Annotated in this window: 57 protein-coding genes and 1 pseudogene (1 of these 58 cut by a window edge); 30 read left to right on the top strand and 28 right to left on the bottom strand. The window is 73.4% G+C overall.

Annotated features, from left to right (window positions below):
* Positions 1-149 precede the first annotated feature (149 nt).
* The 4 genes and pseudogenes from ACIOD1_RS33800 to ACIOD1_RS33815 all read left to right on the top strand — a co-directional run.
* Positions 150-1,325 (top strand): sensor histidine kinase, encoded by a 1,176-nt coding sequence (locus tag ACIOD1_RS33800; RefSeq protein ID WP_401907009.1) that lies wholly within the window; start codon positions 150-152, stop codon positions 1,323-1,325.
* A 4-nt stretch (positions 1,326-1,329) separates the two neighbouring features.
* Entirely contained in the window at positions 1,330-1,980 is a 651-nt protein-coding gene (locus tag ACIOD1_RS33805) for a response regulator (protein WP_401906935.1), read from the top strand.
* A 200-nt stretch (positions 1,981-2,180) separates the two neighbouring features.
* On the top strand, positions 2,181-3,335 hold the full coding sequence (locus tag ACIOD1_RS33810; RefSeq protein WP_365628587.1) for an ROK family transcriptional regulator: 1,155 nt from the start codon (positions 2,181-2,183) through the stop codon (positions 3,333-3,335).
* Between the two features lie 87 nt (positions 3,336-3,422).
* Positions 3,423-3,576, top strand: a pseudogene (locus ACIOD1_RS33815) (glycine/betaine ABC transporter ATP-binding protein); the annotation flags it as partial.
* A 436-nt stretch (positions 3,577-4,012) separates the two neighbouring features.
* On the opposite strand, the gene ACIOD1_RS33820 reads toward ACIOD1_RS33815, so the two are convergent.
* The gene (locus tag ACIOD1_RS33820; RefSeq protein ID WP_365628590.1) at positions 4,013-4,768 is read right to left on the bottom strand and encodes a GntR family transcriptional regulator; all 756 of its coding nucleotides are present in this window, start codon (positions 4,766-4,768) and stop codon (positions 4,013-4,015) included.
* A 345-nt stretch (positions 4,769-5,113) separates the two neighbouring features.
* Between ACIOD1_RS33820 and ACIOD1_RS33825 the strand changes: the two genes are divergently transcribed.
* From ACIOD1_RS33825 to ACIOD1_RS33840, 4 genes are all read left to right on the top strand, one after another.
* Positions 5,114-6,013: an alpha/beta fold hydrolase gene (locus tag ACIOD1_RS33825; RefSeq protein WP_401906938.1), complete on the top strand. Its 900-nt coding sequence runs from the start codon at positions 5,114-5,116 to the stop codon at positions 6,011-6,013.
* Positions 6,014-6,137: 124 nt separating this feature from the next.
* Positions 6,138-7,727 (top strand): alkaline phosphatase D family protein, encoded by a 1,590-nt coding sequence (locus tag ACIOD1_RS33830; RefSeq protein ID WP_401907010.1) that lies wholly within the window; start codon positions 6,138-6,140, stop codon positions 7,725-7,727.
* A 201-nt stretch (positions 7,728-7,928) separates the two neighbouring features.
* Positions 7,929-9,374 (top strand): GNAT family N-acetyltransferase, encoded by a 1,446-nt coding sequence (locus ACIOD1_RS33835; protein ID WP_365628596.1) that lies wholly within the window; start codon positions 7,929-7,931, stop codon positions 9,372-9,374.
* A 222-nt stretch (positions 9,375-9,596) separates the two neighbouring features.
* Positions 9,597-11,306 carry a DUF885 domain-containing protein gene (locus ACIOD1_RS33840; RefSeq protein ID WP_365628599.1) on the top strand — a complete coding sequence of 570 codons (1,710 nt, stop codon included), beginning with the start codon at positions 9,597-9,599 and terminating at the stop codon, positions 11,304-11,306.
* A gap of 95 nt (positions 11,307-11,401) precedes the next feature.
* Here the strand turns inward: ACIOD1_RS33840 and ACIOD1_RS33845 are convergent, their stop codons facing one another.
* Positions 11,402-11,929, bottom strand: a complete 528-nt coding sequence (locus ACIOD1_RS33845; RefSeq protein ID WP_365628602.1) for a rhodanese-like domain-containing protein — start codon at positions 11,927-11,929, stop codon at positions 11,402-11,404.
* 94 nt (positions 11,930-12,023) lie between these two features.
* Between ACIOD1_RS33845 and ACIOD1_RS33850 the strand changes: the two genes are divergently transcribed.
* Complete coding sequence (locus ACIOD1_RS33850; protein WP_365628605.1) at positions 12,024-12,470, top strand: Lrp/AsnC family transcriptional regulator; 447 nt, start codon at positions 12,024-12,026, stop codon at positions 12,468-12,470.
* Here ACIOD1_RS33850 and ACIOD1_RS33855 read toward each other — a convergent pair.
* The 3 genes from ACIOD1_RS33855 to ACIOD1_RS33865 all read right to left on the bottom strand — a co-directional run bounded on the left by ACIOD1_RS33855 (position 12,460) and on the right by ACIOD1_RS33865 (position 17,418).
* Positions 12,460-15,471 (bottom strand): SMC family ATPase, encoded by a 3,012-nt coding sequence (locus ACIOD1_RS33855; RefSeq protein ID WP_365628608.1) that lies wholly within the window; start codon positions 15,469-15,471, stop codon positions 12,460-12,462. The two genes, ACIOD1_RS33850 and ACIOD1_RS33855, sit on opposite strands and share 11 nt — an antisense overlap.
* Positions 15,468-16,655: an exonuclease SbcCD subunit D gene (locus ACIOD1_RS33860; RefSeq protein WP_401906943.1), complete on the bottom strand. Its 1,188-nt coding sequence runs from the start codon at positions 16,653-16,655 to the stop codon at positions 15,468-15,470. Before ACIOD1_RS33860 ends, ACIOD1_RS33855 begins: the two co-directional genes overlap by 4 nt.
* Before the next feature lie 124 nt (positions 16,656-16,779).
* On the bottom strand, positions 16,780-17,418 hold the full coding sequence (locus ACIOD1_RS33865) for a YigZ family protein (protein WP_365628614.1): 639 nt from the start codon (positions 17,416-17,418) through the stop codon (positions 16,780-16,782).
* A gap of 103 nt (positions 17,419-17,521) precedes the next feature.
* On the opposite strand from ACIOD1_RS33865, the gene ACIOD1_RS33870 reads away from it, so the two are divergent.
* The gene (locus ACIOD1_RS33870; protein WP_365628617.1) at positions 17,522-17,932 is read left to right on the top strand and encodes a CoA-binding protein; all 411 of its coding nucleotides are present in this window, start codon (positions 17,522-17,524) and stop codon (positions 17,930-17,932) included.
* Positions 17,933-18,007: 75 nt separating this feature from the next.
* Here ACIOD1_RS33870 and ACIOD1_RS33875 read toward each other — a convergent pair whose 3' ends face one another.
* Positions 18,008-18,598: an XRE family transcriptional regulator gene (locus tag ACIOD1_RS33875; RefSeq protein WP_365628785.1), complete on the bottom strand. Its 591-nt coding sequence runs from the start codon at positions 18,596-18,598 to the stop codon at positions 18,008-18,010.
* A 107-nt stretch (positions 18,599-18,705) separates the two neighbouring features.
* On the opposite strand from ACIOD1_RS33875, the gene ACIOD1_RS33880 reads away from it, so the two are divergent.
* Entirely contained in the window at positions 18,706-19,572 is an 867-nt protein-coding gene (locus ACIOD1_RS33880; protein ID WP_401906945.1) for an EamA family transporter, read from the top strand.
* Positions 19,573-19,604: 32 nt separating this feature from the next.
* Here ACIOD1_RS33880 and ACIOD1_RS33885 read toward each other — a convergent pair whose 3' ends face one another.
* A complete protein-coding gene (locus tag ACIOD1_RS33885) occupies positions 19,605-20,351 on the bottom strand; it encodes an acyltransferase (RefSeq protein WP_401906948.1) in 747 nt (248 codons plus the stop codon).
* 130 nt (positions 20,352-20,481) lie between these two features.
* On the opposite strand from ACIOD1_RS33885, the gene ACIOD1_RS33890 reads away from it, so the two are divergent.
* Complete coding sequence (locus ACIOD1_RS33890; protein ID WP_365628626.1) at positions 20,482-21,057, top strand: gamma carbonic anhydrase family protein; 576 nt, start codon at positions 20,482-20,484, stop codon at positions 21,055-21,057.
* 63 nt (positions 21,058-21,120) lie between these two features.
* On the opposite strand, the gene ACIOD1_RS33895 is transcribed toward ACIOD1_RS33890, so the two are convergent.
* The 3 genes from ACIOD1_RS33895 to ACIOD1_RS33905 form a co-directional block, all read right to left on the bottom strand.
* Entirely contained in the window at positions 21,121-21,849 is a 729-nt protein-coding gene (locus tag ACIOD1_RS33895) for a DedA family protein (RefSeq protein WP_401906951.1), read from the bottom strand.
* 222 nt (positions 21,850-22,071) lie between these two features.
* Entirely contained in the window at positions 22,072-22,272 is a 201-nt protein-coding gene (locus tag ACIOD1_RS33900; RefSeq protein WP_365628632.1) for a type II toxin-antitoxin system VapB family antitoxin, read from the bottom strand.
* 133 nt (positions 22,273-22,405) lie between these two features.
* Positions 22,406-22,849 (bottom strand): DUF4442 domain-containing protein, encoded by a 444-nt coding sequence (locus tag ACIOD1_RS33905; protein ID WP_365628788.1) that lies wholly within the window; start codon positions 22,847-22,849, stop codon positions 22,406-22,408.
* Between the two features lie 111 nt (positions 22,850-22,960).
* Between ACIOD1_RS33905 and ACIOD1_RS33910 the strand changes: the two genes are divergently transcribed.
* Together ACIOD1_RS33910 and ACIOD1_RS33915 are read left to right on the top strand one after the other, a co-directional pair.
* Complete coding sequence (locus ACIOD1_RS33910) at positions 22,961-23,995, top strand: hypothetical protein (protein ID WP_365628635.1); 1,035 nt, start codon at positions 22,961-22,963, stop codon at positions 23,993-23,995.
* Between the two features lie 122 nt (positions 23,996-24,117).
* Entirely contained in the window at positions 24,118-25,476 is a 1,359-nt protein-coding gene (locus tag ACIOD1_RS33915) for an MFS transporter (protein ID WP_401906954.1), read from the top strand.
* Positions 25,477-25,489: 13 nt separating this feature from the next.
* Here the strand turns inward: ACIOD1_RS33915 and ACIOD1_RS33920 are convergent, their stop codons facing one another.
* The 4 genes from ACIOD1_RS33920 to ACIOD1_RS33935 all read right to left on the bottom strand — a co-directional run bounded on the left by ACIOD1_RS33920 (position 25,490) and on the right by ACIOD1_RS33935 (position 29,043).
* Positions 25,490-26,281 carry a fused MFS/spermidine synthase gene (locus ACIOD1_RS33920; protein WP_365628791.1) on the bottom strand — a complete coding sequence of 264 codons (792 nt, stop codon included), beginning with the start codon at positions 26,279-26,281 and terminating at the stop codon, positions 25,490-25,492.
* A 78-nt stretch (positions 26,282-26,359) separates the two neighbouring features.
* Positions 26,360-27,208, bottom strand: coding sequence for a patatin-like phospholipase family protein (locus ACIOD1_RS33925; RefSeq protein WP_401906956.1), 849 nt, complete (start codon positions 27,206-27,208; stop codon positions 26,360-26,362).
* 90 nt (positions 27,209-27,298) lie between these two features.
* Complete coding sequence (gene tuf / locus ACIOD1_RS33930; protein WP_365628643.1) at positions 27,299-28,477, bottom strand: elongation factor Tu; 1,179 nt, start codon at positions 28,475-28,477, stop codon at positions 27,299-27,301.
* Between the two features lie 380 nt (positions 28,478-28,857).
* Complete coding sequence (locus ACIOD1_RS33935) at positions 28,858-29,043, bottom strand: hypothetical protein (protein ID WP_365628646.1); 186 nt, start codon at positions 29,041-29,043, stop codon at positions 28,858-28,860.
* 49 nt (positions 29,044-29,092) lie between these two features.
* Here ACIOD1_RS33935 and ACIOD1_RS33940 point away from each other — a divergent pair, with 49 nt between their 5' ends.
* The 5 genes from ACIOD1_RS33940 to lnt all read left to right on the top strand — a co-directional run bounded on the left by ACIOD1_RS33940 (position 29,093) and on the right by lnt (position 33,227).
* On the top strand, positions 29,093-29,809 hold the full coding sequence (locus ACIOD1_RS33940) for a VTT domain-containing protein (RefSeq protein ID WP_365628649.1): 717 nt from the start codon (positions 29,093-29,095) through the stop codon (positions 29,807-29,809).
* Positions 29,810-29,856: 47 nt separating this feature from the next.
* Positions 29,857-30,735, top strand: a complete 879-nt coding sequence (locus ACIOD1_RS33945) for an undecaprenyl-diphosphate phosphatase (RefSeq protein WP_365628652.1) — start codon at positions 29,857-29,859, stop codon at positions 30,733-30,735.
* A gap of 97 nt (positions 30,736-30,832) precedes the next feature.
* The gene (locus tag ACIOD1_RS33950) at positions 30,833-31,009 is read left to right on the top strand and encodes a hypothetical protein (RefSeq protein WP_365628655.1); all 177 of its coding nucleotides are present in this window, start codon (positions 30,833-30,835) and stop codon (positions 31,007-31,009) included.
* A gap of 69 nt (positions 31,010-31,078) precedes the next feature.
* Complete coding sequence (locus tag ACIOD1_RS33955) at positions 31,079-31,546, top strand: nuclear transport factor 2 family protein (RefSeq protein ID WP_365628658.1); 468 nt, start codon at positions 31,079-31,081, stop codon at positions 31,544-31,546.
* 136 nt (positions 31,547-31,682) lie between these two features.
* Positions 31,683-33,227: an apolipoprotein N-acyltransferase gene (gene lnt, locus ACIOD1_RS33960; RefSeq protein ID WP_401906961.1), complete on the top strand. Its 1,545-nt coding sequence runs from the start codon at positions 31,683-31,685 to the stop codon at positions 33,225-33,227.
* Here the strand turns inward: lnt and ACIOD1_RS33965 are convergent.
* Positions 33,166-34,077, bottom strand: a complete 912-nt coding sequence (locus ACIOD1_RS33965) for a Gfo/Idh/MocA family protein (protein WP_401906964.1) — start codon at positions 34,075-34,077, stop codon at positions 33,166-33,168. The genes lnt and ACIOD1_RS33965 overlap by 62 nt on opposite strands.
* A gap of 85 nt (positions 34,078-34,162) precedes the next feature.
* Between ACIOD1_RS33965 and ACIOD1_RS33970 the strand changes: the two genes are divergently transcribed.
* Positions 34,163-34,684 carry a DinB family protein gene (locus tag ACIOD1_RS33970; protein ID WP_365628667.1) on the top strand — a complete coding sequence of 174 codons (522 nt, stop codon included), beginning with the start codon at positions 34,163-34,165 and terminating at the stop codon, positions 34,682-34,684.
* A 116-nt stretch (positions 34,685-34,800) separates the two neighbouring features.
* Positions 34,801-35,331, top strand: coding sequence for a hypothetical protein (locus ACIOD1_RS33975; protein ID WP_401906967.1), 531 nt, complete (start codon positions 34,801-34,803; stop codon positions 35,329-35,331).
* A 35-nt stretch (positions 35,332-35,366) separates the two neighbouring features.
* Here the strand turns inward: ACIOD1_RS33975 and ACIOD1_RS33980 are convergent, their stop codons facing one another.
* From ACIOD1_RS33980 to ACIOD1_RS34015, 8 genes are all read right to left on the bottom strand, one after another.
* Positions 35,367-35,930, bottom strand: coding sequence for a hypothetical protein (locus ACIOD1_RS33980; protein WP_365628673.1), 564 nt, complete (start codon positions 35,928-35,930; stop codon positions 35,367-35,369).
* A 100-nt stretch (positions 35,931-36,030) separates the two neighbouring features.
* Entirely contained in the window at positions 36,031-36,699 is a 669-nt protein-coding gene (ung, locus tag ACIOD1_RS33985; RefSeq protein WP_365628794.1) for a uracil-DNA glycosylase, read from the bottom strand.
* Positions 36,700-36,818: 119 nt separating this feature from the next.
* Positions 36,819-38,399 carry an ABC transporter substrate-binding protein gene (locus tag ACIOD1_RS33990; protein ID WP_365628675.1) on the bottom strand — a complete coding sequence of 527 codons (1,581 nt, stop codon included), beginning with the start codon at positions 38,397-38,399 and terminating at the stop codon, positions 36,819-36,821.
* A 152-nt stretch (positions 38,400-38,551) separates the two neighbouring features.
* Positions 38,552-39,313, bottom strand: coding sequence for an SDR family oxidoreductase (locus ACIOD1_RS33995; protein ID WP_365628678.1), 762 nt, complete (start codon positions 39,311-39,313; stop codon positions 38,552-38,554).
* A 34-nt stretch (positions 39,314-39,347) separates the two neighbouring features.
* Positions 39,348-40,109, bottom strand: coding sequence for a 3-oxoacyl-ACP reductase FabG (gene fabG, locus ACIOD1_RS34000; protein WP_365628681.1), 762 nt, complete (start codon positions 40,107-40,109; stop codon positions 39,348-39,350).
* Positions 40,110-40,267: 158 nt separating this feature from the next.
* Entirely contained in the window at positions 40,268-40,651 is a 384-nt protein-coding gene (locus tag ACIOD1_RS34005; RefSeq protein WP_365628684.1) for a DUF3037 domain-containing protein, read from the bottom strand.
* Positions 40,648-41,493, bottom strand: a complete 846-nt coding sequence (locus ACIOD1_RS34010) for a HipA family kinase (RefSeq protein WP_365628687.1) — start codon at positions 41,491-41,493, stop codon at positions 40,648-40,650. Before ACIOD1_RS34010 ends, ACIOD1_RS34005 begins: the two co-directional genes overlap by 4 nt.
* A gap of 101 nt (positions 41,494-41,594) precedes the next feature.
* Positions 41,595-42,230 carry a TetR family transcriptional regulator gene (locus ACIOD1_RS34015; protein ID WP_401906971.1) on the bottom strand — a complete coding sequence of 212 codons (636 nt, stop codon included), beginning with the start codon at positions 42,228-42,230 and terminating at the stop codon, positions 41,595-41,597.
* A 105-nt stretch (positions 42,231-42,335) separates the two neighbouring features.
* On the opposite strand from ACIOD1_RS34015, the gene ACIOD1_RS34020 reads away from it, so the two are divergent.
* The 5 genes from ACIOD1_RS34020 (at position 42,336) to ACIOD1_RS34040 (ending at position 45,633) form a co-directional block, all read left to right on the top strand.
* Positions 42,336-42,515 carry a hypothetical protein gene (locus ACIOD1_RS34020; protein ID WP_365628692.1) on the top strand — a complete coding sequence of 60 codons (180 nt, stop codon included), beginning with the start codon at positions 42,336-42,338 and terminating at the stop codon, positions 42,513-42,515.
* Positions 42,512-42,895 carry a hypothetical protein gene (locus tag ACIOD1_RS34025; protein WP_401906974.1) on the top strand — a complete coding sequence of 128 codons (384 nt, stop codon included), beginning with the start codon at positions 42,512-42,514 and terminating at the stop codon, positions 42,893-42,895. The genes ACIOD1_RS34020 and ACIOD1_RS34025 overlap by 4 nt, the downstream gene beginning before the upstream one ends.
* A 232-nt stretch (positions 42,896-43,127) precedes the next feature.
* The gene (locus tag ACIOD1_RS34030; protein ID WP_365628698.1) at positions 43,128-43,940 is read left to right on the top strand and encodes an MEDS domain-containing protein; all 813 of its coding nucleotides are present in this window, start codon (positions 43,128-43,130) and stop codon (positions 43,938-43,940) included.
* Positions 43,937-44,899: an anti-sigma factor RsbA family regulatory protein gene (locus tag ACIOD1_RS34035; RefSeq protein ID WP_401906977.1), complete on the top strand. Its 963-nt coding sequence runs from the start codon at positions 43,937-43,939 to the stop codon at positions 44,897-44,899. The genes ACIOD1_RS34030 and ACIOD1_RS34035 overlap by 4 nt, the downstream gene beginning before the upstream one ends.
* 365 nt (positions 44,900-45,264) lie before the next feature.
* A complete protein-coding gene (locus tag ACIOD1_RS34040; RefSeq protein WP_365628703.1) occupies positions 45,265-45,633 on the top strand; it encodes a PRC-barrel domain-containing protein in 369 nt (122 codons plus the stop codon).
* Between the two features lie 210 nt (positions 45,634-45,843).
* On the opposite strand, the gene ACIOD1_RS34045 is transcribed toward ACIOD1_RS34040, so the two are convergent.
* Positions 45,844-46,458, bottom strand: coding sequence for a cysteine hydrolase (locus ACIOD1_RS34045; RefSeq protein WP_401906980.1), 615 nt, complete (start codon positions 46,456-46,458; stop codon positions 45,844-45,846).
* Positions 46,459-46,558: 100 nt separating this feature from the next.
* On the opposite strand from ACIOD1_RS34045, the gene ACIOD1_RS34050 reads away from it, so the two are divergent.
* Positions 46,559-47,017 carry a pyridoxamine 5'-phosphate oxidase family protein gene (locus ACIOD1_RS34050; protein ID WP_365628797.1) on the top strand — a complete coding sequence of 153 codons (459 nt, stop codon included), beginning with the start codon at positions 46,559-46,561 and terminating at the stop codon, positions 47,015-47,017.
* A gap of 19 nt (positions 47,018-47,036) precedes the next feature.
* Here ACIOD1_RS34050 and ACIOD1_RS34055 read toward each other — a convergent pair whose 3' ends face one another.
* Positions 47,037-47,975: a LysR substrate-binding domain-containing protein gene (locus ACIOD1_RS34055; protein ID WP_401906983.1), complete on the bottom strand. Its 939-nt coding sequence runs from the start codon at positions 47,973-47,975 to the stop codon at positions 47,037-47,039.
* A 73-nt stretch (positions 47,976-48,048) separates the two neighbouring features.
* On the opposite strand from ACIOD1_RS34055, the gene ACIOD1_RS34060 reads away from it, so the two are divergent.
* Complete coding sequence (locus ACIOD1_RS34060; protein WP_401906985.1) at positions 48,049-49,074, top strand: DMT family transporter; 1,026 nt, start codon at positions 48,049-48,051, stop codon at positions 49,072-49,074.
* A gap of 134 nt (positions 49,075-49,208) precedes the next feature.
* Here the strand turns inward: ACIOD1_RS34060 and ACIOD1_RS34065 are convergent, their stop codons facing one another.
* Positions 49,209-50,549: an aminotransferase class I/II-fold pyridoxal phosphate-dependent enzyme gene (locus ACIOD1_RS34065; RefSeq protein ID WP_401906988.1), complete on the bottom strand. Its 1,341-nt coding sequence runs from the start codon at positions 50,547-50,549 to the stop codon at positions 49,209-49,211.
* A gap of 28 nt (positions 50,550-50,577) precedes the next feature.
* Here ACIOD1_RS34065 and ACIOD1_RS34070 point away from each other — a divergent pair, with 28 nt between their 5' ends.
* On the top strand, positions 50,578-51,243 hold the full coding sequence (locus ACIOD1_RS34070; protein WP_401906991.1) for a pyridoxamine 5'-phosphate oxidase family protein: 666 nt from the start codon (positions 50,578-50,580) through the stop codon (positions 51,241-51,243).
* A gap of 32 nt (positions 51,244-51,275) precedes the next feature.
* Here the strand turns inward: ACIOD1_RS34070 and ACIOD1_RS34075 are convergent, their stop codons facing one another.
* Entirely contained in the window at positions 51,276-52,184 is a 909-nt protein-coding gene (locus ACIOD1_RS34075) for an EamA family transporter (protein ID WP_365628721.1), read from the bottom strand.
* A gap of 293 nt (positions 52,185-52,477) precedes the next feature.
* Complete coding sequence (locus ACIOD1_RS34080; RefSeq protein ID WP_401906994.1) at positions 52,478-53,434, bottom strand: EamA family transporter; 957 nt, start codon at positions 53,432-53,434, stop codon at positions 52,478-52,480.
* Positions 53,435-53,604: 170 nt separating this feature from the next.
* Here ACIOD1_RS34080 and ACIOD1_RS34085 point away from each other — a divergent pair, with 170 nt between their 5' ends.
* Positions 53,605-53,935, top strand: the 5' portion of a protein-coding gene (locus ACIOD1_RS34085) for an SRPBCC family protein (protein WP_365628727.1). 98 nt of this gene lie beyond the right edge of the window; only the first 331 of its 429 coding nucleotides appear in the window; the start codon lies at positions 53,605-53,607; its stop codon lies beyond the right edge, outside the window.

Raw genomic sequence — 53,935 nt, forward strand, 5'->3', positions numbered from 1 at the left:
TTGCGACTGGCCGCCCGCCTCGTTGGTTTCACACCCCAAGGCCCCCCCCCCCCCCACCCCCCCCCCCCCCCGCGGGGGGGGGGGGCCCCCCCCCCGGGGGGGGCCCCCCCCACGCCACCACCCCCTGCCAGGATGAGTCCATGCAGCCCCTGCCCCGGATCCTCCGCGATCCCTTCCGACCCGTGACGTACTCGCGTTGGTTGCACCTGTGCGTACCGTTCCTGCTGCTCGCCGTGTGGATGTTCATCGAGCCCGAATGGCCGTGGATGCCCCTGCTGATCGTCATACCGTTCGCGTTCCTGCCGTGGGTGCGGCTGGCCGAGGGGCTGCAGGCCCAGTTCCTGCTCACCCCGCAGCTCGACCGCTCCGCGGAGTCCGGGATCAGCACCACTCCCTCGGTGCGTTGGGCGGACCGGTGGCGGACCCTGCTGTGGCTGGAACTGCGGCTGGTGGTGGCGGGGGCCGCCTGGGCGGCGACCGTGTGGCTCCCCGCGATGACCGTCGAACTCATCGCCGTCGCCATGGGGCACCCCCTCAACGGCAACCCGTTCATGCCCTTCACTCCCCCGCGCTGGGTCGCCGTCCTGCTCGTCCCCGTCCCGGTGGTCGTGCTCCTCGTCACCGTGGTCCTCCTCGGGCACCTGATCACGGCCCTCGCCCGCCGCCTCCTGGGTCCTTCGGCGGCCGAGCGGCTCACGGCCCTGGAGGCGCGCACGGAACAGTTGTTGGAACGCACGCGGATCGCCCGGGAACTCCACGACTCCATCGGACACGCACTGACCGTGGCCGTCGTGCAGGCCGGCGCGGCCCGGGCGGCCAACGACCCCGCCTTCACCGACCGGGCGCTGAACGCCATCGAGGAGACGGGGCGGGCCGCGCTGGAGGATCTGGAGCGGGTGCTGCTGGTCCTGCGGGAGTCCTCCCGAGCCCCGTCGCAACGCCCCACCCTGGTGGAGGCGGACCGACTGCTGGCGTCCGCCCGGGCTTCGGGTGCCGCGGTGGACGCCGAACTGAGCGGCCCGCTGGCAGAGTTGCCGGGTCCCGTCACCCGGGAGGGGTACCGGATCCTGCAGGAGGCCCTCACGAACGTGCTGCGGCACTGCGGCCCCGTCCCGGTCCGGGTGCGCGTCGACGTCGGTCCCGGCCGGCTGGTCCTGGAGGTGTCCAACCCCCTGCCGGAAGGACCCCAGATCATGACGGGCAACGGGAGCGGGCTGCGCGGCATCAAGGAGCGGGCCGCACTGCTCGGCGGAGACGCCGAAACGGGTCCCCACGAGGGCGGTTGGAGAGTGCGCGCCCGACTCCCGTTGGAGCGAATACGCTGACCGGATGCCGGTTACCGTACTTCTCGTCGACGACGAACCCCTGGTGCGTGCGGGACTGCGCGCGGTCTTGGACGCGCATCCCGACATCGAGGTGGTGGGCGAGGCGGCCGACGGCGCCTCCGTCATCCCCCTCGTACGCCAGCTGCGGCCCGACGTGGTGGCGATGGACGTCCGGATGCCGCTGATGGACGGGATCGAGGCGACCCGGGCGGTGCTGCGCACGGTGGACTCGCCGCCGAAGATCCTGGTGGTCACGACCTTCGAGAACGACGAGTACGTCTACCGGGCGCTGCGCGCCGGCGCGGACGGCTTCCTCCTGAAGCGGGCCCGCCCGTCCGAGATCGTGCACGCCGTACGGCTGGTGGCGGAGGGCGACACCCTCCTCTTCCCCGCGGCCGTGCGGGCGCTGGCGGCGGAGTACGGGAACCGGCAGGCACGGACCGCCCTGGAGCGGGCCGCGCTGACGGAGCGGGAGGAGGCGGTCCTGCGTCTGATGGCGCGCGGGCTGACCAACGTGGAGATCTCCAAGGAACTGATCGTCGGCACGGAGACGGTGAAGTCACACGTCAGCGCGATCCTCGGGAAGCTGGGCGCACGCGACCGGACCCAGGCGGTGATCACCGCCTACGAGTCCGGGTTCGTCGCCCCGGCCTGAGGTCGTTGTCCGGCGGCCGATCCGCCCCACGCCCGGGTACCCGCGCGGTGCGGGCCGGTGCGGCTCGGGCGCCGCGGCGGGCGGTTCGCAAGGAGTGGAGAGGAGCGGCTGATTCCGGCTGATGGGGGGCTGCTTCTCGCCGCCGCGCCGACGGCACAGTACGATCCGCGTGACAGGGCCGCTAGCTGGGAGGACACACGTTGGGGCAGCTGACCGGCGGGGATCCCTCTCTGCTCCGACGGATCAATTCGGCCGTGGTACTGCGGGCCCTGCGTGCGGCCGAATCGCACACGCTCACCGACCTCACCCGCGTCACGGGCCTGTCCCGGCCGACGGTCGAGGGCGTGGTGGAGGGCCTCATCGGCACGGGGCTGGTGGTCGAGGCCGACGCCGAGGAAGGCGCCCGGCGTCAGGGCCGGCCCGCGCGGAGGTTCCGTTTCCGTACCGAGGCGGGCCACCTGCTGGGCATCGAGATCGGCGCGCACCGGATCGCCGTGGTGCTGTCCGGCCTGGACGGCCGGGTCATCGGCGCGGGCACGAAGGACGTCACGGAGACCGCTTCGGCCGATGAGCGGCTGGAGCGCGTCAGGACGGCGGTGGCCGAGCTCCTGCGGCGGGTCGGCGTACCGCGCGACTCGCTGCGGGCCGTCGGCGTGGGCAGCCCCGGAATCGTGGAGGCGGACGGCACGGTCCGGCTGGGTACGGCCCTGCCGGGCTGGACCGGGCTGCCGCTGGGTGAGCGGCTGCGCCGTTCCTTCCGCTGTCCGGTGCATGTAGAGAACGACGCCAATGCCGCAGCCGTGGCCGAGCACTGGAAGGGCGCGGCGCGGGACACCGACGACGTGGTGTTCGTGATGGCGGGGCTCAGCCCCGGCGCGGGCTCCCTCATCGGCGGCCGGCTGCACCGCGGTTTCGGCGGCGCGGCCGGCGAGATCGGTGCGCTGCACCTGCTGGGACGCGAGGCCACCCCGGAGCGGCTGCTGTCGACGACGGGCGAACCCCTGCACCCGTTGGACGAACCGGCGGTGGCGGAGGTCTTCGCGATGGCCAGGCGCGGCGACGAGCGGGCGGTCGCGGCGGTTGAACGGTTCCTCCAGCGCCTGGTGCACGACGTGGCCGCGCTGGTCCTCGCGATGGATCCCGAACTGGTGGTGGTCGGCGGCTGGGCGGCCGGCCTGGACGGGGTGCTCGGGCCCCTCCGCCAAGAGCTGGAGCGCTACTGCCTGCGCCCGCCGAGGGTGGAGCTGTCCCTCCTCGGCGAGGCCGCGGTGGCGACGGGGGCCTTGCGGTTGGCACTGGACCACGTGGAGGAAGAACTCTTCGCGGTGGAGAAGACGGTCACCGCGCGACGATGACCGCGTCGGCCGCCTCGGCGGCTCGGCGGCTCGGCGGCTCCGACGGCTCCGACGGACGGTCGCGTACCCGGCCGGGCCGGCCGGCGCGTGGCCTGCGGCCTTGCCGGCGTCGGACGCGCCGACCGCCGGGCGCAAGGCCGCCGCGCTCGTCGCCAAGGTCGGCCTCGAAGGCCCGGAATTCCGCCGCCCCGGCCGGCTCGTGAGCTGCCGGCAGCAGCGCGTCGGCCTGGCCCGCGCCCTCGTGTACGGCAAGTCACTGCCCGCATGCCGTGGCGCTGGCGGGTCTTGGCCACGTGCACGCGTCGGATCGTCGCCCGGTCACGCGGCGGGTCCCGGCAGGCCTGGGGAACGGGTTGTGGGCCCGACTGCCGACCGAGTCGCGGCCCGGCTGACGCGGCGGGTCCGGTCCGACGTGTGAAGCGGGTCATGGCCCGGCTCACGCGGCGACCCCGGCCGGTCCGTGGTGCGGATCGCCGTCCCGCTCAGGCAGCGGGTCCGGGTCCGCCCGCGGAACGGGGCGCGGGCCGGCTATCCGACCGGAGCGTGGCCCGGCTTGCGTGGCCGGTACCCGGCCAGGTACCCGGCCCGGCCTGAGGGCCGGGTCGCGGTCCGGGAAGTCCGGGCGGTGCGGGCGTGAGGGAGCCCCGGCGCCTGGGCGGCCGGGGCTTCGGGAGGGGTCAGGACGCGGCGCGGGTTTCGGTGATTTCGACGCCCGAGTCACCGAAGGTCAGGCGGCAGGTGTCCGCGCGGTACGTCGCGACGGAGACGGCAGCGGTGCCCTCCGCGGTGAAGAACCGGGTGGTGACGAGGAGGACGGGCGCTCCGGGCAGCCGGTCCAGCTCCTTGGCGTCGTCCGCCCGGGCGGAACCCAGCTCGACCGAGCGGTCCTGGCCGTCCAGCACGAGGCGCTGGAGTTCCCGCAGGACGGCACGGGCACGCGCCGGCCCGGCGGGGGCGTCGATCGCGGAGAGCCCGGGCACGGAGGCGGCGGGCACGTAGAGCAGCTCGGCGGCGACGGCCTGGCCCTGCGTGACGCGGGTCCGGCGCACCGTGTGCACGGGCTGGTCGGCGGCGGTCCCGAGGAGCGCGAGCACGGCCGCGGCGGCGGGAACGCCCTCGGCCGCGTCCACGGCCTCCCAGCCGTCGGCGCTCTCGGCGGGCCAGCTGTGGCCGGTGTTGCCGACGGCGACGCCCACGCGCGGCGGGGCGACCGTGGTGCCGACGCCGCGGCGGCGCTGGAGGCGGCCTTCCAGTTCGAGCTGCTCCAGGGCCTGTCGCAGGGTGGCGCGGGCCACACCGAAGCGCGCGGCGAGGTCACGTTCGTTGGGCAGGACCTCGCCCACGGCGAAGTCCCGGTCCAGCGCTTCGCTGAGCACCGTCTTCAGGTGCCAGTACTTCGGCTCCGGCACCGATTCGAGCTGCGTGGTCCCCACCCTGACTCCTCCTGCGATCGCCGCTATCACCGTCGTACAGCGGCAGTTCCTCGCCGCAGTTCCGCGCCTTTGTTTATTAAAGGTTCCTGCACTATCCCTGCGACGATAGGACGGCGCCACCCCTTGGTCAAGACCAATCCTCACCGCTTTGTCGGGCAGATCGGGCATATGTAGCAACACGTTCACAGGATGTTCTCGCGTACCGCGCCGAAAGCCGGAAACCCTGCCGCCACGGCTACCGCCCGGTAATGATGGGCACAGTCCTTACTGACGGCCCGTCTCACACGCGTCGACCACACCGCCGCGTCCACCCGACGAGGACGCGCCCACCCGACGAGGAGCAGCATGACCGCCACGGTCTCCTTCACGATCGATTCGCCGCTGGGCCCCCGCACCGCGACCGCCGCCTATGAGCGCAAGGGCGCCGGCGAACCGCTCCTCCTCCTGCACGGGATCGGCCACCACCTCCAGGCCTGGCACCCGGTGACCGACGTGCTGGCCGCCGACCACGACGTCATCGCCGTCGACCTGCCCGGATTCGGCGCCTCGGAGCCGCTCCCCGCGGGCATCCCCTACGACCTCGACACCGTCGCCCCCGCCCTCTCGGCGCTGTGCGCGGCCCTCGGTGTGGAGCGTCCGCACGTCGCGGGGAACTCCCTCGGCGGCCTCCTCGCGCTCGAAATGGGCCGGAGCGGTCTGGCCCGTTCGGTCACGGCCCTCTCCCCCGCCGGGTTCTGGTCGCCGGCCGAACGGCGCTACGCCTTCACCGCGCTGCGCGTCATGCGGGCCGGCGCCCGCGCCCTGCCGTTGCCGGCCCTGGAGCGGATCTCCCGCAGCGCCGCCGGCCGGGCCGCCCTCACCGGCGCGATCTACGCCCGCCCGGCCCGTCGCTCCCCCGAGGCCGTGGTGGCGGAGACCCTCGCCCTGCGGGAGGCCACCGGCTTCGAAGGGACGCTGGCGGCGGGGGGCTCCGTACGCTTCACGCACGACGTGACGGGTCTCCCGGTCACCATCGCCTGGGGCACCCGCGACCGGTTGCTGCCGCGACGCCAGGGCGTGCGCGCCAAGCACACGATCCCCGGGGCCCGGTTGGTGCGCCTCCCGGACTGTGGCCACGTGCCGATGAACGACGACCCGGCGCTCGTGGCCCGGGTCATCCTCGACACCGCCCGCGCCGGAGCCGCCACCGGCATCACCACCACCGCCGCTGCCACCACCACCACCGCCGCCGCCGCCGCCGGATAGACCGAACAGAAGGCCGAGGGCTGTTCATCCGGGGTTCGCGTGGGCGACGCGGCCGGTCCGGTGTGCGTCGACACACTGGGTCGGCCCGCCCCCGCCGGCTCCTGGAGACGCACCGATGGCACCGATGCCGCACACCCGACGTTCCCTGCTGGGCGGTTCACTCGCCGTCCCGCTGGGTCTCGCCCTGTCCACGGCCGTGGCCCCGCCCGCGCGGGCCGCCTCCTCCGGCGCCGCCGCGTTCGTCCGCTCCGGCCGGCCGACCGCGCTCTGGGGAACCCAGTGCGGCGAGATCACCCCTTACTCGGCGACCGTCTGGACGCGCTCCGACCGTCCCGCCCGGATGTACGTGGAGACCTCCCCGAGCGAGGCGTTCCGCTACGGCGTCCGCCGCCACGGCGGGCCCTTCCTGGGCCCCGCGACCGACTTCACGGGCACCGCGACCCTGCGCGACCTGCCGCCCGGGCAGCAGATCCACTACCGCGTCGTCCTCACCGACCCGGACGACCCCCGCCGCACCGGCGAGCCCGTGCGCGGCACCTTCCGTACCGCCCCGGTCTCGCGCCGCGACGACGTGCGCTTCCTGTGGTCCGGGGACCTCGCCGGGCAGGGCTGGGGCATCAACCCGGAGCTGGGCGGCTACCGGGACTCCGACGAGATGCGCCGGCTCGACCCGGACTTCTTCCTCTTCAGCGGCGACACCATCTACGCCGACGGTCCCCTCCAGGCCGCCGTGGCGCTGCCCGACGGCCGGATCTGGCGCAACGTCACCACCGAGGAGAAGGCGAAGGTCGCCGAGACCCTCGACGAGTTCCGCGGGAACTTCCGCTACAACCTGCTCGATCGCAACCTGCGCGACTTCTACGCCCAGGTGCCCGTCCTCGCCCAGTGGGACGACCACGAGGTGCGCAACAACTGGTACCCGGGGCAGGTCATCGACGATCCGCGCTACACCGTGCGGGACGTCGACACCCTCGCCGCCCGCGCCCGCCGGGCCTTCGGCGAGTACTTCCCGGTGACCGACCTGCGCGGGGGTCGCGCCGAGGGGCGGATGTACCGGGTGCAGCGGCACGGACCGTTGCTGGACGTGTTCGTCCTCGACATGCGCACGTACCGCGACGCGAACTCCCCCGGCCGCCGGACCGAGGACCCGATCGGCATCCTGGGCGCCGAGCAACTGGCCTGGCTCAAGCGGGAACTCGTCCGCTCCCGGGCCACCTGGAAGGTCATCGCCGCCGACATGCCGCTCGGCATCGTCGTCGCCGACGGGGCGACGAACTTCGAGGCCGTCGCCCAGGGCGACCCGGGCGCGCCGCTGGGCCGCGAGTTGCAGATCGCCGAACTCCTGCGCCACATCAAGCACCGGCACGTCACGGGCACCGTCTGGCTCACCGCCGACGTCCACTACACCGCCGCCAACCATTACGCCCCCGAGCGGGCGGCCTTCGCCGACTTCGCGCCGTTCTGGGAGTTCGTCTCCGGCCCGATCGGCGCGGGCGGCTTCCCGGCCGGCGCGCTGGACGCGACGTTCGGGCCGCGGACCGCGTACGCGCAGTCGGCGCCGGTCGCCAACATGTCCCCGGCCGAGAATCCCCCGTACTACGGGGAGGTCGAGATCGACGCGGACAGCGGGGAACTGACGGTCCGCCTGCGCCGCCAAGGGGGCGGGGTACTCTTCACCCGGGTCCTCCAGCCCGGCCACGTGGGACAGAACTGACGCGTGGGGCGGGCCTGACGCCTGGGGCGGGCCGGCGGGAAGCGTCGGGTGGGCGGAAAGTGCCGGGTGCGCCAGGTGCGCCGGCCGTGTCGCTTGAGGAAATCAGCCGGAAAACTGGGTGAAACCGGCCAGATCGACACTTAACCAGTCGGTCACAGATCGTTCGTGATCACGCAACACCCCTGGGTCACAGTGGTCTGCATGACTGAACGCATCCCTGCCCCCGCCGCCCGCCCCGCCCACCGCCACCACTGGCGCCGGGACCTCGTCGAACTGTCCGCCCTCTTCTGCGCCGTGGCGGTCGCGGACGGCATCGCCAATCTCGTCGCGCACGGCCCCAAGGGCCCGATCCTGCTGGTGGCATCGGCCGTCGCCCTGCTGGTCACGGCGGCCTTCCACACCTGGTGGGCACGCCGCCACAGCCATGCGCCCCCGCCCTCGGCCTCGACGCCGGCGGACACGACGGTCACGGGCACGACGGCGACCGGCACCGGTCCGACCGCGCGCACCGTGACCCCGGCCCTCTGGCGCATGCGGACGACCGTGCGCGACGAGCCCGGCAGCCTGGCCTCGCTCTGCACCGCCCTCGCCCGCAACGGCGTCGACATCCTGACCCTGCAGACGCACCCCCTCCCCGAGGGCGGCACGGTCGACGAGTTCCTCCTGCGCTCCCCGCACGACCTGCCCTCCGCCGACCTCACCCGGGCCGTCGCCCAGGCCGGCGGCCACAGCACCTGGATCGAGCGCGCCGACGCCCACGACCTGGTGGACACCCCCACCCGCGTCCTCGGCCTGGCCACCCGCACCGCCCTGGACGCCGCCGAACTGCCCCTCGCCCTGCGCCAGCTGCTCGGCCGGTGCACCATCCACTCGATCCCGGCCACCAGCCTCTCCGGCCGCCCCAACGCGGCGGCCGACGCCCCGGTCGAAGGGGTCCTGGAGGCCACGGTCATGCGGCTGCGCGACCCCTCGGGCGGCGCGATCACCGTGGAGCGCCCCTACCTTCCCTTCACCCCGACGGAGTTCGCCCGCGCCCGGGCCCTCGTCGAGCTCGACGCCCGCCTCGGGCCGCGCGTCCCGCGCAGCCAGGACGTGCTGACCCTGCCCGAGGGCAACGAGATCACCGTGCGCCGCGCCGACGGCGCCGACCTCACCGCCGCCCGCGCCATGCACGACCGCTGCTCCGAGCGCACCCTCGGCCTGCGCTACCACGGCCCCGTCGCGGACGCCGACCGCTACCTCGGCCACCTCCTGAGCCCCCGCTTCGGGCGCACCCTCGCCGCCACCACCGCCTCCGGCAAGCTCGTCGCCCTCGGCCACCTGCTGTGGGACGGCGACGAGACCGAGGTCGCGCTGCTCATCGAGGACGACTGGCAGCGTCGCGGCATCGGCTCGGAACTGCTGCGCCGCCTGCTCGCCCTGGCCGTCGAGGCCGGCTGCGACAGCGTGTACGCCGTCACCCAGGCCTCCAACACCGGAATGGTCGCGGCCATGCGCGGCCTCGGCCTCCCCCTCGACTACCAGATCGAGGAGGGCACCCTGGTGATCACCGCCCGCCTGGACCCGACCCCCGCCACCGCGCGCACGCCCCGCGAACTCCCGGGCGCGCAGGACGCGTACCGGACCCGCCCCGGCCACCAGCGCTGATCCCGTCGGCTCCGGCCCGCTGCGGGCGGGGGCCGGCCCTGCGGGAGGGCGGGCCGGCCGCCGACCGGGAGAGATGCCTCACACGGGCCGCGATCCGGGCCGGGCATACCCGCCCCGTCTCGTCCAGGCCGGGCACGGAGCACCCGCCCGATCCGGCCCCCGACAGGAGGCTGGGGCATGACGGTGATGACGTAGGGCCTCCCGCCGTACGAAGATGGCGGCATGTCAGAGACCCTCCACAGTGACAGTGCAGCACGTCTGCCCCGTCAGGTCGCCGACGCCTACGTCGACGACCTCATCGCCATCGACCCGATCACGGGTACCTACCTCGGCATCGCCTCCAGCTCCGGCGCCCTGCCCGACTTCTCCCCCGCCGGCCGGGCCGCGGCCGCCGAGCTGTCGCGCGACACGCTCGCCCGGCTCGACGCGGCGGAGCGGCTCCCCGGCGCCGCGTCCGACGCCGAGCGTCGTTGCGGCCGGCTCCTGCGCGAGCGCCTCAACGCCGAACTCGCCGTGTACGAGGCCGACGAGGACCTGCGTGCCGTCAGCAACATCCACTCCCCGGCGCACGCCGTCCGCGAGGTCTTCACCCTGACCCCCGCCGAGACGGAGCAGGACTGGGTCGCCATCGCCGAGCGGCTGCGCGCCGTGCCGGCGGCCTTCGCCGGTTACCGCGAGAGCCTCGCCCTCGGCCTGGAGCGCTCGCTGTACGCCGGCCCCCGCCCCACCGCCACCTTCGTGGACCAGCTCACCTCCTGGGCCGGGCAGGACGGCGACGGCGCGGTCGGCTTCTTCGAGGAGTTCGCCGCCGCGGGCCACGCCTCCCTGCGCGCCGAGCTGGACGCAGCGGCGGCCCTGGCGACGGCGGCCGTGGTCGAGCTGCGCGACTGGATGCGGGACGTGTACGCCCCGGCCGTGGCCGACGCCCCGGACCCGGTGGGCCGCGAGCGCTACGCGCGTTGGTCGCGCTACTTCAACGGCACCGACCTGGACCTGGACGAGGCGTACGCCTACGGCTGGGCGGAGTACCACCGGCTGCTCGCGGAGATGAAGGCCGAGGCGGCCAAGATCCTCCCGGGCGAGCCCGACCCGTGGGACGCGCTGCGCCACCTCGACGAGCACGGCACCCACATCGAGGGCGTCGACGAGGTCCGGACCTGGCTCCAGGGCCTGATGGACGAGGCCATCGAGAACCTCGACGGCACCCACTTCGAACTCGCCGAGCGGGTCAAGCGCGTCGAGTCGATGATCGCCCCGTCCGGCGGCGCGGCGGCGCCGTACTACACCAACCCGTCGGAGGACTTCTCCCGGCCGGGCCGTACCTGGCTGCCGACGATGGGCCAGACCCGCTTCCCCGTCTACGACCTGGTCTCGACCTGGTACCACGAGGGCGTTCCGGGCCACCACCTCCAGCTCGCGCAGTGGACGCACGTGGCGGACCAGCTCTCCCGCTACCAGGCCGGCGTGGGCCTCGTCAGCGCGAACGCCGAGGGCTGGGCCCTGTACGCGGAGCGGCTGATGGACGAGCTGGGCTACCTCAAGGACGCCGAGCAGCGCCTGGGTTACCTGGACTGCCAGATGATGCGTGCCGCCCGGGTGATCGTTGACATCGGCATGCACCTGGGGCTGGAGATCCCCGCGGACTCGCCGTTCCACCCGGGCGAGCGCTGGACGGTGGAGCTGGCCCAGGAGTTCTTCGGCCTGCACAGCGGGCGGCCGGCGGACTTCATCGAGAGCGAGCTGACCCGCTACCTGTCGATGCCCGGACAGGCGATCGGCTACAAGCTGGGCGAGCGCGCCTGGTTGCTGGGTCGGGACAACGCCCGCGCCGCGCACGGCGAGTCCTTCGACCTCAAGGCCTGGCACATGGCCGCCCTGTCGCAGGGGTCGCTGGGGCTGGACGACCTGGTCGACGAGCTGTCGAAGCTCTGATCGCCCGCACCCGCGCACGACGACGGGCCGTCCGCTCCCCCGGGGCGGACGGCCCGTTCGCATGATGCGCGGCACGCGGCGCGGCGGCCCGCCGTTCAGCAGCCGCAGTCGTCGGAGTCGGTCGGGGCGGTCAGCGGGTCGGCCTCGGCGCGCTGCCGGGACCCCTCCCAGGTCTCGACCTCGAAGCCCTCGCGGATCCAGTACTCGATGCCGCCGAGCATCTCCTTGACCTGGAAGCCGAGTTCGGCCAGGGCGAGGGCGGAGCGGGTGCCTCCGTTGCATCCGGGGCCCCAGCAGTACGTCACCACGGGGACGTTCTTGTCGAGGAGCCGCTCGGCCTGCTCGGGGATCAGGGCGGTGGGCAGATGGATCGCGCCGGGCACGTGGGCCTGGTCCCAGGACGGGGTCGAACGGGAGTCGATCAGCTGGAAGCCCAGGTCGGCGCCCTGCTCGCGGTGGGCCTTGAAGGCGCCGGCGACGTCCGAGACATCCGCGTGGAAGGCGAGGCTCGCGGCGAAGTAGGCGGCCGCGGCGGCCGGACCGGCCGGCGGGACCCGGAGCACGGGGTTCACCGTCGGCGGGGCGGAGGCGGGAGCGGGGGCGGTGTGGTTCGTCGTCGTCATGGCTGAAAATCTACAAAGCGTTGATCATCTCCGGAAGCCGGATTCCCCGGTAGTCACCTTGTTCTCCCGTGGATTCCCCTGCTAGACCTGCACCATGAACGGATATGTTCCCGACGCCACCGACTGGCGCATCCTGGCGGCCCTGCAAGATGACGGCCGCGCCAGTTTCACCGAGCTGGCCCGCGCGGTCTCCATGTCCGCGAGCGCCGTCACCGAGCGCGTCCGGCGGCTGGAGGAGGCCGGGATCATCACCGGCTACACCGCCGTGGTCGACCACGAGAAGCTCGGCAAGACCATCCTGGCCCTGGTGCGGCTGCGCTATCCGCACGGCAACTACAAGCCGTTCCACGACTTCCTGGAGGCCACCCCCGACATCCTGGAAGCCCACCACGTCACCGGCGACGACTGCTTCGTCCTGAAGGTCGCCGCCCGCTCGATGGCCCACCTGGAAGAGGTCACGGGACGGATCTCCGGCCTCGGACCGGTGACCACCAGCATCGTGTACTCCTCTCCGCTGGCCCGGCGCCCGATCAGTCCGTGACCCCCGCCGTGCGGTGGCGCACCACGGAGCCGCCGCGCTGCTTGACGATCTCCAGCTGGGCCTGGACCCGGGTGCGCAGGTCTCCGACGTGGCTGACGATGCCGACGCTGCGGTCCCGTTCGCGCAGCGAGTCCAGTACGTCGAGCACCTCGTCCAGCGCCTGGTCGTCGAGGCTGCCGAAGCCCTCGTCGATGAAGAGGGTGTCCAGGCGCATCCCGCCGGCCTCGTCGGTGACCACGTCGGCCAGGCCCAAGGCCAGGGCGAGGGAGGCGAAGAAGGTCTCGCCGCCCGAGAGGGTGGCGGTGTCCCGTTCGCTGCCCGTCCAGGAGTCGAGGACGTGCAGTCCGAGGCCGGAGCGACCGCGACCGCTCGCGCGGGCGTCGGAGTGGACCAGGGTGTAGCGCCCGCCGGACATGCGCAGCAGCCGTACCGTGGCCGCCGCCGCGACCTGCTCCAGCCGTGCGGCCAGGACGTACGCCTCCAGGCGCATCTTGCGTTCGTTGTCGGCGGAGGTGCCCGCGGTGAGCCCGGCGAGGCGGGCCACGCGCTCGTACGCCTCCCGCAACGGGCCCAGGGCGCGCAGCTCCTGCTCGGCCTGGCGGGAGAGGCGGTCCAGTTCGGCGCAGCGGACCCGGCCGGAGTCCACCGCCGACCCGGCGGCGCGCAGCCGGGTCGCGGCCCGCTCCTCGGCGGCCTCGGCGGTGCGCGGGTCGGCCGGGGGCAGCTCGGCGGCCTCGGCCGTGTCCCGTTCGGCGCGGCGGTCGGCGAGCATCGCCTCCTCGGCCTGCCAGGCGTCCGCCCGGTGCTGGAGCGCGGTGCGTTCGTACTCGGGGAGGACTGCGTCGGCCGCGGCCTCGACGGTCTCGAACCCGGCCTTGAAGGCGGCGTCGGCCAGTTGGCCGTCGGCCTCTTTCAGGCGCGCGGCCGTGACCTCGGCCCGGCGCAGCGCGCCGGCGGCTCCGGTGACCATGCGGATGCGGTCCTCAAGGGTGCGGGCGCGGGCGGCGACGCTGGGCGAGTCCCCCCGTACGAGGACCAGTTCGGCTTCGAGGGAGGTCTGCTCGCGGTCGAGGGCCTCGCGGCGCGAGGCGCGGGCCGCGGCCCGGCGTTCGGAGTCGAGCCGGTCGGAGCTGCGCGCCTCGTGCTCCCGCTCGGCGCGGGCGAGGCGTTCGCGGGCGGTGTGCAGCCCTGCCGCGTCGGCCTGGGCGGCGGCGTGGCGGGTGCTCAGGTCGGCGGTGAGGTCGAGGAGCTCGGCGGTGCCGGCCTCTCCGGCGGCGGCAGCGGCCTCCGACTCGGCCTCGCGGAGGGCGGCCAGCCTGCGTTCGACGGCGGCGCGGCGTTCCTCGGCCTGCTCGGAGCGGGCGTGGGCGGCGTCCTCGGCGGCCCGGTCCACGTGCCCGGCGGCCGGGCGGGCCGGATCGGGGTGCTCGGCCGAGCCGCACACCGCGCAGGGCTCCCCCGCGGTGAGGGCAGCGGCCAGTTCGGCGGCGATCCCGCGCAGCCGGGTCTCCTTCAGCTCCAGCCAGCGCTCCCGGGCGGCGGACGACTCCTCCCGTACGGAGAGGAGTTCGCCGGAGGCGGCTTCGGCGGTCGCGGCGAGGTCGTCGCGCCGCCGGGCGGCGGTGAGCTGCATCCGGACCGGTTCCAGCCGCCCCGCGAGCTGCTCGGCCAGGGTGAGGGCCTGCTGGGCGGCATCGATCCGCTCCTGGAGCGCGGCGCGGGCGGTCTCCCAGCGGGAGAGCCACTCGGCGGACTCCTGGTGCTGCTCGTCGGCGTCCCGGGACTCCCGCTCCAGCGTGGCGCGCTCCCGGCCGATCTCGGCGCTGCGCTGTTCCGCCCGCTGGGCGGCGCCGACCGCGCCGAGGTCCTCGCGCAGCCGCTGCTCCACGGCGGCGAGCTGCTCGGTGCCCGCTTCGGCCAGCTGCGGGGGCAGTTCCCCCCGGGCCACGGTCTCGGCGTGCGCGGCGGTGAGGTGGGCGCCGGCCGCGGCCCCGCGCAGTTCCAGGGCGGGGGCCACGAGGGCGCCCCGGCGGGCCCGGTCCAGGAGGCCCCGGACCCGTTCGCGCTCCGGGGCGGCGTCGGCGAGGAGGGCCGCCCGGCGGGTGGTCTCGGCGTGGCGGTGCTGGAGCCGGTCGAGTTCCCGCGCCTCGACGGCGTCCCGCCGTGCGGCGGCGTGACGTCCCTCGACGGCGGCCAGGGCGTACTCGGCGACGGTGAGCCGCTCCCGGGCGGAGCAGCGGGCGACGGCCGCCCAGGCCCGGACGGCCTCGGCGAGACCGGGGTCGCCGGGTTGGTGCGCGGGCAGCGGCCAGGCCCGAAGGTCGGCGCTGTCCCCGGCGGCCTGGGCCAGCCGCTGGGCGGCGGCGAGCACCTTCTCGTCGCCGGCCCGCACCTTGGCCTCGGCGGCCCGGCGGCGTTCGGCGAGGAGGGTTTCGACGGCGGCGAAGCGGCGGGTGTCGAAGAGCCGCCCGAGGAGCCGGCCGCGGGCCTCGGCGCCGGCCCGCAGGAACTGGGCGAACTCCCCCTGGGGCAGCAGCACCACCTGGCAGAACTGCTCGCGGCTCATGCCGAGGAGCTGTTCGACCTCCTCGCCGATCTCCTGGTGCGAGCGGCTCAGGGCGCTCCAGGCGGCCCCGGTGTGCTCGCGCAGCCAACTCTGGGCCTTGTCCTTGGTGGTGCCGGCGCCGCGCTTCTTGGGGCGGTCCTGTTCGGGGCGCCGGGTGATCTCCAGGCGGCGGCCGCCCGCGGTGAGTTCGAGGGTGACCTCGGTGGGGGTCTGCGGGGCGGCGTGGTCGCTGCGCAGGGTGGTGCCGGGGGCCTGTCGGGAGCCGGGCACGGAGCCGTAGAGGGCGTAGCAGACGGCGTCGAGGACGGAGGTCTTGCCCGCGCCGGTGGGACCGTGGAGCAGGAAGATCCCGGCGCCGGACAGGGCGTCGAAGTCGATCTCCTGGGGTTCGGCGAAGGGGCCGAAGGCGGTGATCCGCAGCCGGTGCAGCCTCATCGGGCGCTCTCCTGACGGTCCTGGAGCCGCTGCTCGCGGGAGGCCTGGACGCGCACCTCGTCGAAGGCTCCGCGCAGGACGTCCCGCTCCGCGTCGTCGGCGGCGCCGCCACCCCGTACGTGGGTGACGAAGTCCTCGGCGATCTCCTGGTCGCTGCGGCCCTTGAGGCGCTGGGCGTAGGAGGCGACGCCGCCCTCCTCGCGGCCCTCGGGGTCGAAGGCGAGGCTGAGGGTGTGCGCGAAGCGGGCGGTGAGGCGGGCCATCGGGTCCTCGGGGCGGACCGGGTCGGTGAGGGTGGCCTCGATCCAGCTGTCCTCGCGGGCGGTGAGCGCGGGGTCGGCGAGGAGGTCCTCCAAGCGCCCGCGCAGCCGGGCGAGGGGGCGCGGCACGGGGGTGTCGAGCCGCTCGGCGGTGACCTCCCCGGCGGGGCCGAGGTCGACCAGCCACATGGTCTTGCGGTGGTCGGCCTCGGAGAAGGAGTAGGCGAGGGGGGAACCGGAGTAGCGGACCCGTTCGTTGACCGTCTGGCAGCCGTGGAGGTGGCCGAGGGCGGCGTAGTCCACCCCGTCGAAGACGGAGGCGGGCACGGACTCGACCCCGCCGACGGCGATGTCGCGTTCGCTGTCGCTGGCCTGCCCGCCGGTGACGAAGGCGTGGGCGAGGACGACGGAGCGGGTCCCTGGGGGCCGGCCGGCCAGATCGGCCCGGATCCGGTCCATGGCCGCTCCGAGCACGGCCTCGTGGCTGACCTTCTCGGCGGCGAACTCGTCCTTGACCAGAGCGGGTTCGAGGTACGGCAGCCCGTAGAGGGCCACCTCCCCGTGCACGTCGGCCAGCACCACGGGGTCGGCGCAGCCCGCCGGGTCGGTCCTGAGGTGGATCCCGGCCCGGTCGATGAGCCCGGCGCCGACACCGAGACGGCGGGCGGAGTCGTGGTTCCCGGAGATCATCACGGTGGGCACGCCGAGGTCGGCGAGCCGGTGCAGGGCGCGGTCGTACAGCTCGACGGCGGGCAGCGGGGGCACGGCCCGGTCGTAGACGTCCCCGGAGACGAGGACGGCGTCGACCCCGTGCTCGTGGACGGCCTCGACGAGGTGGTCGATGAAGGCGGCCTGGGCCGCGAGCAGGTTCACGCGGTGGAAGGACCGGCCCAGGTGCCAGTCGGAGGTGTGCAGGAACTTCACTCGACCGCTCCGACCCGCACGCTTGCTCTCCTTCGTGGTTCCCGCCCCGCGCGACGGGTTCCGGCCGGAACCGATCCGGGCCCGTCCGGCGCCGTCGGCGCGGACCCCGCGCCGACCCTCCAGGCTAACCCGTTCGCCCGTCCCCGTAGGCCTCGCCGCCGAGCTCGAAGGCCGCGGCGCCGGCGGTGGCGTCGGCGAGCCAGGCGCGGAAGCCCTCGATCTCCGCCTCGGGGAGGCCGATGTCGATCGAGACGGCCTCGCCGTAGCGCACGTCGAGCACCGCCCGGCCGGTGGAGCGCAGGTCGTTCTCGGTCTTCCCGGCCCGCTGGTGGTCGACGGTGACCGTGGCGAGCCGGTAGCGGTGACGGGTGATGGTGCCCAGCGCGTCGAGGGCTTCGCCGACGACTCCCCCGTAGGCCCTGATCAGTCCGCCGGCGCCGAGCTTGACCCCGCCGTAGTAGCGGGTGACGACGGCCACGGCGTAGCGGACGTCGCGCCGGGTCAGCATCTGGAGCATGGGCACCCCGGCGGTGCCGCCGGGCTCGCCGTCGTCACTGGCCTTCTGGACGGAGGCGTCGGCGCCGATCACGTAAGCGAAGCAGTTGTGGGAGGCGGTGGGGTGCTCCTTGCGGATCCGCGCGACGAACTCCTGCGCCTCCCGCTCGGTCCCGGCGGGGGCGAGGGAGCAGAGGAAGCGCGAGCGGTTGATCTCCGTCTCGTGCACGCCCTCACGGGCCACCGTCACGTACTGGTCTGCCTTCACCACCCCACCCTACGGGGAATCGGACAGGCGTCCCCTTCGTTGTCCGAGCAGACGATCCGAACCCCCGGACCAGCACGGTCCGAACCCCCAGGAGGCGGCGCCCGTGTACGGCGACCCGGCAACCATCCGCAAGATCCTCACCGAACTCGGCGACACCTGGGCCGTCGTGGGGCTGTCCAACAACGAGGACCGGGCCGCCTACGGGGTGGCCCGGGTGCTCCAGCGGTTCGGCAAGCGCGTGGTCCCCGTGCACCCGAAGGCCGAGACGGTGCACGGCGAGGTGGGGTACCCCTCGCTGGAGGCGATCCCGTTCAAGGTGGACGTGGTGGACGTGTTCGTGAACAGCGCGCTGGCCGGCGCGGTCGCCGACGAAGCGGTGGCGGCGGGCGCGGATGCCGTCTGGTTCCAGCTGGACGTGGTGGACGAGGCCGCCTTCGGGCGGGTGCGCGAGGCCGGGTTGGACATGGTCATGGACCGCTGCCCGGCGATCGAGATCCCCGCCCTGCGGGCCTGAGCCCCGGGCCGGCCCCGAACCCCGCCCGCGGGCCCGATCCCCGACTGAGCCCCCTGCCTCCTCGGGGCCGGGGGCTCAGTCGCGGCCCCCCACGCCGCGCACGGGCGGGATCGACACCGCCATGGTCATCTCCATCGGGACCCCGCCCTCGTTGCGGTAGGCGTGCGCGGCGTCCGCCTCGAAGGACACCGCCCCGCCCGCCGGGACCACGTACCGCTCGTCACCGTGGACCAGGGTCAGCTCGCCCGACGTGACGTGCAGCATTTCGAAGGTCCCGGTCGGGTGCGGGTCCGAGGCCGCGCCCTCGCCGGGCTCCAGGCGGTAGATCCACATCTCCACCGGTCCGCGCCGGTCGTCGCCGAGCAACATCCGCGCCCAGCCGCCCTCCGCGCCGGACCACATCCGCACGCCCTCCCCCGGCCCCACCACACGCACCCGCGGGGTGCGGTCGTGGTCGAGGAGGGTGGTGATGCTGACGCCGAGCGCGTCGGCCAGCTTGACCGTGGTGCCGACGCTGGGGTTCGTACGGGCCTGCTCGATCTGGATGATCATGCCCCGGCTCACGCCCGCGCGGGCCGCCAGCGCGTCCAGGGTGAATCCGCGCTCACCGCGCCACCGCTTGAGGTTCCGGGCGAGCGCCTGGGTGAGCTGTTCAAGATCCGACACCATTCCGTCCAATATTTTGGATGACACAGTTCAACAGACTGAACTAACCTGCGTTGTACTCCATGCTGCACCGCAGCGTTCATCACACTGTACTGCGAGGTCCTGCCATGACCGCCCTCTTCGCCCTGGCCACAGCCGTGCTGTGGGGACTGGCCGACTTCGGCGGCGGCCTGCTGACCCGCCGCCTGCCGGCGTTGACGGTGGTGGTCGTCTCGCAGGTCGTCGCCGTCGTCGTCCTCGGCGCCGTGGTATTGGGCACCGGCGCCTGGCGGGAGGTCGGGCCCGAGCTGTGGTTCGCGGTGGGCGCCGGGCTGGTCGGGCCGGTGGCGATGCTCAGCTTCTACAAGGCGCTCGCCCTCGGCCCGATGGGTGTGGTCTCCCCGCTCGGCTCGCTCGGCGTGGTCGTACCGGTGGGGGCCGGTCTGGCGCTGGGCGAGCGCCCGGGGCCCGGCCAGTTCGCGGGCATCGCCGTGGCCGTCGTCGGGATCCTCCTCGCGGGCGGCCCCGAGCTGCGCGGGGCGCCCGTACAGCGGCAGGCCGTGGTCCTCACCCTGCTCGCGGCCTTCGGCTTCGGCGCCGTGATGGCCCTGATCGCGCAGGCCTCCACCACCGTGACCGGGCTGTTCCTCGCGCTCTTCGTCCAACGCGTCACCAACGTCACGGTGGGCGGCGCGGCCCTGTGGGCACAGACCCGGCGCGGGATCCCGGCCCTGCCGGCCGGCGCCGGCCGGAGCCTCCTGTGGGCCCTGCTGCCCGCGCTGGCCTTCGTCGGCCTCGCGGACGTGGCCGCCAACGGCACCTACTCCGTCGCCGCCCAGCACGGGCCGGTCACCGTGGCCGCCGTCCTCTCCTCGCTCTACCCCGTGGTCACCGCCCTGGCGGCCTTCGCCGTGCTCAAGGAACGGCTGCGCGGGGTGCAGGCGGCGGGCGCGGGCCTGGCCCTGGCCGGTACGGTCCTGCTCGCCGCGGGCTGAGCCCCGGGCGCGACCCGGCCCGAGGGGGCGGGCTACGTCTGTTCCGCCTCCGCGAGTTCCGCCAGCCCGCGCAGCTGCTCGGAGGTCATCCCGTCCGGGATCGGCACCGGCGCCGGGGTGCGCAGCGGTGGCTGCCAGCCCGTCTCCGGCTCCCAGCGGCGCACGATCCGCGCGGGCGCCCCCGCCACCACCGCGTGGTCAGGCACGTCTCCCCGTACGACGGACCCCGCGGCCACCACGACGTTGCGGCCGAGCCGCGCGCCCGGGAGGATCACGGCGCCCGTGCCGAGCCAGCAGCCCGGTCCGATCTCGACCGGCGCGCTGCGGGGCCACTGGCGGCCGACCGGTTCGTGCGGGTCGTCGTAGCTGTGGTTGGTGGAGGTGATGTACACCCCCGGGCCGCAGAAGGTGTTGGCCCCGATGGAGATCCGCGCGTCGGCGATGACGTGGCTGCCCCGGCCGAGGACCACCCCGTCGTCGAGGATCAGCACCGGTTCCGGGCCGAGGTCGAGGTCCGGCATCATCCCGGCGGTCAGGGTGACCTGTTCGGCCACGATGCAGTGTCCGCCGAGCCTGATCCACGGTTCGCCGAAGACGGTCCCCTGGGGGAAGGCCAGCCGGGTGCCGTGGCCGATGGCCGCGAAGCGCAGCCGCCCGGGGTGCTCCGCGGTGACCGCTCCCGCCCGTTGCATCCAGCGCCAGCCCGCGTGGACCGCCCGGTTGGCGAGCCGACCGCGCAGGGCCGCCAGAGATGAGAACGTGTTCTGCTTCTTCGGCACCCGGCCACGGTAGTGCGCCGCGCGCCGGACGTCGGGACGGCGCTCCTGTGATCTTCACCCCATCGCGGGACCCGGTCGGCGCGTGCCCTACGGTGCCGGTAGCGCGGCACGCGAACAGAGAGAAGCGAACATGACGTACCAGGGAACCCCGGGCACTCCGGCGACCCCGGCCATCCCGGGGGCACTGATCGCGGCCGTCGGCGACCGGCGGCCGACCGTCGATCCGACGGCCTTCACCGCCCCCACCTCGGTCGTGGTCGGCGACGTCACCCTGGCCGCCGGCGCGAGCGTCTGGTATTCGGCGGTCCTGCGGGCCGACTGCGGACCGATCACGCTCGGCGCCGACAGCAACGTGCAGGACAACTGCACCGTCCACGTGGACCCCGGCTTCCCGGTGTCCATCGGCGAGCGGGTCTCCATCGGCCACAACGCCGTCGTGCACGGCTGCACGGTGGAGGACGACTGCCTGATCGGGATGGGCGCGACCGTGCTGAACGGGGCCGTGATCGGCGCCGGTTCGCTGGTGGCCGCGCAGGCGCTGGTCCCGCAGGGGATGGTGGTCCCGCCCGGCTCGCTGGTCGCGGGCGTACCGGCCAAGGTGCGGCGGGAGCTCACGGCGGAGGAGCGCGAGGGCATCAAGGTCAACGCCCTGATGTACACCGAACTGGCCGGGCAGCACCGCGCGTCGGTAACCCCACGGGGCTGATCGCCCCACACGCCCGTGCGGGCCGGTCCCGGCGGTCGGAGCCGCCCGGACCGCCCGTCCGGGTCAGTCCGTCGAGCCCTTCGCGGCCGAGGACACGGCCGTCGGGCCCGCCTGGGTCGGGGCCGGGTCCCCCGCCGGGGACGGCACCACGGGCGCGTCCGCCGGGTTCGCGGCCTCCGCGATCTCGGCGGCGGCCTTCTTCATCCGCCGGCGCACCACCAGCGTCACGGCGAGCCCGAACAGCAGGGCCAGCAGCAGCGCCGCCCAGGAGAACCGCTTCAGCCACGGCTCGGCGACGACGCCGACCGAGTAGATGACGGCGGTGGTGCCGCCGGCCCACAGGATCCCGCCGAGCACGTTCGCGACGAGGAAGCGCCAGTACGGCATGCGCAGCACGCCCGCCAGCGGCCCCGCGAAGATCCTCAGCAGGGCGATGAACCGCCCGAAGAAGACGGCCCACATCCCCCACTTGTCGAAGGACCGCTCGGCCAGGGCCACGTGTTCGGGCCCGAAGTGCTTGGGGAAGCGGCGTCCCAGCCGCTCCAACAGGGGCTTGCCGCCCCGGCGGCCGATCGCGTACCCGATCGAGTCACCGATGACGGCGCCCGCGATCGCGCAGAGGCCGAGGACCACCGGGTCGATGTGACCTTGCTGCGAGGCCAGCAGGGCCGAGCTGACCAGGACGATCTCCCCGGGCAGCGGGATGCCCACGCTCTCCAGTCCGATGACCAGCCCCACCAGGAGATAGACACTGATCGCCGGAATCGTCTCCAGCCATTCCTGGATGTGCACCGGTACGTCCTCCCTCGTCTCCGCCGACCGGACCCCCTGACCACGCCGGTCGCGCCGAACGGGCAGCCTATCCGCTCCTCACCAAGGCCTCCCCCGCAGCCGTGGTTCGCGCGACGAACAAACGACGGATACCTCCCGGCGTCCGGTTCCGACGTGCGGATCGGGGGGCCCATCGGCGCGAGCGGCACGCCCACGCCGAGTGCGCGACCCTTCCGGCCAGGTTCAGCCCTGCGGCTGTCCGGGCAGGGCGTCGGGTTCGCGCCGGGGTTCGTCCTGGAGGCGGACCAGGGCCTCGGTGCGGTGGCCGCGGGCGATGTAGTCCCGTACGACGACCTCCACCGCGTCCTGGGGCGAGCCGATCCCGGCGAGGACCATCACCTCCACCACGAGTTCGGCGTCGAGACTGATGTTGACCTTGGCCATGGGGCCCCCTTCGCGAAGGTGCGTCGTCCCCGCGACCGTAGCCCCGCGTCCGCCCGCAGGGGGGCCCATCGCCGGGACCGGAGCGCCGCACGTTCGCCCGGACCGCGCGGTCCGGGCGGACGGGGTCGTTCCGTCAGGCGCCGGCGTTCGGGCGCAGGGTCCAGACGACGGTCATCTCGCCCGTCACGGCCTCGTCCTCGCGCCGGATGGCGATGGAGACGGGGAACTCGGGCCGGCCGCCGGCGTCGAGTTCGGCCACGACCTCGGCGATCGGGCGGCCGAGCGTGGCGGTGGCGGTGACCACGCCCTTGGCGAGCTTCTTGTAGCCGATCTCGGCCTTGACGGCCAGCGGCACGGCGCGCGAGAGCTGGTCGCCGAAGGCGGCCAGGACGATGGCGCCGCTGGCGGACTCGGCCAGGGTGAACATGGCTCCCGCGTGCGGGCCGCCGACGTGGTTGTGGAAGTCGGGCTGGTCCGGCAGCCGGACGACGGCGCGCTCCGGGGTCGTCTCCAGGAATTCGAGGTTCAGGGTGCGGGCCATCGGCACCGTCTGGGCGAGCAGTTCGCCCACGTTCATCTGTTCTGCGCTCATGGCACGCGATGTTACCCACGGGTAGGCGTGGTTGACCAGACCCGGGGCGGGGGCGGCCGTGGCTCCCCCGGCCCGCTCCCACTATCGTTACCGGCCATGTGGCCAGGACAGCAGCAGCCGCCCGGGGGAGAGCAGCCCAACCCCCAGGACGCGCATCAGAATCCGTACCAGCAGCAGCCGGGGCAGCCGAACCCGTACCAGCAGCAGCCTCCCCAGGGGTTCGGTGAGCAGCCCGGATACGGCTACCCGCAGCCGGGCTACCAGACCCCTCCTCCGGTGCAGCCGTGGGGTCAGGCCCAGCCGACCCCTCCGCCGCCGGGCGGCGGAAGCCCCTTCTCGACCCGCACCGTCGCCATCGTCGCGGTCTGCGCGGTGGTGGTGACCGCCGCCGCCACGGCCGGCTTCGTGCTGACCCGGGACGACAAGACCAACGACCAGGCCGACGACAAGCCGGCCGCCTCCTCCTCGGCGCCCGTGTCGCCCAGCGCCCCCACGCCCGCCGCGCCCAGCGGCAACCCGCGTTCGGGCGGCGACGTCAAGCCGGTGATCCCGGGTTGGAAGGTCGTCCTCAACCCGAAGTACGGCACGGCCTTCGACATCCCGCAGGAGTGGGAGGCGCTGGGTGCCGGATACATCTCCGGCATCGAGGACGAGTCCAAGAACGACGGGTCCCCGCTGATCTCGTTCTCCTCACCGGCCTACCTCAAGCAGGACTGGTGCAAGGTCGACTCCGACAAGAACGGCAGCGAGGAGTCGACCGCGCTGGCCGCCAGCGGCACCAAGGGCGGACAGGGCGCGACGGACACCGCCTCGGCATCGCGCAACGAGGCCGGCAACTGGGTCTTCGCCGCGTACGCGCAGAAGGCGCCCAAGGGCACCGTCAAGCTCTCCGAGCCCAAGGAGTACACGACCTCCTCCGGACTCAAGGGCCACGTGACGACCGCGACCGTGTCCGGCCAGCCCAAGGCGAACAAGTGCTCCTCGGACGGCAAGAGCATCGCGTTCAGCTTCAAGACCACCAACGGTGACTTCTCCAGCTGGGTCCTCTACGGCGCGGCGAACGTCCCCGGCGAGGTGGACCAGGCCACGTACGAGAAGATCCTCAGCTCGGTGCGCCTCACCACCGGCTGATCCGCGCTCCCGCCCGGCCCCGGACCGGCCGGGCGGCGCGGATCCCCGCCCCACCCGGCCCCAACGTCCGCTTTCCGGATTTTCGTTTGGATCCGGGGCCGGGGGCGGGAGATAGTCCGGGGGTGAGCCATCCCCCCGCCGCATCCTCCTCGGCCGCCCGCCGCCGTCCCGAATGGGCCGGCCGCAACTACACCCTGCTGACGGGCGCCGCCGTCGTCACCAACCTCGGCAGCCACGGGGCCCTCATCGCCGCGGCGTTCGCCGTACTGGAGTCGGGCGGGTCCGGCGGGGACGTCGGCCTCGTCGCCGCCGCCCGTACGCTGCCCCTCGTCCTCTTCCTGCTCGTGGGCGGCGCGCTCGCCGACCGGCTTCCGCGCCACCGCGTGATGGTCGCGGCCAACGCCCTCAACTGCGTCTCGCAGGCGGCCTTCGCCGTGCTCGTGCTGGCCGGCGACCCCCAGCTGTGGCAGATGATGCTGCTCACCGCGCTGTGCGGCACCGGTACCGCCTTCTTCAACCCGGCCGCCGAGGGCATGCTGCTCTCCAGCGTCACGGGCGAGCACGCGAACCGTGCCTTCGCCCTCTTCCGGATGGCCATGAACGGCGCCGGGATCGGCGGCGCCGCCCTCGGCGGGGCGATGATCGCCGCGATCGGCCCCGGCTGGGTCCTGGCCGTGGACGCGGTGGCCTTCGCCGTCGCGGGCGCGCTCCGGGCCTTCCTCGACGTGAGCCACGTGCCCGACCGGGCTCCCGGAGGCGGCCTGTTGGCCGATCTGCGCGAGGGCTGGGCGGAAGTCCGTACCCGGCCCTGGTTGTGGAGCATCGTGCTCCAGTTCTCCGTGGTCGTCGCCGTCGTCGGCGCCGCCGAGGCGGTCTACGGACCTCTGGTGGCCCGCGACCGACTGGGCGGTCCCGCCCCCTGGGGCATCGCGCTGGCCTGCTTCGGGGTGGGCACCATCGCGGGAGCCGTACTGATGATGGCGTGGAAACCGCGCCGTCTGCTGCTGGTCGGCACCCTGTGCGTGTTCCCGCTGGCGCTGCCCTCGGCGGGGCTGGCGGTACCGCTGCCCACCTGGGGACTGTGCGCGGTGATGTTCGTGAGCGGGGCGGCGATCGAGGTGTTCGGCGTCAACTGGATGACGACCATGCACCAGGAGATCCCGGAGGAGAAGTTCTCCCGGGTCTCCGCCTACGACTGGTTCGGCTCGGTGTCCATGCTGCCGCTGGCCACCGCCCTCGCGGGCCCGGCCGAGACCGCCTTCGGACGGACCTCCGCCCTGTGGGGCTGCGCGGCGCTCGTGATCGTCGGCACCGCCGCGGTGCTGTTCGTCCCGGACGTACGCCGGATGACCCGCAGGCCGGCGCCGGTTCGCGTCCCCGCGCAGCCGGGGGCCGCGACCCCCATCGCCACGACCGCCGTCACCGCCACGACCGCCGTGACCGCCGTGAGCGCCGTGGATGTCGTGAAGGAGACGGCCTGAGCGGTGGTGCGGCTCAGGCCAGGCTGAACGCCCCCGCCGGCGGCTCCGGAGAGGCCACCGCGTCGGCGTCCGCCACCGGCCGACCCCCGCGCGCGAAGCGGGCCAGCGCCTCCCCCGCCACCACCCGGGCCGGGAAGGCGTCGGCGGCGCAGCACCGGGCCAGGGCCTCCACGGGCAGCGGGGAGTCGGAGGCCAACAGCACGGCGTTGCCGAAGCGCCGCCCGCGCAGCACCCCCGGTTCGGCGAGCAGCGCCGACTCCCCGAAGACGGCGCCGAAGTTCGCCAGCTGGGCCTTCAGGAACGCGAAGGGGGCCCCGTCGGCCAGGTTCGCCACGTACAGGCCGCCGGGCCGCAGGACCCGCGCCGCGGCCCGCGCGTACTCCACCGAGGTCAGCTGAGCCGGCACCCGGGAGCCCCCGAACACGTCGGCGACCAGGACGTCCGCGCTCGCCGCGGGAGCCTCCTCCAGCCAGGCCCGTGCGTCGGCGGCGTGGACGGTCACCCGCGCCGAGGGCTCCAGCGGCAGGTGCTCGGCGACCAGCTCCAGCAGCTCCGCGTCGAACTCGACCACCGTCTGGCGGGAGCCCGGCCGGGTCGAGGCGGCGTAGCGCGGCAGGGACAGGGCGCCGCCGCCGAGATGCAGCAGGTCCAAGGGGGCGCCCGGCTCGGCCGCGCTGTCCAGCACGTGCGCGAGGCGGCGTACGTACTCGAACTCCAGGTGCTCGGGCTCGTCGAGGTCGACGTAGGACTGCGGAGCCCCGTTCACGGTGAGCAGCCAGGCCCGCTCCCGGTCCACGTCCGGCATCAGCTTGGCGGTGCCCTGGCCCACTTCCCGGAAGACCGGGATCTGTTCGTCGCTCACCCCACCATTGTCGGGCCCCGCTCAGCCCTCCCACACCGCCTTCGCCCCCGCCACCAGGGTCGCCGCCTGGGCGAGCCCGGCCCGTGCGGCCGGGTCCCGGCGGGCCGGGTCCAGGACGTTGCGCCCGAAGGTCTTGCGGGCCGGCGCGGAGGGGGTGATCAGCAGCACCCGCGCGCCGGCCGCCCGCAGCCGCTGGGCCTGCGCGGCCGGGGAGGGCACCGGTCCGCCACCGGAGGCGACGGGGGCGAGGATCACCACGCGCCGGTATCCGGCCGCGACGTCGGCGTTGGCCCCGGAGCGGACCCCGCCGTCGATGAAGCGGCGGCCTCCCACGGTGACCGGCGGCCACACTCCGGGCACGGCGCAGCTCGCCGAGACGGCGTCCAGCAGTCCGGCGCCGCTCTCCCGGTCGAAAGCGGCCAGTTCCCCGGTGAGGGCGTCGACGGCGGTGACGACCAGGCGCCGCTCGGGCCACTCGTGCGAGACGAGCCGGGCCCGCAGGACCTCCCGCCGCGCGGCCTCGTCCTCGGCGGTGTCGGCGGCCAGCGCCATGGCCCCGATCCGGCGCCGGAAGGCCGCGCCGTCCCGGGACCGGGCCAGCGCCAGGGCGTAGCGGGCCACGAGCCCGGCCCGGAACCTCGCGGCGACCTCCTCGGAGGCGTCGCCGAGCTGGCGCTCGTACAGCTCCTGCGGGGTGAGCAGCCCGGAGGCGAGCTGGGCTCCGACGACGGAACCCGCCGAGGTGCCGACGACCAGGTCGGCGCCGAAGAGGTCCACGCCCGCCCGGGCCAGCCCGTACAGGATCCCGGTCTCCCAGCCGATGCCGGTCAGTCCGCCGCCGCCGAGCACCAGTGCCGTGTCACCGCTCATCGCCGTCCGCCCCTCGCTGCGCCCTGGCGGGCCCGTGTGGTGACGGCAGTCTGACGCAGCCGGGCCGCCGTCACCACACCACACCGCCCGCTATTCCACGAGGGTCACCGTCCCCGCGCCGACGGTGCGTCCGCCCTCGCGGATCGCGAAGCCCATCCCGGCCTCCAGGGGCACGTCCCGGCCCAGTTCGACGGTCATGGCGACGGTCTCCCCGGGCCGGGCCACGCCGGCCTCGCCGAGGTCGACGTCTCCGACCACGTCCGCGGTGCGGAGGTAGAACTGTGGCCGGTAGCCGGAGGCGATGGCCGTCGTCCGGCCTCCCTCACGGGCCGACAGGACGTACACCCGCGCCGTGAAGCGCCGGCTCGGGACCACGCTGCCGGGCGCGGCGACCACCGCGCCGCGGCGGACCCCGTCGCGGTGGACCCCGCGCAGGAGCAGCGCGACGTTGTCCCCGGCCTCGGCGGACTCCATCGGCTTGCCGAAGGTCTCCAGCCCGGTCACGACCGTCTCGACGGGCTCGCCGTCCCCGCCGAGGACCACGACGCGGTCGCCGACGCGGACGGTGCCGCGCTCGACGGCCCCGGTCACGACGGTGCCGCGGCCGGTGATGGTCAGGACGTTCTCGACGGGCAGCAGGAACGGGGCGTCCGTGTACCGCACCGGTGTCGGCACGTAGGTGTCCACCGCGTCGAGCAGCGCCTCGATCGATCCCGTCCAGCGCGGCTCGCCCCGGAGCGCGCCGAGCCCGGAGACCCGTACGACCGGCGCGGTGTCACCTCCGTACCCGTGCGAGGTGAGCAGGTCGCGGACCTCCAGCTCGACCAGGTCGGTCAGCTCGGGGTCGCCGGCGTCGGCCTTGTTGAGCGCGACGACGATGTGGTCGACCCCCACCTGACGGGCGAGCAGGACGTGCTCGGAGGTCTGGGGCATGACCCCGTCGAGGGCGGAGACGACGAGGATCGCCCCGTCGAGCTGGGCCGCGCCGGTGACCATGTTCTTGATGTAGTCGGCGTGTCCGGGCATGTCGACGTGGGCGTAGTGCCGGGTGTCGGTCTCGTACTCGACGTGCGTGAGGTTGATGGTGATGCCGCGGCGGGCCTCCTCGGGGGCCCGGTCGATGCGGTCGAAGGGGACGTACGAGGCGCCACCGCGCTCGGCGAGGACCTTGGTGATGGCGGCGGTGAGGGTGGTCTTGCCGTGGTCGACGTGACCCATGGTGCCGATGTTGAGGTGCGGCTTGGTGCGCGTGAAGGCCGTCTTGGCCATGATGTCTTTCCCGTGGCTCGAAGCTGGAACGGGACCCCCGGAGCGGACCGACCCTCCCCCTGCGGGGTCCGCCGGACGATCCGGGGAGGGTCAGCTTCGTGCGCCGTCGAACGCGGCGAGGGCGGGTGCTCCGGTGGGCACGGCAGCCTTCGGCGCGTCCGCGACTGCGGACGGCGCTGCGGGGAAGGCGTACCGGGACATGTCGCCGATCCTGCCCGAGGCGGCGGTCGGCGTCGAACGAATTACCGGGCGGGCGGGAGCCCTTGACGGGGCCCGGCGACGAGGACGGCCCCACCGGCGCTCACGCTCCGCGAGGGGCCGTCGGCGCGGTGCGAGCGGCGCGCGGGCCGGCACGGCTTCCGCGCGCGGAGTGTCCTTCGTCACGGTCCGGGACGGCCGATGGCGCTCGGGGTCGGCGGCGCCGGGCGGGGCGGGAGGTCGTTCCCGTACGCGACCACCGCCGCGGCCTGCCCGGGGCCGGCCGCGGCGGGTCCGACCGGAGCCGTGCGCTCCACGAAGGCGCCCGGGCGGGCGACGGAAGGCAGTCGCCGGGAGTTCGGCCGCATGAGGCACGGATTACGGCGCCGCTCCACACGTGTCCGTTACCCTCCCGGAATGTCCCTCCTCCTCGCGCCGTGGACCCGGCTGTCACTGCTCGTCGTGCTGCTCGTCGCGGCCGGGGTGTGCGTGCTGCTGTTCGAGCCCCAGCGACTGCTGTCGCAGGGGCTCCCCCCAGGGCTCCCGATGGGCGTGGCGGCCCTGGTGTTCGCGGGCGCGTACGGACTGTGCGCGGCGGCGTTCGTGCCGCGCCCACTGCTGAACCTCGCCGCCGGGGCGGTCCTCGGATCGCGGTTCGGGCTGGTGGCGGCCGTGGGCGGGACGGTCCTGGCGGCCGGCATCTCCTTCGGGCTGGGTCGGGCCATGGGCCAGGCGGCGTTGCGTCCGTACCTGCGCGGGCGCTGGCTGCGGGTGGCCGACGACCAGCTGAGCCGGCACGGCTTCCGCTCGATGCTGGCCGTCCGGATCTTCCCCGGGGTGCCCTTCGCGTTGGCCAACTACCTGGCGGCGCTCTCCCGCTGCGGCTGGCTCCCCTTCCTCCTCGCGACGGCGCTGGGCACCGTCCCGAACACCGCCGCGTACGTGATCGCCGGGGCCAGTGCCTCCTCCCCCGGATCCCCCGCCTTCCTGGCCTCGTTCGGCTTCATCGCCGTCTCGGGAGTGGTCGCCGCGGCCGTCGCGTGGCGCAAGCGGCACCGATTGGCCCCCGCCCCTACCCACGAGTCGCTTCCCCAACACCCCCCTGTGGTCACGGCCGGTTCCCACGGGCCCTAGCATCGGACCGAACTGCCCGACGATCACAAGGACGAGCGCACCCCGACATGAGCTGGTTCGAATCCCTAGTCCTCGGTCTCGTCCAGGGGCTTACGGAGTTCCTCCCGATCTCCTCCAGTGCCCATCTGCGCCTCACCGCGGCGTTCGCCGGCTGGCACGACCCCGGCGCGGCCTTCACCGCCATCACCCAGATCGGTACCGAGGCCGCCGTCCTCATCTACTTCCGCAAGGACATCGCGCGGATCATCTCCTCGTGGTTCCGCTCGCTGTTCGACAAGTCGATGCGTTCGAACCACGACGCGAAGATGGGTTGGCTGGTCATCGTCGGTTCCATCCCGATCGGTGTCCTCGGCGTCGCCTTCAAGGACCAGATCGTGGGCCCGGCCCGTGACCTGCGACTGACCGCCACCACCCTGATCCTGATGGGCCTCGTCCTCGGCTTCGCCGACTGGCGGGCCTCCCGTGACGAGGAGGGCGGCCGCCACCGGGTCGTCGTCCAGCGCAAGACGCTGAAGGAACTCGGCGTCAAGGACGGTCTGGTCTTCGGTGTCTGCCAGGCCATGGCGCTGATCCCGGGCGTCTCTCGCTCGGGCGCGACGATCTCCGGCGGTCTGCTGCTCGGCTTCACCCGCGAGGCCGCCGCCCGCTACTCCTTCCTCCTCGCCATCCCGGCCGTGCTGGCCTCGGGCGCGTTCGAGATCAAGGACGTGATCGACACCCCGGGTCACATCACCTGGGGTCCGACGATCTTCGCGACGATCATCGCCTTCTTCGTCGGCTACGCGGTCATCGCCTGGTTCATGAAGTTCATCTCCAACAAGAGCTTCATGCCGTTCGTGATCTACCGCATCCTGCTCGGCATCGTCCTGTTCGCCCTGATCGGCATGGGTGTGCTCAGCCCCCACGCGGGCGAGTCCGGCACCTAGGCGGCTCGTTCGCGTGAACCGGAGGCCGCTCGGGAACGTTCCCGGGCGGCCTCCGCGTCGTTGTGCCTACGTAAGGCAGAACAGCAGGGGGTGTCCCATGAGTCGTGTGGTATTGGAACGTTTTCCGGCCGGAAGCCCGAGGGGGAGCTGGCCGGCGGAGGAGTACGCGGAGCAGCGCAAGCGCGAGGGGGTGCGGGCGGAGGTGGTGATGGACCTGGCCAGTGACGCCTTCCTGGTGGTGGTCCGACAGCGGGAGGCGCATTCCGGCCGCTGACGCCCCGTACGGAGATCCCGGCGCCACACGCCCCTTGGCCTCGCGGCGCCACACCCCCACACTGTCCCGATGACGCAGCGTGTGGACCTCGCGACGGTTATGGACCGACTGGCCATCGACGAGGTGGTCTCGGGCTACGCGGTGGCCGTGGACGACGGGGACTGGGACGCCTACCGGGCCCTGTTCGCCCCGGGCGGCCGGGCCGACTACACCGAGGCGGGCGGGGTCGAGGGTCCGGCCGACGAGGTGGCGGACTGGCTCGCCGAGACCATGACGCTGTTCCCGGTGCGCCAGCACCTCATCGTCAACCGGCTGGTCGAACTCTCGGACTCGGGCGGCGGCCCGGGAGACTCGGCCCGGGTGCGGGCGGACTTCGTCAATCCCATGCGGTTGGCGGGTCCGGAGTTCGACGGCAGCGTCACCGCCCCCAACTTCGTGGCGGCCGGACGGTACGTCTTCACGCTCGCCCGCACCTCCGACGGCTGGCGGCTCGACGGCGTCACCGTGCGCGAGAAGTGGCGGCACCTGTCCGCCTGAGCCGGCTGCGCGGCGACCCGGGCACATGCCGGCCGCTCCCCCGGGCACGTGGGCCCCGGGAGCCCCGTACGGCTCCCCGGTCCTCCGAGCCGCGTTCGGCCGGGGCCTGTCCCACACTGGAGAGCGGAGGCGCCCCATGCTCACGAAGCGGACCCGTAGGTGGCGTGCGGCGGGCGCGGTGGCCGCCGGGGCGCTCCCCTGCCTCGTCTTCCCCGCTCCGGCCTGGTGGTGGTTCGCCTACGTCGCCCTCGTGCCCTGGATGCTGCTGCTGCGCTCCGCCCCCTCCGGGCGGCGGGCGGCCCTGGAGGGGTGGCTGGGCGGCGCGGGGTTCATCGTGGCGGTGCACCACTGGCTGCTGCCGAGCCTGCACGTGTTCCTGGTCCCGCTGGCCGCCCTGCTGGGGCTGCTCTGGATCCCCTGGGCCCTGCTGGTGCGGGAGTTGCTCGGCGGGAGCCCGGCCCCGGGGCGGGCGGGGGCGGCGCTGCTCCTCGTACCGGCGGGGTGGCTGTTGTCGGAGCTGGCCCGGTCCTGGCAGGGGTTGGGCGGGCCCTGGGGGCTGCTGGGCGCCAGTCAGTGGGAGGTACCGCCCGTGCTGCGGCTGGCCTCCTTGGGCGGGGTGTGGCTGGTGAGCCTGCTGGTAGTGGCGGTGAACTGCGCGGTGGTGCTGCTGTGCACGGCGCCGGCGGCGCGGGTCCCGGCGGTGGCCTCCGTGGCGGGGTGCGCGGTGCTGACGGGGGTGGTGTGGCTGTGGCTGCCCCGCCCGGAGGTCTCGGGCACCCTGCGGGTGGCCGTGGTCCAGCCCGGCCCGATCGCGGACGGCCCCGACGCGGCGGAGCGCCGCTTCGACGCCGGGGAGCGGCTGACCCGGACCCTGGTGGGGCGCCGGCCCGACCTGGTCGTCTGGGGGGAGAGCAGCGTCGGCGCGGACCTGGGGGCGCGGCCGGACCTGTCCGGGCGGTTGGCGGCCCTGTCCCGCGAGGTCGGGGCCCCGCTGCTGGTGAACGTGGACGCGCGCGGCTCGGACCGGCCCGGGATATACAAGAGCGCCGTCATGGTGGGCCCCGAGGGCCCCACCGGAGACCGGTACGACAAGATGCGGCTCGTCCCCTTCGGCGAGTACGTGCCCGCCCGCGCGGTGCTGGGCTGGGCCACCTCCGCCGGGAAGGCCGCCGACGAGGACCGGGTGCGCGGACGGTCCCCGGTGGTGATGGAACTGCCCGGGGGCGTCCGGCTCGGGCCGCTGGTGTGCTTCGAGTCGGCGTTCCCGGACATGAGCCGGCACCTGGTCGCCGAGGGCGCCGGGGTCCTCGTCGCCCAATCGTCGACCTCGTCCTTCCAGGACGGCTGGGCCCCGGCGCAGCACGCCTCGCTGGCCGCCCTGCGCGCCGCCGAGACCGGCCGTCCCGTGGTGCACGCCACCCTGACCGGGATCAGCGCCGTGGCCGGGCCCTCGGGCGAGCGCGTCGGGGCGCCCCTGGCGACCTCGGCGCGCGCGGCGGAGGTGTACGAGGTGCCCCTCGCCCGGGGCACGACCCTCTTCGTCCGCTTCGGGAACTGGCCGGGCGGGCTCTGCCTGGCCGCGCTGGCGGCGTACTGCGCGGCCAGGGGGGCCGGGGCGGTCAGGTTCGGGAAGCCTGCTCCAGAGCCGTCAGCACGACCCGCTCGCACAGCTCGTGGGTGAGGAGCGCGTCCCGGGCACTGAGGGTCGTCCCCGCCTCGACGGCCTCCAGGAAGGTGTCGACGACCTGCTCGATGCCGCGCTGGCGGGCCACGGGCACCCAGTCGCCGCGCCGGCGCACGGTCGGCTGCCCCTTGTGGTCGATGATCTCCGCGAGATTGACGACCTGACGCTTGGAGTCCTGCCCGGAGACTTCGAGGACCTCCTCGGTGGACCCGGACAGCCGGTTCATCACACCGAGGGCGGTGAACCCGTCGCCGGACATCTGGAGGACCACCTGGTGCATCAGCTCGTCGCGCACCACGGCCCGCACGTCGATGTGGTCGGGCTCGCCGGGCAGCAGGAAGCGCAGGGTGTCGACGACGTGGATGAAGTCGTCGAGGACGAGCGTGCGCGGGTCCTCGGGGAGCCCCACCCGGTTCTTCTGCATGACGATCAGCTCGCGGGGGTGCTCGGCGCACTGCGCGTAACCGGGCGCGTAGCGGCGGTTGAAGCCGACGAAGAGGCTGACCCCGCGTTCCTCGGCCAGTTCCACCAGGCGCCGCGACTCGGAGAGTTCGTAGGCCAGCGGCTTGTCCACGTACGTGGGCACGCCCGCTTCCAGCAGCCGCTCCACGATCTCCGGGTGCGCGGCCGTCGGGGCGTGCACGAAGGCGGCGTCGAGGCCCTGCGCGAGGAGACCGTCGAGCGTGGTGTGGAGGCGCTCGGCCGGGAGGTGGTGGAGCGCGCCGATCCGGTCCAGGGTCGCGGGGGTGCGCGTCTGGAGGTGCAGCTCGGCTCCGGGACGGGTGGTGAGGACGGGCAGGTACGCCTTCTGGGCGATGTCGCCGAGTCCGATGACGCCGATCTTCACCGGGTGCCTCCTGATCTGTGCCGGGTGGGTCATCCGGCAGCTTAATCCCTGGTGGGAGGGGGGCGGTTCGACCAGGATGGAGGCCATGACCTCCGACGGATCGCACCGCCCCGAACCCTCCACGACCGCCGACGAGCGCGAGATGCTGGAAGGCTGGCTCGACTACCACCGCTCCACCCTCGCCTGGAAGTGCGAGGAACTCACCGAGGAGGAACTGCGCCTGACCCCGCTGAAGCCGTCCGGACTGAGCCTGCTCGGGCTGGTGCGGCACATGACCGAGGTGGAGCGCTACTGGTTCCGCGAGATCATGCTCGGCGAGGACCTGCCCGACCTCTACAGCACGCGCGAGCACCGCGACGGCGACTTCGAGTTCGGCGGCGGGGACACCTGGGACGAGGCCGAGGGGGCGTGGCACCGCGAGGTGGACCTGGCGCGGCGCGCGGCCGCGGGACACCCGCTCGACCTGCTCTCGGCGGGCGCGGCCCACCGCGACGGCGAGGTCTTCAGCCTGCGCTGGGTCTACCACCACATGATCGAGGAGTACGCGCGCCACAACGGGCACGCGGACCTGCTGCGCGAGCACATCGACGGGGTGACGGGCGAATAGCCCGGCCGGGGTGTCCGGGGCGCTGTCCGCCGGACACCCCCTCGCCGTCACCCGTGCGGGGTGAATTCGGGCCCGCGGTTTTCCCGACGGGGCCCCGGCACAGCAGAGTTGCGCGGGTGCATCCCACCCGAACCTCCACGAAGGTGCTCCTCGGAGTCGCCTGTGCCGTCTCGGCCGTCTCCGGCTGTGTGAACGTGACCCCGGCGCCACTGCGGCCGGCCGGCGCCCCCGCGGCGGGGCAGCCGCCCCAGTACGAGCCGCGCGGGGCCCCGGGGGCGCTGCCGGTGGTGGTCCAGGCCCCCGCGCTGGAGGCGCTCACGGCGGTGCCCGGAGGGGCCGGTCGCCCCTCGGGACCCACGGCCGCCGGCCGGGGCGCGGCGCGCGGCGCTTCCCAGCCGCCCGTACGGGCCCCCGGGGCCGCTCCCCCGGTGCCGGACATCCCCGAACCCCGTCGGCGCCCCGCGCGGCCCGCAGAGCATCCCGAGGGGCGTCCGCATCCGGTGCGCCCCGGTGCGGAGGTCCCGGACCGGCTGGTGCGGGAGCTCCCGGTCCGCCCGGCCGACGTGTGCGCCCTGGGTCGTCGGCACGGCCGCTGGCACCCGGACAGCCCGGAGGCCCGCATCTGCGCCGGCGTCCACGAGGGTTGACCCACCCCGCCGCGCGCCGCCTCGCCCCGTACGCCCTACGGGGACTGTTCGGGGAACGGTCGGGGCCGGGGTGGCGGCTCCGCCGCGAGCCGCCGCTCCAGGCGGGCGATCGCGGCCCGCACCCCGTTGCCGTAGCCGTCGTCGGCCAGCGCGACGGTGGCCGCCCGGGCCCGCGCGAGGTGGACCCGGGCGGCTTCGGGCCGGCGCAGCTTGACGTAGTCGGTGGCCAGGCTGAGGTGCAGCGAGGGGTAGAACGCGCGCACCGCCGGGTGCGGCTGCGCCCGCCCGGTCGCGCTCGGTCCGGGGCCGCCCGCCGCGGCCCGTCCGGGCGGGATCTCGTAGGGGCGCCCGCCGAGGCCGTCGGCGGCGGTGAGGGCGCGCAGGTCCCAGGCCAGCTCGTCGGCGGGGTCGTCCTGGGCGTCGGCCATGTAGTGCGCGAGGGTGCAGCGGTGCAGGAAGTCGCCCTCGTCGCCGATCTCGGTCCAGATGTCACCGAGGCGGTTGCGGGCCTCCTCGCGGTCGCCCGCGTGCAGCAGGATGACCGCTTGGCCGATCCTGGTCATGACGGCGTCCTCCGACGCCTCCTGCTGCTCCGTCAAGGCGGCCTCCGGCTGGCTTCCGATGAGCGGACCCGGTCCGGTCCGATCATCAAGAAGCTAGCCGGAGGCAACGGCTCTGACGCCTAGGCGCGGGGTGGTGTCAGCCCAGGTCCGGAATCCGCCAGTCGATCGGCTCATGGCCCTGGGCGGCCACGGCCTCGTCGATCTGGGTGAAGGGACGGGAGCCGAAGAACTTCTTGGCCGACAGCGGCGAGGGGTGGGCGCCCTTGACGATGACGTGGCGCGCCTCGTCGATCAGCGGGATCTTCTTCTGGGCGTAGGCGCCCCAGAGCACGAAGACGACCGGGTCGGGCCGGTCGGACACGGCGCGGATGACGGCGTCGGTGAACTTCTCCCAGCCCTTGCCCTTGTGCGAGTTGGGCTCGGCCTCACGGACGGTGAGCACGGCGTTGAGCAGGAGCACGCCCTGCCGGGCCCACGGCATCAGGTACCCGTTGTCGGGGACCGGCAGGCCGAGCTCCTCCTTCATCTCCTTGTAGATGTTGCGCAGCGAGGGCGGGGTCTTCACGCCGGGCCGCACGGAGAAGCACAGGCCGTGTCCCTGTCCGGCGCCGTGGTAGGGGTCCTGGCCGAGGACCAGGACCTTCACCTTGTCGAACGGTGTGGCGTCCAGGGCCGCGAAGACCTCTTCGCGGGGCGGGTAGACCGGACCGTTCGCCCGCTCCTTCTCGACGAATTCGGTGAGTTCACCGAAATAGGGCTGCTCCAGCTCCCCACCGAGAACGGGGAGCCAGGACTCGGGCAGCATCTGGGTCACGTCGACAACCTCCGGTACAAGTTCGTGCAAGCGTGCAACTGCTCCGAACCTACCGGGGGCCACTGACAACGCCGCGACCGGTCGCCTCCCCGCGGGGAGGCGACCGTCCGTCACCAGCTGGTCTTGCGGTACAACTCCCACATCTGCATGGCGGTCTGCGGGTCCAGGGCCCGCTCGGCGCCCGCGATGTCCTCGCGCGCCCCGACGTAGAGCTTGCCCTGCCACAGCGGGAGCAGCCGGACGTCCTGGGCGAAGATCTGCTGGGCCTGTTCGAACTCCTTGGCCCCGGCGGAGCGGTCGCTCTGGCGGCGGGAGTCCGGCAGGATCTTGGTGAGGATGTCGGCGGGCTCGTACGGGGTGCCGACCGCGTTCGTCTTGCCGACGAACGGCGCGATGAAGTTGTCCGGGTCCGGGAAGTCGGGGAACCAGCCGCGGCCGAAGACCGGGTACTCGCCGTTCTTGTAGCCCTCCTGGAACTCGATCCAGGGCTTGCCGCGCAGGGTGACCTTGAAGAGGGTGCTCTCTTCGAGCTGGCGCTTGATCTCGGTGAACTCGTCGGCCGTGGAGGCGCCGTAGCGGTCCGTGGTGTACCAGAAGGTCAGCTCGACGGGCTGGGTGATCCCGCCGTCCTTGAGGATCTTCCTGGCCTTGGCGACGTCGGGCTGGCCGTAGAGGTCGAAGAAGGGCGTCTTGTGGCCGATGAGTCCCTTGGGGACCATCGAGTACAGCGGTTCGGCGGTGCCCTGGTAGACCTTGGAGACGAGCGCGCCGCGGTCGATGATCTGCGCGATCGCCTGGCGCACCGGGGTCTTGGCGACCATCGGGTCCTTCGGGTTGAAGACCAGGTACCGGATCTCCGCGCCGACGTTCTCGACGACCTGGACGCCCTGGTTGTGCGAGGCGGGCGTCTCCAGGTCCTTGATCTCCACCGCGGACAGACCGCGGTAGGTGGCGTCGATCTCCTTGCCCTTGAGCGCGGCGACCATCTTCTGGGAATCCTTGAAGTAACGGATGGTCACGGCGTCGTTGCGGCGGTTCGCGAAGCCGGCGTAGGTGTCGTTGCGGTCGAGGACCGCCTCGCCCTCCGAGTAGGAGCTGAGGACGTAGGGACCGGAGCCGGTGATCTTGCCGTCGGAGCGGATCTTGTCGGCCGGATACTCCTTGGGCGCCACCAGGGAGGCGGCCGGGGAGCCGAGCACGTAGGGGAAGGTCGCGTCGGGGGTCTTGAGGTTGAAGACGACCGTCAGCGCGTCCGGGGTCTCGATCTTGTCCAGGTTCGCGAAGAGCCCCTGGGGACCGAACTTGTGGTTGATCTTCATGATCCGGTCGATCGAGTGCTTGACCGCCTTGGCGTCGAGCGTCTCGCCGTCGGAGAACTTGAGGCCCTTGCGCAGGACGCAGCGGTAGGACTCGTTGCGGGAGTCGGTGAACTCGCAGCTCTGCGCGGCGTCCGGCTGGGGCTTGGTGCTGCCCGTCGGGAAGGCCAGGAGGGTCTGGTAGATGTTCCGGTAGAGCTCCCAGGAACCGTCCCAGGCCGCCGCCGGATCGAGGTTGCTCGGGGCGCTCGTCGTGCCGACGACGATCCGCTTCCCCGCGTCCCCGCTGCCGTCCGAAAGCAGACCGCATCCGGCGAGCAGGGATATGGACGCAACGGCCGCAGTGATCTGCAGGCATCTGGTCCGGTTGAACACGTGCACGCTCCTCGATCAGCCAGGGGTGCGGCAGACCCTACCGCAGTGCGTCACAAATCCAATGGGCAGGTTTCGTGAGGCACTTGACCGTTTAAGGGCGCATTCGGTACGCATTTGCCTCCCAGCGGGAGGCAAATGCGTCCGTTTATCGGTCAGTGCACACCGGCATTCAGGAACATTCCTCCGTCGACGACCAGAGTTTGCCCCGTGACCCATTCCGCTTGTGCAGATGTGAGGAATGCCGCGGCGCCTCCGATGTCGGCGGGCACCCCGAGCCTGCCCAGCGGATAGGCGGCGGCCGCCTCCTGCTCGCGACCCTCGTAGAGCGCCTGCGCGAACTTCGTCTTGACCACCGCGGGGGCGATGGCGTTCACCCGCACCCCCGGTGCCATCTCGTGCGCGAGCTGGAGGGTGAGGTTGACCATCGCGGCCTTGCTCATCCCGTACGCCCCGATGAAGGGCGAGGCGGAGAGGCCGGCGATCGAGGCGATGTTCACGATCGCCCCGCCGTTCTCCTTCTGCCAGGCGTGCCAGGTCCGCTGGGCGAAACCGAGCGCGGAGATCACGTTGGTCTCGAAGACCTTCCGCGCCACCCCCAGGTCCAGGTCGGCGATCGGCCCGAAGACCGGGTTCGTGCCCGCGTTGTTCACCAGGAAGTCCACGCGGCCGAAGGCCTCCATGGCACGCTCCACCGCGACGCCCTGGTGGGCCTCGTCGTGCGCCTTGCCTGCCACACCGATCACCCGGTCCGCGCCGAGCCGCTCCACGGCCTCCTTGAGCGCGTCCTCGTTGCGCCCCGTGATGCAGACCCGGTCGCCCCGGGCGACCAGCGCCTCCGCGATCCCGTAGCCGATGCCCCGGCTCGCCCCGGTGACCAGGGCCGCCCTGCCGCTGTCGATGCCGTTGTACGTCATGCCGTACGCCCTGCCTCTCGTGGACCAGCCGTCGTCAGTTGAGCGGGCCGCCGGCCACGTACAGGACCTGGCCGGACACGAAGCCCGCGGCCTCGCCGGTGAAGAAGGCGATGGCGTTCGCGATGTCCTCGGGGTGGCCGACGCGCTGCACCGGGATCTGGGAGGCGGCGGCGTGCTGGAACTCCTCGAAGCCCATGCCCACGCGGGCCGCCGTCTGGGCGGTCATCTCCGTCACGATGAAACCGGGGGCCACCGCGTTGGCCGTGACGCCGAACTTGCCCAGCTCGATGGCCAGGGTCTTGGTGAAGCCCTGCAGACCCGCCTTGGCCGCCGCGTAGTTGGCCTGACCGCGGTTGCCGAGGGCGGAGCTGCTGGAGAGGTTCACGACGCGGCCGAACTTGGCCTCCACCATGTACTTCTGACAGGCCCGCGCCATCAGGAACGCACCGCGCAGGTGCACGTTCATGACCGTGTCCCAGTCGGTCTCGCTCATCTTGAAGAGCAGGTTGTCACGGAGCACGCCCGCGTTGTTGACCAGGATCGTGGGCGCGCCCAGCGTGCTCGCGACGCGCTCCACGGCCGCCTCCACCTGAGCGGCGTCGGAGACGTCGCAGCCGACGGCGAGGGCCTTGCCGCCGGCCGCCGTGATGGCCTCGACGGTGTCCTTGCAGGCCGCCTCGTCGAGGTCGAGCACGGCGACCGCGCGACCCTCCGCGGCCAGCCGCAGGGCGGTGGCCGCGCCGATGCCCCGGGCCGCCCCGGTCACGATCGCTACGCGCTGCTCGGTGGTGGACATGCTGGATCTCCTCGCCCTTGAGACACGGTCGCCCGGAGGTGAGCAACCGCTTAGTAGCTTCAGCTGAGGAGACGCTAGGAGCCCTGGCACCCCGTGTCAACGCCGCGCCGCGCGCCGGGGAGGAGTTTGGCGGACACGCCCCGGCCCCGGGGCACGTCCTAGGAAACGAGCAGGCCGAAGAGGCGCTCCAGCTCCGCCGCGGGGTCGGCCGTCAGGCCGGTGTGGACGGGGCCCGGCTGGACCACCGTGCTGCGGGGGGCGATCAGCCAGCGGAACCGTCGCCCCGGGTCGTCGCCCGCGGCCTGCCCGGCCCGCTCCCCGCCCGCGCAGAGCCCCTCGACGCCCCGCAGGGCGGCCCGTACCCCGGCCACGTCGGCCCCGGGATCCAGCGCGAGGAGCTTCGCCTCGTCGAGGTGGGTGCGCGCGGCGACGTACGAGCGCCCCCGGCAGTAGACGATGACGCCGGCGTTGAAACACTCGCCGCGCTCCATCCGGGGCACCACTCGCACCAGCGCGTATTCGAACACGTCCCGCTTGGTCACTCGCTGTCGCTCTTCTTCTTGTTCTTGTCCGGGTGGGGGGCGAGGCGTTCGGCGAGCCATCCGGGCGGCCCGGACCTCGGCTTGACCTCGGCCTCCATCGTGATCCTCTCGTGGATCGTGGCCGCACGCGGCAGCAACGCCTCCACGTAGGCGCGGCGCACCGCGTCGGTGGAGTCGAAGCCCGGCTCGTCGACGAGCCATTCGTCCGGGACGTCGGCCGCGACCTCGGTGAGGAGCTCCTCCGTCACCAGGGGGGCCAGCTCGGCGGCGGCCGCCGCGATGTCCGGGCCGACGGGGGCGAGGACGTGGTCGGAGGCGTTGTAGGGCTTGGCCGCCGCGGCCCGCGCGGTGGGCCAGTTGTGGTGCCAGATCATGGTGGCGCCGTGGTCGATGAGCCACAGGTCCCCGTGCCAGACGAGCAGGTTCGGGTTGCGCCAGGACCGGTCGACGTTGTTGATCAGGGCGTCGAACCAGACCACGCGCCCCGCCTCGACCTCGTCGACGCGGTAGGCGAGCGGGTCGAAGCCGATCGAGCCCGGCAGGTAGTCCATGCCGAGGTTCAGACCGCCGCTGGCCTTGAGCAGCTCCTGAACCTCTTGGTCGGGCTCCCCCAAGCCGATGACCGGGTCGAGCTGCATCTGCACCAGCCGCGGGACGCGCAGGCCCAGCCGCTGGGCGAGGCGCCCGCAGACGACTTCGGCGACGAGGGTCTTGCGGCCCTGGCCGGCGCCGGTGAACTTCATGACGTAGGTCCCGAGGTCGTCGGCCTCGACGATCCCCGGGAGCGAGCCGCCCTCACGCAGGGGCGTGACGTAGCGGGTCGCGATCACTTCTGTGAGCATTTCCCCAGGCTAAGGGCTGATCCACCACGGATTACGGGACAGCCCTTAGCGGGCGGGCACGCGTCACGATCGCCTCGGCGACGGGGCGGGCGACGGGCGCCTCACGCGCCGTGGGCGCCCGCCCAGTTGAGCCGTCCCGCGTGGATCAGACGGAGCTGGCGCCGCGCGGTGTCCGTGACGTCGGCCCACCCGTTGCCCTCCAGGGCCGCCGCCAGGTAGGCGGAAGCCGTCATCACCATGTGGTCGACGTACAGGCGGGCGAGCATCAGCAGGTCCGCGGGGCTCCACCCGGCGCCGAGCGGGTCGGCGGCGAGGTTTTCGGCCATGTCCCGGGCGAAGCCGTCCAGCCGACCGGCCACCGCCTCGCGCACCCGGCGTACGCCTCCGTGCCGCTCCCGGACGATGAAACGGAGGTGCGCGGGGTACGCCCGCACGAGTCCGGCCATCAAGTCCACCGCCTGGTCGATACGTCGGGCGGCGATCCCCGAGCTGTCGAAGATCGAGGAGATGCCCTCGTGCAGGTTCTCCAACGCCTCGTCCACCAGCGCGATCCCCAGTTCCTCGACGCCCGGGAAGTGCCGGTAGAACGCCGTCGGCGCCACTCCCGCCGCCCGGGTCACCTCCCGCAGGCCGAGACCGCTCAGGTTCTGCTCCTCCAGGAGCGCGAGCGCGGCGTCCAGCAAGGCCCGGCGGGTGCGGAGGCGTTGGGCTTGACGGGCCCCGACAGCTTGGTTCATGACGGAAAGTAAACCCTCATCCCGCGGGAGCCGCATGCCATGATTTAGACTGGGTAGTCAGTGAACAACTGTTACCAACTCCAGGGAACTGAAGGAGGAAGCACCATGCTCTTCCTCGTAGCGGCTCTGATGCTCATGGGGATCCTGCTGGGAACCGTGGCCCACGTTCCGGCGGCGGTCACGCTCGTCGCGACGGTCGCGATCGCCGCCTGGCTCATGGTCTTCGCCGTACGGGAGCGGACCGGGCGGCACCACCGCGCCGGCCGCCAGGGAGGTTCGTCATGACCCCGCACCGGACCACCGTCCAGGAACACCACCCCACCGGCCCGACGACACGACCCCGGTCCACCGGCCCGGACACCGCCGCCGTCGCCACTCCCGAGCGGCCCGCCGAGCCGCCCGCCTCGCCGCCCGTCGAGCGGCGCGGGACGGTCCGCGAGGCCGACACCATGGCCGTCGTCTCCTTCCTGTCCGGCCTGGTGGGGCTCTTGGCGATGAACCTCGTGCTCGGACCGATCGCGATCGTCCTCGCCGGCCTCGCCCTGATCCGCGGGACGAGCCGCCCCGGCCGCGCCCGCCTCGGGCTGGCCCTCGGCGTCGCCGACCTCGTGGTCCTGGCCTGCCTGGTCAGCGCGGACCACACCTGGTCCTGGAGCCTCGGCTGACGGCCCCCGGGACAAGGCCTCCGTTTCGGATCCCGCCCACCCGCCCGACACGATCCGCGGGAGGCGGCCCGGCCTGATTGACGCCCCGCGGATCGGGCAGTGGCAGGGCGTGAGCTGTCCCGACCTCCGGACGATCCCCGTTCGCCTTCACGGCCACCGGGCCCGGCCCAGTAGTGTGCTGTCTCCGGGTGGGCAGGTCGGTCTTCGTGCCGGAAGGCGGGAACGGGGTGCGGTGAGAACGGCGCGGGCGTTGGCGACGTTGGACGAGGTCGAACTCGGAGACCACGTCTGCTGGCGCATGGACCACTCCACCACCTTCCTCACGGCGGCCCGGGCCTACGTGGCGGACGGCGCCCTCTACGGCGACAAGCTCGTGTTCGTCGCCCCCGCCGGCGCCACCTCCGGCGTCTCCCGTACCGGCGGCACCCTGCCCCCCGCCGCGGTGTTCCTCGATTTCCCCGGCTCCACGGGCGCCGAGTCGGTCCTCGCGGCGGTGCGCCGCGAAGCCCGTACCGCGGCGCGCCAGGGCTTCCGGTCGGTACGCGTCCTCACCGAGCGAATGCCCACGTCGGCACCCGGCGGCGTCGAGGAGCTGCTGGCCCAGGAACTGAAGCTCGACGAGTTCGCCTCCGAGAGCGGGGCCATCGTGGTGTGCGGCTTCAGGTCTTCCCTGTGGGACGCTCCCGCCCTGGACCGGGCGGCGTGCGTGCATCCGCAGGAGACGGGCACGCGCGCTCCGCGTCCGGCCTTTCGGATGTTCAGCACCGGCGCCGACAGGTGGAGCGTTGACGGAGTGATCGACTCGGAGTGCGCGGCGGCGTTCAACGCGGCGGTGCGGGCCGCGATGCGGCACGCACCCAGGGTGAGGCTGAGGTTCGACACCCTGGAGATGATCGACGCCGCCGGCATGCACGCGCTCGTGGACGCGGCCCGCCACCTGCCCGACCGCCGGATCGACGTGGAAGGCGCAAACGAGACCGTTCGCCTGTGCTGGGAACTCGCGGGCTACGCGGCCGTCGGCGTGCCGGTGGTGATGGCGGCATGACCACGACCGTGCCCTCGACGCCGTCCGGCCGGGACGGGACCCCGTTCCGCCACGAGCTGTACCCCTACCGCGGCGACGAAGAGTTCCTGTCCGGGACCCTGGAATTCATCCACGAGGCCCTGGACGCCGGTGAGGCCGTGGTCGTCGCCGTTCCCTCGGACAAGACCTCGCTCCTGCGCGGCGAACTCGCCGACGAACCCGCCGTCACCTTCGTCGACACGACGACGGCCGGCCCGAACCCCGGCCGGCTCGTCGCCGCCTGGGCGGCCTGGATGCGGGAACGCGGTGAAGGGGACAGGCCGGTGCGGGGCATCGGCGAAACCGCCTGGAACCGGGCGCGCAACGCCTCGCACCTCTCCGAGCTGCGCTACCACGAGTGGCTGTTGAACCGGGCCTTCGCACGCAGCTCCACCTGGTCGATGCTGTGCCCCTACGACGCCGCCGACGAGGACCAGGACGCCCTGCGCTCGCTGTCCCGCTGCCACCCCCTGATCCGCCGGGACGGGCAGTACACGCGCAACGAGGAGTACCTCACGGGTGAGGAGTACCCCTTCGAGGCCCTCGCGGACCCCTGCGGTCCCTTCCAGGAGCTGAGCTACTCCCACGGTGACCTGGCCGCGATCCGCGCGAAGGTCTCGCAGTGGGCCTCCGACGCGGGCGTTCTGGAGGACCGGCTGCCGAAGCTGGCGGTCGCCGTCACGGAGATCGCGACGAACAGCATCCGCCACGGCGGGGGCCACGGCACCCTGCGCACCTGGGCGCAGGACTCCACGTTCCTCTGCGAGTTCCGCGACGCCGGCTACATCTCCGACGTGATGACCGGCCACATCCGCCCCGACGCGGACCAGATCGGCGGTCGCGGCCTCTGGCTCGCCCACCAGCTCTGCGACCTGGTCGAGATCCGCTCCACCCCGGTCCGGGGAACCACCGTCCGCCTGCACATGGACGCACGCCGGTAGGAACGCGATCCGCTCACGCCCGGCGCGGCATCGTCGCGCGCCGACACGGTGTGGGCACCTGCGCGGAGGGGGAGTGGCAGGTGCCCACGGGTGGCGACCGGGGCCGCTCATCGGGCCGGCCGCCGCTTCCAGCGTAGGCACGGCCCGAAAGCGGCGCATTCTCTCGCCACCGCACGCGCCGCCGCACACGCCGACCAGGATCGGATTCGGATTCCGGGGGTGTGCGGTCACCGACTCGGGGCATGGGCGTTTCAGGCGGAAAGAACGGACCGCCGCGCACGACATGTGCGAGAAGCCGGGACGGATCGAGAATTGTTTCTCCGCATTCTCTTTCCGTCCTCGTATGACCGAGGAGTTGTTTTCGCGTGACTGAGCATGTGTGGAGCTACACGTCGACGGCCGACTACCTGCGGGGCACGGACCTGACCGGTTACAAGGTCGAGGCCACCGACGGGAGCATCGGCAAGGTCGACAAGCACTCCGACGAGGTCGGTGACGCCTATCTGGTCGTGGACACCGGCGTCTGGATCTTCGGCAAGGAAGTGCTGTTGCCGGCGAGCACCGTCGTCCGGGTCGACGTGGACGAGCACAAGGTCTTCGTCGACCGGACCAGGGAACAGATCAAGGACGCCCCCGAGTTCCACCGCGACCAGCACCTCGGCGACTCCGGGTACCGCGAGGAACTGGGCACCTACTACGGCACCGGCGCCCCCTTCGGCGGCCGCCCCGCCTGACCGTCCGCGCGCGTGACAGGACCCGGCCGGGTCGATCCGAACCCGGCCGGGTCCTTCGCGTGCGGGTGCGGTCCTCGCGAGGACGACCGCATTTCCGACCGAGCCGGTCGGAGCCGTGTCCGCCTCATGGAACAGCGGTGAATGGCCGGATTCGGAATTCCAGCCGCCGGGGCCGATCGGGCGGTCTCCGGAAATCGATTCCGTACGTTCTCAGGCGCGGGGAGCCCATTGTTCGAGGAGGGCCTCGGTGGTGGTGATGGCGGCCACCAGCACGAGGGAGTTGCGGATGACCTCGGCGGTGACGGAGGCGGGGACGCCGGCGACGGCGTCGGACGGCACCACGACCTGGTAGCCGAGGTTCACCGCGTCGAAGACGGTGTTCGGGATCGCGATGTTGGAGGACACCCCGGTGACGACGAGGGTGCGGACGCCGAGGTTGCGCAGGAGGGCGTCCAGGTCGGTGCCGGCCATCGGGGAGAGCCCGTGCAGCCTGCGGACCACCAGGTCCCGCTCGTCGACCCGGATCGGGTCCGCGACCCGTACCGCCGGGCTGCCGGTCAACTGGCGCACGGGCAGCTTCCCGGCGGCCCGGAACAACCGGGCGTTCGTGTTCGCCCCGAGTCCGTCGGGCCGCCGCTCGGCGACCGCGTGGAGCACTCGTACGCCGGCCCCGCGCGCGGCCTCGCACAGGGCGGCGACGCGGTCCAGCATGCCGGAGTCACGGGCCTCCTTGGCCAGCTCGGGCAGGGCGCTCTCCTCGCCGACGACGCCGTTCTGGCATTCGACGGTGAGCAGCGCGGTGGTGACGGGATCGAGTTCCGGCATGTCTCCCCCTGGCGTGACGACGATCGAGCCCGCATGATTCCTGACACACAGTCAGATGTGAAGGGGTGCGGAACGGATGGACGAGACCAGCCCGGAGACGGTGCGCGGCGGGCAGCGGCGGGGCCGCCGCATCATGATGAGCGACGCGGAATTGGACGCCTTCCTGCGCGAACAGCGCACCTGCCGGGTGGCCACCGTCTCGCCGGACGGCCGGCCGCACGTGGGCGCGCTGTGGTTCGTCTGGGACGGCGCCTCGTTGTGGCTGTACTCGATCACCCGCAGCCGCCGCTGGTCCGACCTCCGCAAGGACCCCCGGATCTCGGTGGTGGTCGACTCCGGGGAGGCCTACGACGAGCTGCGCGGGGTCGAACTGTCCGGCAGCGCCGTCTTCGTGGGCGAGGCCCCGCGCACCGGCGAACCCTGCCCGGAGCTGGCGGAAGCGGAGCGGATCTTCCCCGTCAAGAACTTCGGGATCCCGGAGATGCCCCACGACGGGCGCCACGCCTGGATCCGGCTGACCCCGGACTCGATCGTGTCCTGGGACTTCCGCAAGCTCTGAACCGCGGGCGGCGCGGGCTTCAGCGCGTGTCCGCCTCGGCCGCGGCCGAGGCGGACAGCGCCTCGACGGCGGCCCGTACGGAGGGCCTGCGCCCGGCGTCCGCGCGCCAGACGGCGTACACGTGGCGGCGTACGGTGTCGCACGCGGGCAACAGCCTGACCCCCGCCGGCACCGGCCCGCGGCCCAGCCGGGGCGTCACGCAGACTCCCAGCCCGGCCTCCACGAAGGCGAGTTGGGTGTGGTGCTCCTCGGCGATGTGCGCGATGCGCGGCTCCACGCCCAGCCCGCGCAGGGTGGTCATCAGCCACTCGTGGCAGAACTGACCCTCGTTCCAGGAGATCCAGTCGTCGGCGGCGAAGTCGGCGAGGGAGATCCGGGCGGCCGCGTCCGTCGCTCCGGCGTCGGCGACCCCGGCCAGCGGATGGTCGACCGGCACCGCGATGTCGACGCCGTCGTCCAGGAGGTGGACCCGGGTCAGCTCGGCCGGAACGGGCATCCGCTTGTTGTGCCAGTCGATGGCCAGGGCCAGGTCCAGGTCCCCGCGCACGACGGCCGCCAGGCTCGCCTCGGGCTCGCGTTCGCGGACGGAGACCCGCAGCTCGGGGTGGTCGACGCGCAGGGCGCCCAGCGCCCGGGGCAACAGGCCCCGCATGGCGGTCGGGAACGCGCCGATCCGCAACTCCCCCACCGCACAACCCCTCTGGGCCTCGACGTCGGCCTGGGCCAGCTCCACCTGGGAGATGATCCTGGCGGCGTGGTCGGCGAGCAGTCGACCGGCGTCCGTGAGCCGCACCCCGCGCCCACTCTTGGCCAGCAGCGGCTGGCCGACCTCGCGCTCCAGCTTGGCCATCTGCTGCGAGACGGCGGAGGTGGTCACGTGGAGCCCGTCGGCCGCGCCGCTGACAGACCCGTGGCGGGCGAGGGCGTCGAGGGTGCGCAGGCGCTCCAGATTCAACATGTAAGCGATGCTACGGCTTCGACGCCAAGAACTCTCGCTTGTCCTACGAGGTCGCCCGGCGCAGAGTAAGCGCATGAGCGCACCCACCGCCTCCCACCAGGACGCCGCCCCGTCCCCCACCCCTCCTCCGACCTCCCCCGACGCCGGTCCTCCGATCCCGGCGGCGTCGACGACGGTGGCCCGGGAGGCGACCGCGCCCTCCGTCGCGTCCCGCTCCGCGGACTGGCGCCTGCGCTTCGCCGTCCTCTCGGTGATCTGGGGCTTCAGTTTCCTGCTGATCAAGGTGGGCACCGAGGCCTTCGCGCCCTTCCAGGTCGCCCTCGGTCGGGTCCTGTTCGGCGCGCTCGCCCTCGTGGCGGTCCTGCTCGTGCGTCGCGAGCGCCTTCCGCGCGGCCTGCGGACCTGGGGCCACCTGACGGTGGCGGCGCTGCTGCTGAACACGGCCCCGTTCTCGCTCTTCGCGTACGCCGAGCTGACCATCCCCTCCACGCTCGCCGGGATCTGCAACGCCACCTCCCCGTTGTGGGGCATGGCCCTGTCGATGGTGGCCCTGTCCGAGGACCGCCCGACGCGCCGCCGCTTCGCGGGGTTGGGGCTCGGCTTCCTGGGGGTGCTCACCGTGCTCGGAGCCTGGCAGGGCTTCGTGGGAATCGACGCCGGAGGCACGGCGCTGGCCCTGCTGGCCGCGCTCTGCTATCCGATCGGCTGGATCTACGTCCGCCGCACCCTCGCCGGCGCCCCCGGCTCCCCGGTGGCCCTGACCGGCGCGCAGCTGATCGTCTCCACCGTCCAACTGGCCGCCGTCAGCGCCCTGTTCACCTCGACACCCACCTCGTTCCCGCTGTGGCCGACCCTCTCGGTGATCGCCCTGGGCGCCCTCGGCACGGGCATGGCCCTCCAGATGCAATACGGCCTGGTGACGGAGGTCGGGCCCACCACCGCACAGATGGTCACCTACTTCATCCCGGTGATCGCCACCGCGGCCGGAGTCCTGGTCCTAGGCGAGCAGTTGCACTGGAACACCCCGGTCGGCGCGGCCGTCGTCCTGGCGGGCGCGGCGCTCACCCAGTCCCGACCGGGAGCCCGCAAGACCGCCTGACCCCCGGCCGGCGCCACACCCTCGACCGGGCGGCCCGACCGAACGGGCCGCCCGACCGAATCCGCCGCCCGACCGAACCGCGGCCCGATCCAATCCGCTGCCCGTTCGAACCCGCCGCCCCGGCCGGGCCGCCCTCAGTCGAACCGGCCGCCGCCCACCTGCCGCACCCCGGCCGCCACGGCCTCCGCCAGCGCCGGCACCTCGTCCAGGCCCAGCCCGGACACGGTCAAGCGCACCCCCGGCCCGGAGACCACCCGGAACCGGGCCCCGGCCGAGACCCCCCAGCCGGCCGACAGCAGCCGAGTGACCACCACCGTCTCGTCGGCGACCGGCACCCAGACGTTCATCCCGCTGCGCCCGTGGGCCCGTACGCCGCGCCGCGCCAGCTCGCCGATCAACCCGTCGCGCCGGGCCCCGTAGGAGCGCGCCACGGCGACCGGGTCCACCGCACCGGAGGACCACAGTTCGACCACCGCGTGCTGGAGCAGCCGGCTGACCCAGCCCGGCCCCAGCCGCTGCCTGCCGCGCAGCCGGTCCATGGTCACCGGATCCCCGGTGAGGACGGCGAGGCGCAGGTCGGGCCCGTACGCCTTGGCCGTCGAACGGACCAGCGCCCAGTGCCGGGTGACGCCGCCGAGCGAGTGCAGCGGCAGGTCGACGATCCCGTGTCCGTGGTCGTCGTCGATGACGAACACCTCGGGGCGGGCGGCCAGCAGCGCGCGCAGGTCCCGGGCGCGGGCGGCGCCGACGGCGGCCCCGGTCGGGTTCTGCGCGCGCGCCGTGACGATCAGGGCCCGAGCGCCCTCCTCCAGGGCCCGCTCCACGGACCCGGACAGGGGCCCCTCGTCGTCGACGGCCACCGGGATCACCCGCAGTCCGAGCGCGGGCACGAGGTCCAGCGTCCCGCCCCAGCCCGGATCCTCGACGGCGACGGCGTCCCCCGGGCGCAGGTGGGCCGTCAGCAACCGCTCGATCCCGTCCAGCGCGCCCGAGGTCACCGCCACCGGCCCGGGCGCGACCCCGTCCGCGTCGAAACCGGCGCGGGCGAGCCGGGCGAGGTCGGGAGCCACCGGGGCCTGCCCGTACAGGGTCGGGGTCTGCGCGTGGCGGCGGGCCGCCGAGGCCAACGGACCGTCGAGCGAGGGCAGCAGGCGCACGTCCGGATTGCCCTGCGTCAGGTCGCGCACGCCCGCCGGCACCGTCATGCGCATCTGGTCGCGCGGGACGGTCGCGGGGCGCGGGAGCACCCGGCTGCCGCGCCGCCCGTCGGTGACGATCACCCCGCGTTCGCGCAGCGTCCGGTAGGCGGCGGCCACGGTGTTGGGGTTGACGCCGAGTTCGGTCGCCAGTTCCCGCAAGGGGGGCAGCAGCGTTCCGGGCGCGAGCGCGCCCGAGCCGACGCCCGTTTCGATACTGGCCGCGATATCCGATGCGCGACGCCCGATGATCAGATAGTCTCCTAGCACAAACAACATTATGCACTAGTACAACGGAGTCCGCACCATGACCACCACACCCACCGACTACGCGCCCACCGCCCGCACCGTCCCGAGCCGCGCCCGCCAGCGGGCCCACTACGACCGCGAGACGGTGCACTCGATACTCGACCAGGCCTACGTCTGCCACCTCGGGTTCATCCGCGACGGCGCGCCGGTGGTGCTGCCGACCCTCTTCGGCCGGGTGGGCGAGATCCTGTACGTACACGGCTCCACCGGCTCGCGCCCGCTGCTCGGCGCCCGTACGACGGACCCGGGCCTGCCGGTCTGCCTGACGGTGACCCACGTGGACGGCCTGGTGCTGGCCCGCTCGGCCTTCCACCACTCGATGAACTACCGCTCGGTGGTCGTGCACGGCACCGCCTACCAGGTCACCGACGAGGCCGAGTGCCGGCTGGCGCTGGACGCCCTGGTCGACCACGTCGTGCCGGGCCGTTCGGCCGACTCCCGCCCGGCCGACGCCAAGGAGCTCGCGGCCACGGCCGTGATCCGGCTGGACCTGAACGAGGTCTCCGCGAAGGTCCGCACCGGCGGTCCCAACGACGACGCCGAGGACCTGGGCCTGCCCTTCTGGGCGGGCGTGGTCCCGGTCGCCCCGGCGTACGGAACCCCGGTCCCGGCCCAGGACCTCGCCCCGGGGATCGCCGTCCCGGACTACCTCGCCGCGCTCTGAGACCCGGGGGCGGGCAGCGACCCCGCCCCGGCTCAGGCCTCGGGCCCCCGCGCCTCGGCCTCGGGACCGCGCGCCTCGTCCGCGATCAGCGCGCCCACCGCCGCCAGCAGCAGTACGGTGCCCAGCACCACGGCGCCGGTCAGCCGCTCCCCGAGCAGCCAGACGGCGATCGCGGCCGCGCCGACCGGCTCGATCAGCATGATCACCGAGACGGTCGCGGCGCGGACGGTCGCGGCGCCGGTGAAGTAGAGCGCGTACGCCAGCGCCGTCGGCACCGTAGCCACGTACACCAGCAGCCACAGCACCCGGCCCGGCTGCGCGGTGTGCGGGAGCAGCCCCTCCACCACGGCGAGCGGCAGCAGGCACACCGTGCCCACGCCCACCGACCAGGCGGTGGTGACGAGCGGGTCCCCGCCGGCCCCGCGCCGGCCGAGCAGGCGGGCCCGCAGGGTCATCCCCGCGTACCCGGCGGCCGAGACCAGGGCCCAGCAGATCCCGACCGGCCGCACCTCGCCGCCCCCGGATCCCAGCACCAGCACGGCCAGCCCGCCGAGGGCGCCGACGACGGCGACCACCCCGCCCCGGCCCAGCCGTTCGGCCAGCGCGTACCGGGCGCCCAGCGCGATCAGCACGGGCCCCGCCCCGAGGGTCACGACCGTGCCGACGGCCAGGCCGGTCTCGCGCACGGCGCCGAAGTAGGCCGCCTGGAACAGGGTGAACAGCAGCCCGGTCCCGATCAGCGAGCCCACCGAGGGCCGCGTCACCGGACGGGTCCGGGCCCCGGGTCGGCGTACGGCGAGCACGGCCAGCAGCACCGCGAACCCGCCCGCGCACCGCCAGAAGGACAGGGCGAGGGGACCGAGGTCACTGGCCCGGAAGAGCAGGGAGGCCGCCGCCCCGGCGGTGCCCCAGGCGAGCCCGGCGACAACGAGGTAGGCCATCCCCCGCCCGGCCGCGGGCGCGGGAAGGGGCGCAGGGACAGGTGAGACGGGTGTGGTGACAGAGGAATGGTTCGACACGTGGGACTCCGCGCTCGCGTGAAGGATGAGAAGAAGGGGTCATCTCTTCGCGGGCAGCGCGATCCGGCCCGGGGACTCCCCGGGCGGGGTTCACGTTCCTGTGGCAGCCGCCCGCGCTAGGCGGCGGGAGGGGGAAGCACGGTCGAAGGCATGCCCGGCACCTTACGCGGTGCCCCGCGACCGCCGCACCCCGGGCGCCGCACCGCGGACACCCCTCAGGCCCGCGTGGTCTCGGGGGCCGGCACGGCGGGGTCGGGTTGCGCGGTCGGGGCGGGCCGCGAGGACTGCGCGATGAAGGCGCCGCCCAGAACCAGCGCGCCACCCACGATCTGCGGCGTCGACAGGTGCTCGCCGAGCAGCACCCAGGCCAGCACGGTGGCCACGACGGCCTCCAGGCAGGCCACCACCCCGGCCACCTGCGGGGACAGCCTGCGCACCGAGACCACCCCGGTCAGGTACGCGAACACGGTGGCGATCAGCACCACCCAGGCCAGCAGGGCCAAGGCGGGCACCTGGACCTCGCCCATCGCAGCGTCCCCGCCGAGCACCGACCAGTCGAGCTGCCAGGGCCGCGCGATCACGGTCATGACGAGCGTGCCGACGATCATCCCGTGCGCGATCACGCCCAACGGATCGGGCACGTCGTCGCCGTCGGTGCCCTGGTCGGCGAAGACGAAGTAGAAGGCCTGGCAGCAGGCGGCGGCGAGGCCGAGCAGCACCCCGAGCGGGTCCAGGCTCAGCCCGGCCCAGATCTGGACCACGCAGGCCAGCCCGACGACGGCCACGGCCGCCCCGACCGCGGCGGCGCGGGTCACGGGCTTGCGCTGGACGAAGCGGATCCAACCGAGCAGCAGCGCCGGGCCCAGGTACTCCAACAGGAGGGCCACGCCGACGGGGATCCGGGACAGGGAGGCGAAGTAGAAGGCCTGCACGCCCGCGACGGCGATCAGTCCGAAGCCGGCGAGCAGCAGGGGCTTGCGCCGCACCAGGTCACGATGGCGCCAGGCCAGGGGGGACAGCACCAGGGCCGCCCCGGCCACCCTCAACCACACCATGTGGAGCGGGTCCAGACCCGCCTCGATCAGCGGCTTCGCCGCGACACCGGAACCACCGAACGCACACGCCGAGACGAGGGCGGGGCCCAGTCCGGCGTTCTTCCCTGACGCTTGCATCGGGCCATCATGACAGGGGCCGTCAGGAGCGTCACGGGCGTGACGCCTGTTGAGACACACCCGGTGTCCGGAGGTCCGGGGCACCGACATCTGACAGGTCGTCAGTCTTGAATGTTCCGCCCGCCAGGACTACGTTCCGCCGCACGAACCCGACGAGAAGGGGTGGACGCATGGCTGAGGTCACCGCGGAATCACGCATCGAGGCGCCCGCCACGAAGCTCTGGGGCCGGCTCACGGACTGGGACGCGTACGGGCAGTGGAGCATGACCCACACCAACTTCCCGAAGGGTGGTCCCGAGACCCTCGCGATCGGGTCGACCTTCTCCGAGAACATGAAGATGATGGGCTTTCCCGCCGAGATCCTCTGGACGGTCTCGGAGCTGGAGGAGGGGCGCGTCTTCGCGATCACCGGCAAGGGCCCGATGGGCGTGGCCGTGCTCACCCGCTACAGCCTGATCCCCGACGGTGAGGCCACCACGGTCCGCATCGACGGGGAGTTCA

The organism is Streptomyces sp. NPDC088097, from assembly GCF_044741845.1.
Taxonomy (GTDB): Bacteria; Actinomycetota; Actinomycetes; order Streptomycetales; family Streptomycetaceae; genus Streptomyces.

What these genes read in the sequence shown, in the direction of transcription:
- ACIOD1_RS33805 (WP_401906935.1), top strand. Translation starts at nt 1,330, where the DNA reads ATGCCGGTTACCGTACTTCTCGTCGACGACGAACCCCTGGTGCGTGCG.
- ACIOD1_RS33825 (WP_401906938.1), top strand. Translation starts at nt 5,114, where the DNA reads ATGACCGCCACGGTCTCCTTCACGATCGATTCGCCGCTGGGCCCCCGC.
- ACIOD1_RS33830 (WP_401907010.1), top strand. Translation starts at nt 6,138, where the DNA reads ATGCCGCACACCCGACGTTCCCTGCTGGGCGGTTCACTCGCCGTCCCG.
- ACIOD1_RS33835 (WP_365628596.1), top strand. Translation starts at nt 7,929, where the DNA reads ATGACTGAACGCATCCCTGCCCCCGCCGCCCGCCCCGCCCACCGCCAC.
- ACIOD1_RS33840 (WP_365628599.1), top strand. Translation starts at nt 9,597, where the DNA reads ATGTCAGAGACCCTCCACAGTGACAGTGCAGCACGTCTGCCCCGTCAG.
- ACIOD1_RS33845 (WP_365628602.1), bottom strand. Translation starts at nt 11,929, where the DNA reads ATGACGACGACGAACCACACCGCCCCCGCTCCCGCCTCCGCCCCGCCG.
- ACIOD1_RS33850 (WP_365628605.1), top strand. Translation starts at nt 12,024, where the DNA reads ATGAACGGATATGTTCCCGACGCCACCGACTGGCGCATCCTGGCGGCC.
- ACIOD1_RS33855 (WP_365628608.1), bottom strand. Translation starts at nt 15,471, where the DNA reads ATGAGGCTGCACCGGCTGCGGATCACCGCCTTCGGCCCCTTCGCCGAA.
- ACIOD1_RS33880 (WP_401906945.1), top strand. Translation starts at nt 18,706, where the DNA reads ATGACCGCCCTCTTCGCCCTGGCCACAGCCGTGCTGTGGGGACTGGCC.
- ACIOD1_RS33890 (WP_365628626.1), top strand. Translation starts at nt 20,482, where the DNA reads ATGACGTACCAGGGAACCCCGGGCACTCCGGCGACCCCGGCCATCCCG.
- ACIOD1_RS33900 (WP_365628632.1), bottom strand. Translation starts at nt 22,272, where the DNA reads ATGGCCAAGGTCAACATCAGTCTCGACGCCGAACTCGTGGTGGAGGTG.
- ACIOD1_RS33905 (WP_365628788.1), bottom strand. Translation starts at nt 22,849, where the DNA reads ATGAACGTGGGCGAACTGCTCGCCCAGACGGTGCCGATGGCCCGCACC.
- ACIOD1_RS33910 (WP_365628635.1), top strand. Translation starts at nt 22,961, where the DNA reads ATGTGGCCAGGACAGCAGCAGCCGCCCGGGGGAGAGCAGCCCAACCCC.
- ACIOD1_RS33920 (WP_365628791.1), bottom strand. Translation starts at nt 26,281, where the DNA reads ATGCCGGACGTGGACCGGGAGCGGGCCTGGCTGCTCACCGTGAACGGG.
- ACIOD1_RS33925 (WP_401906956.1), bottom strand. Translation starts at nt 27,208, where the DNA reads ATGAGCGGTGACACGGCACTGGTGCTCGGCGGCGGCGGACTGACCGGC.
- tuf (WP_365628643.1), bottom strand. Translation starts at nt 28,477, where the DNA reads ATGGCCAAGACGGCCTTCACGCGCACCAAGCCGCACCTCAACATCGGC.
- ACIOD1_RS33935 (WP_365628646.1), bottom strand. Translation starts at nt 29,043, where the DNA reads ATGCGGCCGAACTCCCGGCGACTGCCTTCCGTCGCCCGCCCGGGCGCC.
- ACIOD1_RS33940 (WP_365628649.1), top strand. Translation starts at nt 29,093, where the DNA reads ATGTCCCTCCTCCTCGCGCCGTGGACCCGGCTGTCACTGCTCGTCGTG.
- ACIOD1_RS33945 (WP_365628652.1), top strand. Translation starts at nt 29,857, where the DNA reads ATGAGCTGGTTCGAATCCCTAGTCCTCGGTCTCGTCCAGGGGCTTACG.
- ACIOD1_RS33950 (WP_365628655.1), top strand. Translation starts at nt 30,833, where the DNA reads ATGAGTCGTGTGGTATTGGAACGTTTTCCGGCCGGAAGCCCGAGGGGG.
- ACIOD1_RS33955 (WP_365628658.1), top strand. Translation starts at nt 31,079, where the DNA reads ATGACGCAGCGTGTGGACCTCGCGACGGTTATGGACCGACTGGCCATC.
- lnt (WP_401906961.1), top strand. Translation starts at nt 31,683, where the DNA reads ATGCTCACGAAGCGGACCCGTAGGTGGCGTGCGGCGGGCGCGGTGGCC.
- ACIOD1_RS33970 (WP_365628667.1), top strand. Translation starts at nt 34,163, where the DNA reads ATGACCTCCGACGGATCGCACCGCCCCGAACCCTCCACGACCGCCGAC.
- ung (WP_365628794.1), bottom strand. Translation starts at nt 36,699, where the DNA reads ATGCTGCCCGAGTCCTGGCTCCCCGTTCTCGGTGGGGAGCTGGAGCAG.
- ACIOD1_RS33995 (WP_365628678.1), bottom strand. Translation starts at nt 39,313, where the DNA reads ATGACGTACAACGGCATCGACAGCGGCAGGGCGGCCCTGGTCACCGGG.
- fabG (WP_365628681.1), bottom strand. Translation starts at nt 40,109, where the DNA reads ATGTCCACCACCGAGCAGCGCGTAGCGATCGTGACCGGGGCGGCCCGG.
- ACIOD1_RS34010 (WP_365628687.1), bottom strand. Translation starts at nt 41,493, where the DNA reads ATGCTCACAGAAGTGATCGCGACCCGCTACGTCACGCCCCTGCGTGAG.
- ACIOD1_RS34015 (WP_401906971.1), bottom strand. Translation starts at nt 42,230, where the DNA reads ATGAACCAAGCTGTCGGGGCCCGTCAAGCCCAACGCCTCCGCACCCGC.
- ACIOD1_RS34020 (WP_365628692.1), top strand. Translation starts at nt 42,336, where the DNA reads ATGCTCTTCCTCGTAGCGGCTCTGATGCTCATGGGGATCCTGCTGGGA.
- ACIOD1_RS34025 (WP_401906974.1), top strand. Translation starts at nt 42,512, where the DNA reads ATGACCCCGCACCGGACCACCGTCCAGGAACACCACCCCACCGGCCCG.
- ACIOD1_RS34035 (WP_401906977.1), top strand. Translation starts at nt 43,937, where the DNA reads ATGACCACGACCGTGCCCTCGACGCCGTCCGGCCGGGACGGGACCCCG.
- ACIOD1_RS34045 (WP_401906980.1), bottom strand. Translation starts at nt 46,458, where the DNA reads ATGCCGGAACTCGATCCCGTCACCACCGCGCTGCTCACCGTCGAATGC.
- ACIOD1_RS34055 (WP_401906983.1), bottom strand. Translation starts at nt 47,975, where the DNA reads ATGTTGAATCTGGAGCGCCTGCGCACCCTCGACGCCCTCGCCCGCCAC.
- ACIOD1_RS34060 (WP_401906985.1), top strand. Translation starts at nt 48,049, where the DNA reads ATGAGCGCACCCACCGCCTCCCACCAGGACGCCGCCCCGTCCCCCACC.
- ACIOD1_RS34065 (WP_401906988.1), bottom strand. Translation starts at nt 50,549, where the DNA reads ATGTTGTTTGTGCTAGGAGACTATCTGATCATCGGGCGTCGCGCATCG.
- ACIOD1_RS34070 (WP_401906991.1), top strand. Translation starts at nt 50,578, where the DNA reads ATGACCACCACACCCACCGACTACGCGCCCACCGCCCGCACCGTCCCG.
- ACIOD1_RS34075 (WP_365628721.1), bottom strand. Translation starts at nt 52,184, where the DNA reads ATGGCCTACCTCGTTGTCGCCGGGCTCGCCTGGGGCACCGCCGGGGCG.
- ACIOD1_RS34080 (WP_401906994.1), bottom strand. Translation starts at nt 53,434, where the DNA reads ATGCAAGCGTCAGGGAAGAACGCCGGACTGGGCCCCGCCCTCGTCTCG.